The sequence below is a fragment of the Psychrobacter sp. JCM 18903 genome, assembly GCF_000586475.1.
Taxonomy (GTDB): Bacteria; Pseudomonadota; Gammaproteobacteria; order Pseudomonadales; family Moraxellaceae; genus Psychrobacter.
This window is the reverse complement of sequence record NZ_BAWJ01000005.1, coordinates 57,672-115,342: the sequence shown is the minus strand read 5'-3', so window position 1 is coordinate 115,342 and position 57,671 is coordinate 57,672. Positions and strand designations below refer to the sequence as shown.

Below are 57,671 nucleotides of genomic sequence, written 5' to 3'. Positions count from 1 at the left end.
TGGTGCTAAACTGGCCGCTGAACTGGATGCTAAACGTGCTATAAGAGATGGTGCTGAGGTTGCGGCTGCGATTTAGGCTTAGTTCAGAAGTAATGAGAGCGGCAAGATAGATTATCTTGCCGCTTTTTTTGTTAGATAATATAGACTTGCTCAGTGTATAGATGATCGTAAAAAGCTATAAGTATCTTTAAATTACTATTTGGATAAAGGCTAAGAGGTATGAGAAAGGAACACTTCCAATTTGGTGACGTAAATTTTAAATGGGGTGATAAGTTATCTGATATAAAAGCTCAGCTTCCTGAAAAAGATACGGTAATGCATTCTTATGAAGAAAGCTATATGCCTGAAACAGTCACTATAAAACTGTCTGAAATGTGGTCTCTTAAAGTTGCTTACTGTCATTTTAGTGCAGCAGATGATGACCGATTGATAGATTCAATATGGATCAACATCCCAGCACAACTATTTAATAGACAACCAGTGATTAAAAAGCTAATAGCATATTTAGGATCAGAGTCAAACTACTCCTCCGATAGCCATTACTGTAGTGGCAACGTAGTAGAACACTGTGAATGGATATTTGATAATTGTGTCATTGGCGTTAGCATGTATGGTGGCGTACGAGAGGAAGACGACGAAAGAATTATTGGCTGTTTATCTATATCATTAAGTGATGTAGAGCTTTTAGATTCATTGTATTCAAAGCCTATACGTGATGTAGAGTATAAAATGGCTGACGAGGTTGATATCAGCACTATCCAATCTTTTCAGACACAGCAAGCACAGAGTATGCGACGGTCAAGGGAAAGAGAAGAGTTTCCGAACCATCCTGCTGCTTTCGTCATCCGCGCATTCGATGGATTTCACAAAGAGGCACTGTTTCAAACGCCATTAGCGGTTCAATCAATCATAACTGAATCTGAAGTTTAATCTATGACAGGAGATTATTATTTATCGAACTATTGGCAAACTGTAAAACTAGAGAATAATATTTCATCTAAGTGGACTAATCTATTACCCACTAAGTCTTTTGGTGTCTGCTATGTTTCGATAGGAGGTCTGCTAATTATTGACGAAGATAGTAGACCTGAGACAAAAGTATTTGTTGAGCATATTGAAAAAATAATTAAGTCTAAGATAGCGTATCACGAAACATATGACTGTTAGGTTACCTAAGTTAATATCTGGCTCATCATTATCATTGGCTCATGTTTTCAATATCACCTAATGTGAGACCAGTTTCCTGTGTGCTATAAATAACGATACCTTCATCGTCAATTTTACCATTCATGACCAATCTACCAATGCGATTGCTGGCTTCTTGATTGCCTTGATCGGCGGCTTTTTTGTACCATTCAAAAGCTGTGTCATAGTCTTGAGGGACGCCATAGCCGTTTTCGTAGAGACCACCGATATTAAGTTGTGCTAAATCCAGACCTTGAGCGGCAGCTTTGGTATACCATTCCAATGCTTCGGTATAGCTTTGTGGCACGCCGTAGCCGTTTTCATAAAGATTGCCAATATTGTTTTGAGCATCAAAAGATCCATTGTCAGCAGCTAATACATACCACTCCATTGCTTTTTGGTAATTTTGCTCAACACCACTACCTTCATAATACATGATGCCTATACGATATTGAGCATCAGAATCTCCTTGGTTAGCAGCTTGCTTAACCCATTCAAATGCTTTTTGATAATTTTGATTTACGCCCAAACCTTCATCATACATTATACCTAGATAATGTTTAGCAGGTGCGTAGCTTGATCGGCAGCTTTTTGAAATAATTCAAAAGCTTTGTCATCATCTTCAGGGACTGAGTCACCTTCGTAGTAGGCTACTCCAAGTTCATATATTTCAGCAGCAGTGTTTTGATTGGAAGTATCTTTGTATTTGATGACTCTGCTGAGCAAGCAGCAGCCATTAAGCCACTAGAGAATAACGTGGCCAGTAATAAAGACTGAATTAAAGGGGTGATTTTTCTTTGATACATTAAAACCTCGCTAGGAAATGCTATTGAAAAGACTGATTTGGACTAATCTGCTCGTAAGTTTTACCTTTAGGTGCGAGTATGTAATCGACCTCTTTTTGAGATTCATTCGGTTGGCAGTAAGGCATGTTTTCTATGTATTCAAATACTGTTCCGTAGCGATGAATACCATCGGGTAAGGGTTTTAGATAAATATTACCCATATTAATAATCACGGGAGTTTTTGAGTTATTACCTTTAGGTTTTGCCATACCGTTAATTGCAAACAGACGCCGTTGGTAACCTTGGGTATCGATCATAATACTGACCTCCTCAGCTATCGCTTTAAAATCATCTGTGCTTATTTCATCTGAGTTTATCTTTTGCATTGAATGTAGTTCAAAACGGCCTGTATCATCAGAAGTGCTTTGAATGTCATCTGTTAAGTAAACGGTGATATTGCCAAGTGGCTGATCAGTTTGCCTGTCAAGTAGCTGTCCTTTTATAGAAGGTGTGACATAAAAGGCCTCAGGTTCTTGCGCAGTACAAGATGAGGTTACTAAAGTAGTCAGCCAAAAGATACTGAATAATCTAACTTTACTAGACGGCTTCATGGTCCACTCCATCTGGTAGTGGAATGCAATTTACCTCTTTTTGCGACTCATTAGATTTTCAAAAGCCTAGAGTCCGCATTTCAAGAGCTTTTACTGCTCAAATATATAAGGATAGTCAAATTCTCTATAGAAATTTATTGTATATTTTTTTTGGTCGTCCAAACCTCCAATAAATACTGATAATGGTTGCTTATCTAATGGTGTATACACAGTCTGTTCTAAATCAGGGTTATTAGAGTTTAAACATATTGCTTGTCCATTTTTTAAAATGAAATACTTTTTACTTGTAGGCTTAATTCTAAGCAATACATAGCCACCTCCTTGCCTACTAGGGTCTAGGATAGCTAACTCTTCCATTTTTATATGATCCAATTTCATAAAATCCCCACTACTCATAGCTGAATCAAACAGTGGCATAAAACAAAGATCACCATTTTTGTTCTGTGAGACCTCAATGTCTCCTTCTATAGGTGGGCTATGCGCAGGATTACTTATAATACAACCAGATATACTGGTTAGCACTAATAAAATAATTGACTTTGTCAGATAAGAACTAAAAAGGTTTGCTATTTGACTCAAACGCTTTGTTTTGCTTTTTTGTTTAGTTAATTGCATTTAGAGAGTCCTATATATTAAACATTAATAAGTGTTTAAAAAGCTTAGTGCAGTAATTCCTACTATTTGGTAATCACTGTATCCACCACTATTTTATAATAAGTTAAATTTGTGTCATCATAATTAGTAGCTCTAATAGAGCTTTTGAGCTTACCAAACAAGTTTTTTTTCATAGCCCAATAATCTGCAACGATAGACGCTTGTTGTTCAACTCCATAATCGAGTAAATTCTTTCGAGCATCAAGCTCATATGCATATGCACCGTTTCCTAACCCAATCCTACTTGGAAGCTCTATTAATACTTGCGAAGTACCAGCACGAGTTAATACAGCTTGTCCATTTTGATATTGCCAAACGTGCGTCATCTCATGTATAAAGAAATGCTTACTGCCATCTGAAGCTAAAGAAAAATCTTTTTCATGGACATCAGGAGCAAAATATATGTTGCCATTGGGAGTCATGGCTACTCTTTTACCCTGAAAAAATGCCCATTTTTTATCGTAGATGTGTACCTTAGTGTAATCTATATGATTACTAAACATTTCTTTAGCTAGGTTTTTTTCACCAAAAGTCAGCTCTCTTCCAGTCTCAACCTCTATGCATTTATTACTATTGTTATCAGCTCTAGTTAAATGGTAGCTACCGCAGCTAACCTCTCTTTGTGCCATGTTATTCGTCCTCATCTACCAATAAATAAATACTTACTTCAGCAGGATGGTTTGCTTCAATTATTTCAGTAAAACCATCTTCGTCAGTCTGACCTTCAACCAACTTACCATCGTAATCTAGCCGATATTTAACATAACTTAGAGGCTGTTGAGTAATTTTATCTAGTAATTGAAATTTATCGTCATAGGTTTCATTAACCACCGCTTCACTGAACAAGTCACTCATATCCGACTTCGGAAACACCAAAGGCGCTTCCTGCGCAATACTACCCACATCAAAGTCAGACTCCGCAAACGACTGCTGACTAGCAATCAGCTTAGCGCCGCAGCTAGTGACATCACCGCCACGTGCAATAGGCGCACCATCGACAATAAAGGATGCATCACCACTAAGAATGGTGGTGACCTTTTTGCATTTTTTACAGATGACTTTATCGCCTTTACGCGCGACAGGGATGCCGTTATGAGTGGTGTGCGGTGAGCCGGAGATGACCGTCCCACCGTGAGAGGTCTTTGCGCCGACGGTGATATAGGCTGCCATAGTGCTACCTTACTTAAACGTTTAAAGTTTGAACTTTTATAGCGGATCTATTATTTGCATCACATTATAGATGGCTAAAGCGTAAAATATCAAACTTAAGTTTGTCTAAGGGTGTGACCTAGACAGCAAGCCTAATCTGTACAAAGTATAAAGGCGATTGAAATATTGACGTCAATAAGAAATTGAGACTCTTTACTAATTATCAATAACAAGCAAAAATCTAACCTTCCATCTCACCAGTCAGCCATTTAGACACATCATCAATTTGTGCTGCCAACTCAGTATGCGCTCTACCTAATTCATCAAGCTTTGTTTTGATGTCGACTTTATTGTATTTAGCGTCAGTCAGCGTGTTTTTTAATAGCTCAATTAATTCAACATTTAGCGCATCAGAGAAAATAACCACATCGCGTATCACTGCTTGCTTCACATCAAGGTGCAAGTCAATAATGCCCCAATCAAAGCGCGTCTCAATATGATGGCTGAATTCAGGTGTCTTACCAAAGCGCCAATCCCAATCTGCCATTTGTTGATAGTATTTTTTTAATGACGGCTCTTTTGCAAGTGTGGCTTCATCCAATTCTTCGACTGGCGTAGTGTCGCCATAATCAGTGTCACGATAATATTCACAAAAGGCCTCGATAATCGCATCGGATAAGATCTCGTGATTGATGTCTGCATTAAACTCAACCAAATTGGCGACACGAGAACGTACGGACTTGATGCCTTTGGCTTTCAGTTTCAGCGGATGCGGATTGAGATAATCGCCCAGCTTTTGCATATTGGCATTGACCAATAATGTGCCATGATGAAAGCTGCGATCCGCTGCATGTTTAAACGCGCTGCCTGATATTTTCTTGTCACCAACTTGCATGTCATTACGCCCAGATAAATCCGCGTCTATGCCCAGTTTCTTTAACGCATTAATAATGATGGTAAAGTTCGCTTCTTGGTCGTAGTCGGCTTTGGGCGATAAAAAGGTAAAGTTGGTATTGCCCAAATCATGAAATACCGCGCCGCCGCCACTCTGCCGCCGCGCCAAAAACACATCATCGGCTTCCATCTTATCGATTTTGCATTCCACCCATGGGTTTTGCGAGCGCCCGATGACCACGGTCTCGCTATTGCGCCATAAGAATAGCGTGTGCGAGTCGGGATTGAGCGTATTAAATATCCAATCTTCGGTCGCGAGGTTAAACCAAGGGTTGGTCACGGCAGATTTTAAGATGCGCAGTTTCATGACTTGTCCTTTTGGGCAGAGATTTTTAGTTTGGCTTTTATAAATAAGTACTGTCATTGTTGCCGATGCGAGATTGGATTTCAATGGGTGTGTGGTATGGGAGCGGTTTAAGTCTGAGGTTTTAAGAAGTTAACTTATTTTTAGTCTTTCTGTTATGATTATGACTGATATTAAGTAACAAATAGCATTGGTTCAAACCAGCTAACTGATGCATAAGAAGAGGTTTGGTTATGAATGAAAGGATAAAAAACTTAGACACTCCTAAGAAATGTGAGATTTTTGCTAAAAATGCTTTGAATGCAGGCAGAGAAGATTTGGTAAAACAAGCAAAAGAACGAGCTATTCACTTAAAAGCTGAAAATTATGGTGCTGAAACGTCGGCAGAGAAAGAAGCTATAAAAGCAGTCTATGCTTATGAAGAGGTGCTAAGTGCCAAAAATGGTAAGAAAACACGCGCATCTAGAACTTGGCCAATGATTCAAAAATACGGAATAATTAATGCTGTCGAGCGCGCCGTTGATCGTAAATCTGAGACAAAAGGTTATACCGCATTATTAGAGATGGGTTTGGAAGCCTATGCTTTCGAAGCAGTAATACTTCGCTATCCTGAACTGTTTTCCGACAGTGCTGTAGAAATATCTCAACGACGAATGAGCGAGTGGAAAGAAAATGTTTAAAATAAACACAGTTTTAACTTAGTTGGAGAGTTATGCATGCAAATAGATTTGGCAAATTGGATATCTGTGTTTATAGCTTTAATAGCAACGGCCTCAGCTGCCATAACTTATGCGGTCTACCGTTCGTCAACCGATCCAGAAATTATTGTTTATGTAGATACAGATAAAAAGCGACCCTCACTTATTATTTTAATTATTGAGAACATAGGTAAAGGGCCAGCAGAAAATATAAGTTTTGAAACGTCTAGAGATTTACCTGAAAAAGCTTTCACTATAGAAGAACCTCAGAGCATGCCAAAAACAATGATGTCTGGGCCTATCGTAGATGGAATTCCTTTCTTAGCCCCTAGCCAAAAAATTATTATTTCTTGGGGGCAATATGGAGGGCTAAAAAAATATATTGGAGGTAAGAATATTATAGTTAAAGCTAAGTACAGAAGAGCTAATTCTATGTCTTGGTTTAATAGATCATCGAGTTCGTCTCAGCTTTTCGTTGAAGCATTTCACGGAACAGATATTTCTGATTCAAACTGGGATAAGAAGATTTCAGAAACTTTAATAAAAACTAATGAGCAATTACAAAATATTGATAAAGCAATTAAAAAATTAGGTTCAGGGGAAAGCTAGAATTTACTCACAAATATTAAACCTCACACACAAGTTACCGTTAGCCTTACTCCTATTAGTAGAAGCGTGTATGTTAGGTCAGCGATAGCGTAACCCAACGTCTAATACTTGTCTAAATAAAAACAGCATTATTTCCAACCAAAAAAACGCCCTTAAAGACCTTTTTCATCCAACCAAATTCCATGACTACAACAACACCCTACCCAAAATCTTCCCTTAAAATACTCGCCATATTACGTTCAGCAAGTCCGGTGATAAAGACATACGGATTAACGCCTGCGCTACCGGGGATTAACGCGCCATCTTGCACGTATATATTTCCGTGCCCTTTGACGCGTCCAAATTCATCAGTCGCCAAACCCAAGACACAGCCGCCAAGCGGGTGATAGCAGAAGTTATCGCCGAAGCCTTTGGTGAATAGCAAGCTCGATGTCGAGCCGCCGTTGGCGTTGGCGAGTTTTTCGATCAGCTCTTTAGCAGCGTTCACCGAGTACTTGTTTTGCTTACGTTTCCAGTTGAGCTTGACGGTTTTTGAGGTCTTATCATAGTAATAGTTACCGCGTTCTGGATTGTCAGTGATGGCGAGATAGAGCGTCGTCCACGTCTCAAGTCCTAACGGTAATGGCGCGAGTTCGGCAAAGATTTTGTACTTCGAGCCGCCTCTATCACCGTCCCACATATTGATACCTTTGACCGGAATGGTGGATTGGGTAGTGCCAGCCGCGTGGACGAAATTGCGTCCCGTCATGATGTTACCGTTGGGTCCCCAATATTGACCAATATGCTCGTTTAGCTTATTAAGCTTACCTTCAGCTTGGCTTTTAAGCAGTAACTCTGAGGTGCCCGTACTGCCGGCATTAAGGAAGAGTTTATCGCAAGTGTAATGCTCAACTTTATCGATGCCGCCCATCATATTGATGACATGGACTTCTAAACGCAGTTGGTCGTTATCGAGCGCTTGAATAGTATTAACTTTACGCAAGGTTTTGACCGTGACATTGCCCGTAGCTTCAGCGTCTTTTAAGTAGGTTAAATCCAGTGAAAACTTGCCAGCGTTATTGCCATAGATGACTTCACCGCCAAGGCCAGATTTATACACTTCGCTGCGCGCTTCCTTTTGCATATAGTCAAAATCGTAGCTATTACCGAAAAACTCTGTTTTTAGTCCCGCTTTTTCGGCTTGGCGTTCAGCTGAACGAGTAAATTCGTAATGCTCGGACTCATTGAAAAATGACTCAGGGATTTGGCTGACTTTTAATGCTCGCATAGCACGCGGGAAATAAGTGTCGTACATCTCATCAGCATCAATCCAAGGGAACGTTTCTTCAAAGTGCGAGCGTCTTGGCTGAATGGCAATCGCGCCATTGACGATAGAGCCGCCGCCGTAAGCACGCCCAGCGAAGACTTTCATATCCTCATATTCGATTAAATCTAAAACTCCAGGATATTTTCTGATAGGAATTGGAATCGGGATAGGGGCGTTTGGCATATTGCTAAACCAGCTTGAGCGTTTATCGGCGCTAATCATTTTGCAAAAGGTATTATATTCGGGGCTTCTATCCCAGCGCATCCCCATCTCAAGGATTAAAACCTTGTGACCTTTTTCGCTGAGTCGTAGTGCCGATACCGCGCCACCATAGCCACTACCAACGATGATATTAGGAAAATGCCCAGCTTGGATGACTTTACTCGGTAGCTTTGGCTGCTTGGCAAGCATTTGGCAACCACTCACCGCAGCGGAGGTGCTGATAGCGCCTAAGCTTAAACCCATGGCTTTAATCAGTTGGCGTCGTTGCATGGTGTATCCTAATTTGATATTTAAGCTAAAAAGCCCGTATGAAATAATATTAGCTTTCGACCGCAAAGGTGCGCTAAGCCAAGCGAGCATCATATTAGCAAACATAGGTTGCGTTATTATTTCAGTCACACGATTGCTGTAATACTTATAGATAAATCAGGCTTTCATTCAACGATTATTCTTGCCAGATTTTAGTCAATGTCTTAGCCAGTCACTTAGTCAATTGTTTTTAGAGTGACGTGTAAACTTGACCGAATAGAGAATTTCGCTTATTATCTTGTTTCAATGTACTAGAACACAAATACATTCAATTATTCTTGTCCTTAAAAAAGCTAAATCATTTGGCAAAAATGCCAATACTAATACTCCATTTAAAACGATAAGGCTTAACTATGACAACGCAAAATACCGCCACTGGCTACGGTTTACATCAATCAATTTTGCCCAATGACGATGGTTTATATGGCGAATTTGGTGGCAAAATTGGTCATCCTGAGCTGGCCAAAGCCATGGCAGAAATCGAAGTGGGTTTTCGTGAAATCATTAAAGACGATGATTTTATCGCTGAGATGAAGCGCTTGCGTGAGACCTATGTTGGTCGTCCAAGTCCTATTTATCATGCGCAGCGTTTGACGGAGCATTGCGGCGGCGCGCAGATTTATTTTAAACGTGAAGATTTAAACCATACGGGCGCGCATAAGATTAATCACTGTTTGGGCGAAGTGTTATTGGCCAAGAAATTAGGCAAAAAAAAGGTGATTGCGGAAACGGGTGCGGGGCAACATGGCGTAGCGTTGGCAACCGCAGCGGCCTTGATGGGCTTAGAGTGTGAGATTCATATGGGTGTGGTCGATATTAAAAAGGAGCATCCAAACGTCAGCCGGATGAAGATTTTGGGCGCCAATATCGTACCAGTCTCGCGTGGTGCTGGTACGCTAAAAGAAGCGGTCGATAGCGCCTTTGAGACTTATTTGAATGAGCTTGATACCAGTATGTTTGCGATTGGCTCGGCACTGGGACCTGCGCCATATCCTGAAATGGTCAGCTACTTTCAGTCAGTGGTCGGACATGAAGCGCGGGCGCAGTTCTTAGCAACGACGGGTAAGCTGCCCAATAAAGTGGTCGCTTGTATTGGCGGCGGCTCCAATGCTATTGGTATGTTTAGTGGCTTTTTTGATGATAAAAGTGTAGAAAAAATAGGCGTGGAACCCGCAGGTGAAGGTCTGGATACTCCTAATCATGCGGCGACAATGTCGCTCGGCGTGAAAGGTGAGATTCATGGTTTTAAATGCTACGTGCTGCTCGATGAAAAAGGCGAGCCAGCTCCCGTACATTCGATTGCCTCCGGTCTTGATTATCCAGGGGTTGGACCACAGCATTCACATCTGCGAGATTTAAAACTGGCTACTTATGAGTCGGCAACTGATGCTGAATGTCTAGAAGCGTTCATGGCATTGTCGCGCCTTGAGGGTATTATTCCTGCCTTAGAGTCGGCACATGCCATCGCTTATGCGATGAAAATTGCCAAAGATATGTCAGCGGATGAGACGATTTTGGTCAATTTGTCAGGCGCGGCGATAAGGACATTGACTTTATTTTGGATAAAGTGAATTTGTAGAAGAAATCAGCGATAAATACAGAAAATACAACATCAATCGAGCAATTAAAAAGTTATCATCGAGGTTTTTTTACTGTCTAACGCTTGATAGGATCACCCCATGTCTAACCGCGACCTCATTATTTTTATCACCTTATCCTTTATGTGGTCGCTGTCTTTTATTTTTTATCGTATCGGCGTGCCTGAATTTGGCTCGTTAGCTTTTGCGAGCCTTCGTGTGGTCTTGGCTGGGCTGACCATGCTGGTTTTTGTTTTAATCAGCCCAAAAACAGAGAGGGCATACGGGATAATTGGAAAGTGTTGACGCTGGTTGGATTATTTTCTGCGGCTATTCCCTTTATCCTGTTTGCATTTTCAGCGCGCTCGGTAAACGCAGGGGTGTTGGCGGTGCTTAATGCGTCTGTGCCGATGATGAGCGGTTTCATCGCCAGTACCTTTTTTAAAGACAGGCTGTCAAGAACACAAATTCTCGGTTTAGTCATCGGTGTTATCGGTGTGATTATTTTGATGAGTGAAAACTTATTTGGCGGTAGCGGGCAGGGCGCTGAGTCAAGTTCAGGGTTGCTGCCAATGGGCTATGCGTTATTGGCCTGTGTCGGTTATGCCGTCGGTGCCAATATCACCAGAAACTACTTATACAATGTCTCACCAGTCGCTATTACCGCAGGTTCGCTCATCATTGCCAGTATTATCATGTTGCCGATAGCAGTCTACGAATTCCCATATGGTAAAAGCATTAGCCTTACTGCTTGGGTTTCAGTCATTTGTATTGGCGTATTTTCAACAGCCATTGCCTTGATTTTTATGAATCAATTGATAAAAAGTATTGGTCCTATGCGTGCAACCAGTATTACCTTGGTGATTCCGATTTTTGCGATTATATTGGGTTACTTATTGCTTGGTGAAGCATTGGACACACCTGCGATCATCGGCTCGATGGTGATATTGTTTGGCACTTACTTGTCTTTAGAGTTGTCCATTAAAAAGATGCTCAAGTTGTAAAAATCTCGATTGGGTCATCGTTCAACACGCCCTAAGTAGACTTTTGACTAAGAGGTTATGAGTACATGTTATTTATAGATAATATTATTTTACTATTTATGTTTTTAAATGATTAAAGCCATTCGCTTAATAGGCTAATAAGAGGCGTTGAATAATGAGTATTATCAATACCGATATCATGCCATATTGATATTTTTATTGGTCATTTTTCCTTGGAATTATCACGTTTGCCCCCTATAAAGACTACGGATTATAAATAGCGTATTAAAAAACGAGCGCGCTATTTATTCATTAATAACAAACCAATCATTATGGTTTTATAACAACAAATAAGGCTTTTTATGGCACACGATAATTTATTTGAACCCGTAAAAATGGGTACGCAAACCCTAAAAAACCGCATCATCATGGCACCGTTGACACGTCTGCGTTCGATCGAACCTGGTGATGTACCGACGGCACTTGCTGGAGAGTATTATTCACAGCGTGCGAGTGCTGGGCTTGTTATTACTGAAGCGACGCAGGTATCTTTTCAGGCAAAAGGCTATGCTGGCGCGCCGGGTATCCATACTCAAGATCAAATCACTGCGTGGAAAACTATCGTTGATAATGTCCATGCCAAAGGTGGCAAAATTGTCGTACAGCTATGGCACACAGGATTGGTCGCGCATGAAAGCGTGCAGCCTGATGGCGAAGCGCCGATTTCAGCGTCTGATGTGCATGTCGGTGTGCGTACGTCATTGCGTGATAGCAATAACCACGCCATCCGTGTTGAAGCGACCACGCCACGTCCAGCCACCCTTGACGAGATTAAGCAAGTCATCGCTGATTTTGCCCAAGCGACCAAAAATGCTAAAGAAGCAGGCTTTGATGGGGTAGAGATTCATGGTGCACACGGTTATCTATTGCATCAGTTTTGGGTTGAGCAAACCAATCAGCGTGATGATGAGTATGGCGGTAGCCGTGAGAATCGTGCGCGTCTGACTCTTGATGTCATCGATGCTTGTGTTGATGCGTGGGATGCTGATCATGTGGGTATTCGTATCTCGCCACTTGGCACGTTTAACAATGTAGAAGCAGGCTACAACGAAGACGAAAACATCTGGCTAGTTGAACAGATCAACAAGCGTGGTCTGATGTATTTGCATCTCTCTGAGCCTGATTGGGCAGGTGGTACGCCTTATAGTGATGCATTCCGTCAGCGTGTCCGTGATGCTTTTGACAATATGATCATCGCTGCTGGTGGCTATACTGCTGAAAAAGCGGAGAAAAACATCAAGGAAGGCTATATCGATGCGGTTGCTTTTGGCCGTGATTATATCGCCAATCCTGATTTGGTTGAGCGTATCCGAGAAGGGGCGGCGCTCAATGAGCAGCATCCAGAGAGTTTTTATGGTGGTGGTACTGAAGGCTATACCGATTATCCATTCCTTAACCAAGCATAATGGATAATCAGCTGCCCTTATGATTAGCTAACCTTAAGGTGTGTTAAAAACACCCTCAGCGTTAGCCGATACATAAGCACATAATAAAAAGCCACCTGACGCAGACTGTCAGGTGGCTTTTTGATGCCTGTATTTTAACTATTTAACAAAGTTGCCCGTTTGGTAATCCCGAAACGTTTGGCGGAGCTCTTCTTGGGTGTTCATTACAAAGGGACCATAACCTGCGACTGGTTCACCGATAGGTTCGCCGCTCAATAGTAAAAGCTTGACTGGTGCTTGCTTGCCATTTTCGGTAGCAGGATAATGCAGCTCAATGTTATCAGTAGCCAGTGTTTGCTGAGCTTGCCCATCAGTGCGGTGCTGAGTTGGCGCATCAAATTGAATCAAATTGCCAGCACTGACTGACGTACCATTGACCAGTAGTTCACCTTCTTGTACTAGCAGTAGCGTATTGTGGGTGTTGGGCACTTTTAGCGTCGTCGCGCCCGCAGTATGCAGTTCAATATCCCATAAGTTAATCGGAGTAAAGGTATTTGCCGCGCCTCTGATTTCTTGCCACGCACCAGCAATGATAGCCGCCTTACCAATCGTCGTTTGGTGGTCAGGGTTGCTGCTGTCGATTAACTCAACGATAGGCAGATCTGCCGTTTGATGCTTTGATAGTTTGGGTCGGTCAGTTTGTGCGCACTTGGCAAGTTAACCCACAGTTGCACCATACTAAAGACGCCGCCGCATTGACCGAAAGCCTCGGAATGAAACTCTTCGTGCATGATGCCACGACCTGCGGTCATCCATTGCACATCGCCTTTTTGAATAATCCCTTGCCCGCCTACTGAATCGGCATGACTGACTTCACCTTCGTAGGCGATAGTGACGGTTTCAAAGCCTTTGTGTGGATGCTGTCCGACTCCATGCGGCTGTGTTTTATAATTGGGGTTCGGATCAAAGGTCGTTGGTTTGCCATAATCGAATAATAAAAAAGGGTCGGTATGGCTATAATTAAAATGAGGGTTATCGTCAAGATGGTTGATTAAGGTCTTTACATAAAAGCCGTCACCTACCCAGTGCGGCGCTTTATCACCATGAATATTTTTAATAGGACGCATTTATTACCTCGTCAGACGAAACATGTTTTTTAATAAAAAAGTTCTGTTAAGTTACGCTACATTTATAGCTACCTATATTGTGTTTATTTTAATGATTTATCAAGGGTTAATATAGATAAAAGGCAACTTAAGTAGAATAAAAATAGGGATATCTCATTAGGCGTGGTGGGCATTTAGCCATGACACTATCTATAAGTGCTGTTTATAAGTGCTGTCTGTAAGCACTGCCGATGTAGCACTGTTTATGATTAAGAATGCTACATCGTTATAATTAAATGAGGCTAAACCACTTCACCGCAGACAAAGCCACTGGCCCATGCCCATTGGAAGTTATAGCCGCCAAGCCAACCAGTAACGTCCAGCACTTCACCGATAAAGTATAAGCCCTCCTGCATGTTGCTTTGCATGGTCTTTGAGGAGACTTCATCAGTTTTTACGCCGCCGCGGGTCACCTCAGCGGTACGATAGCCTTCTGTACCAGAGGGTTTGAGCTGCCAGCCATTCAAAGTCGCGCCAAGCTCCGTCAGCCGCTCATCTTTAATATTGGCAAGTTCGGTGTCTTTGATATCCTCCCAAAGGTGCGTTTGTAGCGCGGCAAGCAGCTTTTTTGGTAGCTTATTACTGTCATCGCCGCTATCGGTATAGTCCGCTACGACCGTCCGAATCAGTTGCTTTGGGTGCGATTTTTTGTGCGCAAGGAGCAGCGCTGTCATGTTGATATTTGGCAGCAGGTTGATACTAATGGTCTCGCCAGTGTGCCAATAGTTTGATAGTTGTAGCATAGCAGGGCCTGACAGCCCGCGATGGGTAAACAACATAGGCAATTTAAAAGAGATGCGCTCATTGCTAGCGATGACTGGCAAACTAATACCAGCCAAAGATCGGATAAGCTCACCCGTTTTATCCGTAAAGGTAAAAGGCACTAAGCTGGCATCGGTTGCGATCAGCGTGTGCCCAAATTGCTGCGCCAATTCATATCCTAAACCACTGGCTCCCATCGTTGGAATAGACAGTCCGCCCGTGGCGACCACGAGTGACTCGCAGCGGTAACCTGTTTGCGGCAGTTTTGTTTGATTGGCGGATTCTTTTCTCTCTTGCTTTTCTTTTTTACTAAGCTGCTTGCTGGTCAGTAATTCAAATTTGGCGTTTTTGTCATTTTCGATAGCTTGCACACTGTCAATCTGCGCATTCAGCTTTACTTGTACACCAGCTGCCGTACATTCCGCGAGGAGCATGGTCAAAATATCTTGCGCTGAATCATCACAAAACAGCTGACCATGTTCGCGCTCATGGTAAGGGATTTTATGTGCTGCCACCATACCGATAAATTCCCAGCTGGGATAACGACTAAGCGCGGATTTACAGAAATGTTGATTGGCACCGATGAAGTGTTCAGGCTCGACATAGTAATTGGTAAAGTTGCAGCGTCCGCCACCTGACATGAGGATTTTTTTGCCCGCTTTATTGGCATGGTCTAATACTAGCACGCGGCGACCACGGCGACCCGCTGTGAGCGCACAGTATAACCCTGACGCGCCAGCGCCGATGATGATGACATCATAGTGGGTGTATTGTGATGCATTGCGGTGATTGCTCATGGTAGTCTCATAAAATAATGGGTTTAAAAAACCAGCCACCAAATCCGTCATCGAATCAACAACGCCGATTGCTTATCTTTATAGCAGCAGGTCAATAAGAGGGTTTAGTGAAGGGTGTATTTTGGCGTCGTATCTCGCGTGTAGCTATTGTCCATATTTCATACAAGGTTACAAGGATTAAATGTCATATCATTATCTGATATCTGAACGGTGATGCCTTTATTTATGCCAAAATCAAAATTTGTGCCAAAATCAAAACATGTTTTAAATTAGTCAATAGCAAGATTAAAAGCGAATAGATGCAAAACCACACCTCGTCAATAAATTTTATCATGGGTGATCAAGTATACCGCTATATAGGCATATTGTTATGAACGGCTGTTGATACCTTGCAACCGTTCTGCTTATTTGTCAAACTAACCGTGAGTGTCACACATTATGGAAGATGACCCTTATCACCTGTACAGGCAGTCGTTTTCGACCGTTATGCGCGCAGGTCATAATAATTAAAAAGGACAAATACGATGACTCAAAAATCATTCCCCATTGCGGCCGAATTTATCGCTGCTGCCAATACTACCGCTGAACAATACCGCGAAGACTACGAAAAATCTATCGAATCACCTGAGGCTAATGATGCTTTTTGGGCGAAGCGTGCCGAGCTGATCGATTGGATAAAAAAACCGACCAAAATCAGCAATGTTAATTATGATTTGGATGATTTTCGCATAAAATGGTTTGAGGACGGCGAGTTGAATATCTCTGTCAATTGTCTCGACCGACATGTCAAAAAAAATCCTTACAAGCCTGCCATTATTTGGGAGGGCGATCACCCTTCACTGCACAAAATCATCTCCTTTAAAGAGCTACATCAAGCGGTCTGTCGCTTGGGTAATTCCATGCGTAAGCTTGGGGTCAAAAAAGGCGATCGCGTGACTTTATATATGCCGATGATACCTGAGGCAATGATAGCGATGCTGGCATGTACGCGTATTGGTGCGGTGCATTCCGTGGTCTTTGGTGGCTTTTCTGCTGAGAGCTTGGGCAATCGCCTGATAGACAGCCGCTCAAAAATCATCATTACGGCTGATGAAGGCTTACGTGGTAATAAGCATACGCCGCTCAAAGCCAATGTCGATCGGGCACTAGATATGGATGGCACTGACAGCGTCACCAACGTCATAGTCGTTCATCGTACGGGCAATTCTGTACCGATGAGTGGTCGCCGCGATGTTTGGTATCATAACTTGGTCGATGGCGAGTCAGAACATTGCGAGCCAGAAGTCATGAATGCCGAAGACCCACTATTTTTATTGTATACCTCTGGCTCTACTGGCAAACCTAAAGGTGTGCTGCATACCACGGGCGGCTATATCACTTATGCTCTCTCTACTTTTCGAGATGTGTTCGATATTAAAGACGATGACGTCTACTGGTGTACTGCGGACGTAGGCTGGATCACAGGTCATACTTATGCAACCTACGCACCGCTTGCCAACGGTACGACGACGGTGATGTTCGAGGGTGTACCAGAATATCCCACATGGGCACGCATCGGCCATATCATCGATAAGCACGATGTGACCATTCTGTACACTGCACCGACGGCGATTCGAGCGATGATGAAGGAGGGCGATGTCTTTGTGCGGGAGTCTGATCGTTCAAGTTTGCGGCTACTCGGAACAGTCGGCGAGCCGATCAATCCAGAAGCATGGGACTGGTATTACCATGTCGTCGGCGGTGGCAAGTGTCCGATTGTAGATACTTGGTGGCAAACTGAGACAGGCGGCATCCTCATGGCACCGATACCAGGCACGGTCGCCCTCAAGCCGGGTGCAGCGATGAATCCTTTGTACGGTATCAAGCCAGAGATTGTTGATAGTGACGGTACCATGCTAGAAGCTCTGCTGAAGGAAACCTAGCAATTAACAGCAGTTGGCCGGGGCAAATGCGTACCATTTATAATGACCATGAGCGTTTTTTACAGACGTACTTTAGTGAGTATCCCGGTTATTATTTCACTGGTGATGGGGCGCAGCGTGACGAAGATGGACATTACTGGATCACGGGTCGCGTCGATGATGTGCTTAACGTCGCAGGGCATCGTCTGGGAACAGCAGAAATTGAGAGCGCCGTGGTCGCGCATCCTGCGACAGCGGAGGCCGCCATTGTCGGGATGCCGCACGAGATTCGCGGTATGGGCGTTTGTGCCTTTATTATTCTAAAATCGGGTGAAAAAGAGACAGAAGCGCTAAAGGCTGAGCTGAATCGACATGTTCGCGCTGAGATTGGTCCGATTGCTAATTTGGATGCTATTCATATCGTTGAGGCGCTACCCAAAACCCGCTCGGGCAAAATCATGCGCCGTATTTTACGTAACCTTGCAGCAGGGCAATATGTTGGTCTGGGTGATTTGTCTACTCTTGCGGATAGCTCGGTGATTAATCAGCTGGTTGAGGTAGTCAAAGCTGCGCGAGGAGAGTAGGATAAATTATCGATAATTAGATATTGCTAAAAGCAGGTTCAGTAAATAGACGATTAGCGTTCAGAAAAGTCATGTTATTAAAACTAGCATGGCTTTTTTACGCAGACGATATTGATATCAACAAACTTTAAAGGTCCAATACTTTCTATAACCATCTTATCTAACGATAACCATATTATCTAAAACGTTCCTACTATTATCACTCCCTTTTTTATCCAACATTATATGAGGCCTGCTGTCATTATGACCAATCACTCTTTGCCCGCTGTCGCTACCCAATCACCAAAAATCGCTATCATTGGTGGTGGTTTAACAGGGCTGTTTACCGCTACTCTATTAGAGCGTACCTTTGCTCAAAACATAGCACAAGATAGTGCGAAAACACCCTTACCGCAAATTATTGTCTTTGAAAAGTCACGTAGCGTAGGGCGTTTAGCCACTCGATATCGTACTGATAGCCACACTGGCAAAAACTGGCAATGGGCATTTGGAGCACAGTTTTTTACGGCTAAGACGGCAAGTTTTAAGCAATTCATTACGCCTTGGTTAGAGACGGGATTGCTACAGCCGTGGTGCGCGCAGGTGATCGATTTAACACCAGCGAATCATGATACTCAATCGCCTGATATCCAAGCGCCCGATATTCAGAGTAAGGAGCAATGGAACACCACGCAAGCCCGCTATATCAGTACGCCAAAAATGACCAGTTGGGGGCGTACACTGGCTGATGAGTTGCAGTACAGTACTATAAAATTTAAAACCCGCGTTGCGCCATTGGCTCAATATGACAGGTCTATAGCGGCACAAAACGATAAAAAAACTGAGCTATTTGACGAGACTGGTGCGAGTCTAGGGCACTTTGACTGGGTGATATGTACCGCGCCTAATGGTCAGACCATAGAGTTAATGGCAGAGAGCGGCTTTGCTGAGCAAGCCAAGATTTCTAAGCCAACAATGCTGGCGTGCTATACGCTGATGCTGGGGTGGGATAATTTTGATACATTACCAAAAATGTTAAGCGCTCAAGCAGCGCCACGCTGGGATGTGGCTTATCTGAATGACTCTATACTCGATAGAATATTTATCGAGCACCAAAAACCTGCTCGCGATGACCTGCTACCCAGTGTCACTATTCATGCGCGCAACGACTGGTCAGAGCAGCATATCGATGACGATATGGAGACGATCAAAGCGCAGTTATTAACAGCTGCCAAGCAAGCATTGAATTGGAATGATGACCATGCTCCTAGCCAAATAGATTGCCATCGTTGGCGCTATGCCGCCACTGTTTCTGATAGTGATAAAGAAGCATTAGGCATCTTGATAGATGAGTCTCATCAATGGATTGTCAGTGGTGATTGGTGCGGACAAGGCAATATCGAAAGTTGCTATCAAATGGCGCAACAGACGGTTGAGGCAATCAACAAAGCAAAATAATGGCGAAAGTTTACTTAGCGACTGACGCTATCCGAAACTGGACTTTAAGGGTGTTTTCTTAATATGACAAGGTGATAACGATGTTTGGATTCGATATAGATTTAGAGCTGATGGGCTATCATTTTTTCCAGTTGGGCATCGCTTTATATTGTCATTACCGATTGCCCTTAATCGTGAGATGAAAGACAACGGCGCGGGGTTAAGGACGTTTCCACTGGTAACCATTGCGTCATGCGCGTTTATGTTGGTTGGTATGGATATTTATGATGCTACTGGTGAAGCGAGAATCATGTATGCCATCATCACAGGTATGGGATTTATCGGTGGTGGGGCGATTTTTAAAAATGAAAAAGGCTCAAAGGGCACTGCCACGGCAGCGAGCTTATGGAATACGGGTGCCATCGGTATTTCGGTGGCTTACGGTCGTTATGAGATTGCCATTATATTATCGGTCGTTGGTTTTTTGATTTTGCAATTTTCAGAGCCCTTTAAAGTTAAAAAACACTAAGCGATGGATGAGATGAGTTAATGTGCATATACACTTAAATACTAAAGAGACTATAAATCAATACTATATAGTATCTCTATATCTATATGATATAGCAAGAAATCTATAAATTGTTGAAAATAAAGGATAGTTTATGAGTACCAGATTGAGAGGAAGTGGGCTGACTTGTGCCATGCTAGCACGAGGGGATAAGCAGGTTTTATGCGCGGTCAGTAATGAGAGCGACGAGCAAGCGATGGCTAGTATCGATAGCGCTGAATATGATTTGCTAAGGCACATTATTTCTTTTGAAAATGATAAATTCTCCTGTAAAGAAGGCGTTGAATGGCAATGCGCCATACCAGTAAAAAAAGTAGAACTTTTTTATGATGATATAAATCTATAGCCGCTTATAACTGAAAATTTGTGTATTAATTTGTAATACTTTAATTGAAAATAAAGCTGTCCAAATTGCTAAGAAACAGTTATATTCGTATAACATAATATACAAAATAGTACGAAGTTAGAGGTGAATATAGTGCTTAGAGGAAGTGAGCTGACTCGTGTAATGCTTGAGCATGGCTGCCATGAGATATGGTGTGCGGTAGATGATAATAGTGATGAAGAAGCTATGTGTGATCAAGATTCAAACGATTTTACTGCCCAAATCGTTTCTTATCATAACGACAGATTCTATTGTACTGCTGGTACTGCGTGGCTATTCGCTGTGCCAATTAAGATAACTGCGATGACACTGAGTGATGTAAAGCTCTGAATATCTTTCTTTGTGTTATTAAGCCATCGCCGATTCATTGTTTGTATTATAAAAACCCACCTTATGGTGGGTTTTTCCTTGTAAGCAATATGCCGCTTTTTAGATTATTGCTCAAACGATACAGATTTTTGCAGATAGTCATACTTATATATGACAAACCTTTAATTAAGCATGAATTACAGGCAAAAAAAGAGCCCACAGAGGAGGAACTGTGGGCCGAGGAAAACTGATCGTGTAAAGGAGCTACAGAGGCAGTGGTTGTGACCTATTGTTATTATGAGTGTTTCTATATTAACTAATATTAGGGTGGTGGTGATTAATTCAATAACTGCATATATTTACTTACATATTTAAGTGTACAAGTGTTTTTATTAGAATCGCTATCATAGCGCAATTGGCAGCGGTTTGGCTATTTTGGTTACATGACATTACGTTTAGAGCTTATGAGAGAGAAAATTAACGTCGTATTTCATCTCCAGTAGATGAGTCTTTTAGTCGTGTCATATCTAACATTGATAAATACGTATCAAAGTTTTGTAGTTATATATGAAAGATTGATTAATTTTAATAGTCATTCCACTATAAAAATATTATTGCGTTAACCTCGCTTGAAGTATTAAATATACATCTACATTCGGTTGCCTTGTGCTATTTTTAAATTCAACCGACTATTTTTAAATTCAACCGACTATTTTTAAATTCAACCGACTATATCGATAACTGAATAGCTAAAGAGATGGCATGACGACCTGCGTGAAAAATGCTAAGCTATCTACCATTAATATGTTTATATAAAACTGGGTTTGCCATGACTGAGAATACGCATTTGCATACGCAGGAGCCGCAAAATACCAAGAGTATTTTTAACTTGCCTAATAACCTTACTATCGCGCGGATTTTAATGATTCCGCTATTTGTCGCGATTGCTTATTGGCCACCTGCTATGGGAATTGGCATGCCTGCCATCTCAGACAATGTGATTGCGCGGGTCGGCATGAGCGAGTTTAGTGATAGCTTGTTACGCCATTTACTTTTGACTAGCGTTTTTATTATTGCAGCGATTACTGATTGGCTTGATGGATATTTTGCCCGTAAGCTTAATGTTATGTCAGCCTTCGGTCGTTTTTTAGACCCTGTCGCTGATAAGTTAATGGTGGCGGCGGCGCTTATTATCTTGGTGCAATGGCATCCCAATATTATTATGGCAATCGCCGCGATTGTGATTATCTCGCGTGAGATTGCGGTGTCAGCGCTACGTGAATGGATGGCAGAGTTGGGCAAAAGTACCAGTGTGGCGGTGTCGTATGTCGGCAAGCTAAAAACGACGTTTCAAATGGTGGCTATTACGGTACTTTTATTAAACTGGGAGTCGCTCGAAACGATCGGTTATGTGCTGATGGTTGCTGCTGTTATTTTGACACTATGGTCGATGATGATTTATCTCAAAGCGGCTTGGCCTTACCTAAAGCAAAGCGGGTAAATATATAACGCAGATATGATCAACAAACAACATAGACAACAAAAAACGCCAGTCGCATTAGCCGCTGGCGTTTTTTATGGTCTGTTTGAAATACCGCTGATGTTGCCTATTTGCCTTAGACATTGTTTGTATGGTTGATATATACTCAAAATTATTAGGGTCTGTTGAACATTCAAATATTAGGGCTGCTGATTGTTAAAATTGCACCAAACTAGGCGCAAACCGACGATAATGTCGAGACCTTAGCTAGGCTTGCAACAACGTTGGGGTGATTTTAGCATCAGCCTTTCAGGGCAATACTCTTTTTTGCCAATATATGGCGAAATTGTTTAACCTAGAATGACTAGGCATCAAAAATTTCACTGCATATTGTCTAAAAAATAATGACTGCCAGTACCACATTTGACTGTTCAACAGACCCTGAACAAAATACAAGAAAGTTGATCGAGCTATCATGAAACGGCATTCAAATAAGGAAATAAGCATGACATCATATCAGGCACAGTCGGGCATTGCCGTATTATTGTTGGCATTATTAACGGGATGTTCTTCTGGCTCAAACATGCAGGAAGAGTCCACCTCAATCATTCAGCGAGAAAAATCTATTCAAATAGACGCTACTGCAGAACGTTCCACTCAGGACGCGGCAGAATCGGAGCGTTTGGGCACAAAGTGGGGTGATGACGTTAATTCAGAAGTGACGACTGTTGATCTGCGCCGTACGAGCAGTGAGCCTATCGAGCAGATGCAAGTCCGTTATGCTGATAAATCTTATAATGGACGTGCGGTTAATAGCATGTCACTACTGGCGGGCAAGGTGGATTTTTCGATGGAAACTGACACAGATACGTTATCGATCTATCGAAATTCGGGTAATTATTACGTGCAAGGTCAAGCGGGTCAGGCCTACCGCTTGGTGTATCATAATAACAGCGATAACACTTATGAAATCGTCGCTAGTGTCGATGGAATAAATGTCCTCAATGGCAGTGCTGCCAGTCGCTATGACAGTGGATATGTGCTAAACCCACATGATAATTTGGTGATTGAAGGCTTCCGTAAGAGCCAAAGCTCAGTGGCTTCCTTTATATTTAGCAAGCCCGCGAGTGCTTATGCTGCTAATACCAGCTCAGGCTCTATCAATAACACAGGTGTAATAGGTACAGTCATCTATGGCTTATATGATCCTACTAGACCTAAATCTAAGCAACCGCAAGCGTATCCAGCAGACAATGGTTATGCGAAACCACCGCAGTAATGCCTATCAATAGATAACTTATATAGATAACGCATAAAGAAACGCCAGTCGCATTAGCCACTGGCGTTTTTAATTTTGCTATTTCTGGTTTAGATAACTTATAACGTGACTGAGTTATTTTCACCCAGATTGGTCGCTTTTTTGCCGTCCATTACGGCAGCAGTGGTCATCTTAAACATATTGACGACCGAACTACCACTGAGCCAGTACTCTGCGCCATGTGGTACGACTTTGATCAGCTGTACATTTGGATCATCTTTACCTTGCTCATAGAATGCATTGTAAATCGGCGACCATAGCTCGTCTAATTTCTCTTGGTCTTCGACCAGTTCCGCTTTACCATTAATTGAGACATAATTTTTGGCATCTTGACTGACATAAGCCAAGTTTACTTGCGGGTCTTTCTCAATGTCACTCACGGTTTCGGTACTCTTGTCACCGATGAACCAAATCTCCTTTGCACCGATGCTCGTCTCGCTCGTTGTCATTGGGCAGGCATGCAAATGGCCTTCGTGAGTACGAGTTGTCATCATGGCAAACTTGATGTCTTTTACCAATTCTTGCACTTTATTGATATGGTCTTGTCTACTCATAGTAAATTTCCCTTTCTGTATTTTGATTAAGTCGTAGTGATTAAATAGTTGATTGTTTATAGTAGTTTTTATTCAAGCTAAGCGTTTTTCAAATATCGAAAACCAGATGAATTGAGAAAAACAATCGTCGCCTTAACAACTGAAACTAGAATACCTAGTTGTAACCTTGTGTTATATAGGTTGCCCGTAAGGCGATGTGAGGGTTTGTAAGGATTATAAGCTTTAGGTAAAAATTGTGACGAGATCGCTGTTAAGTTTCTGTTGTGAAAGTAGCCTGTGGTAAAAGTAACAAGGGTTTCAACGATGGCGAAGATTTGACTATTATTGAATAGCAAGCATCAGCAATTTATCTTGGTTTTGACCTGCTTATTACAGGGCTTCTTGTTATAATACCCAGACCATTTACTTTGCATGGCAGAGATGCCTTGATCTTACGGATTATGCCTTTATGATGACCATCGCCGGACAACCGTTTCTTACCGATTTTCAGACGCAGCAACTCATCAGTCAGTTCCAGCAAAAAACCGAGCTAAATGTCAGCCAAATCCATACCCAGCAAGTGTATGTGTTATCACGAGAACTAGAAGGTGATGAGCATAAAAAAGCGCTAGACTTACTTGCTGTCGATAGTAGCACTGTCCTTGAAGCCCCAAAAAGCAATCAATTACAAGTCATTGTAGGTCCACGTTTTGGCACGATTTCGCCATGGGCAAGTAAAGCGACCGATATCTTTAATAACTGTGAAATTGTGATCAATCGCGTCGAGCGTGTCGTTGTCTATACGCTGACCATCGATAGCAAGATCAGTGAAAAGCTGTCTACTGCCGCTGAGCAGGTGTTGTTTGACCGTATGACGCAGAGTTTGGTCTATGACTTGAGCGATGTCAGTAAATTGTTCGACGATCAAGCGCCAGCATCACTGAATCATATCGATGTCATCGGACAAGGTCAGTCAGCGTTAGAATTAGCCAACACCCAGTTCGGCTTTGCGCTATCTGTTGAAGATATTGATTATTTGATGAATGCGTATGTTAATGAGCTAAAACGCAACCCAACCGACGTTGAGCTAATGATGTTTGCACAGGCAAACTCAGAGCATTGCGTCATAAAATCTTTAACGCTGAATGGACAGTCGATGGTGAAATACAGCCAAAGTCATTGTTCCAAATGATTAAGAACACTTATAAAGCCAATCCACAAGGTATCTTATCTGCCTATAAAGACAATGCCGCGGTAATGGCAGGTTCTGAGGGTATGCGTTTTTATCCAATTCCGACTGACGCGATGGATGCCAGTTCAATTCATCCTTATGCCTTTCATCAAGAAGCAATCGACATTTTAATGAAAGTCGAAACCCATAACCATCCAACCGCGATTGCCCCTTATTCTGGTGCAGCGACGGGTGCTGGTGGCGAGATTCGTGATGAAGGCGCGACTGGTCGTGGCGGTAAGCCAAAAGCAGGTTTGACAGGTTTTCATGTATCACACTTGCATATCCCAGAGCTCGCTGAAAAATGGGAGCAGTCAGGTCAGTTGAGTACTCAGGCTTATGGCACGCCAGACCGTATGGCAACCAGCCTTGAGATTATGACTGAAGCACCACTTGGTTCAGCCAATTTCTCAAACGAGTTTGGTCGTCCTAATCTATGCGGTTATTTCCGTAGTTTCCAGCTTGATACGTCAGCGGCAAAAGATGGCAGCGAGATGCGCGGCTATCATAAGCCAATCATGCTGGCAGGTGGTTACGGTAATATCAAACGCAACCTCATTGAAAAAAATGCCATTCAACAAGGTGATTTATTAATCGTCCTTGGTGGCCCTGCGATGCAGATTGGCCTGGGTGGCGGTGCAGCCTCTTCGGTTGATAGTGGTGACCTTGATGAAGGCTTGGACTTTGCCTCAGTTCAGCGCGATAACGCTGAGATGGAGCGTCGTTGCCAAGAAGTTTTAGATCGCTGCTGGGCTCTCGCTGGTAGTGATGTTGATGCCAGCAATAACGGCAAAGACGGTAACCCTATCGTGTCATTGCATGATGTGGGCGCGGGCGGTATCTCTAATGCGATGCCTGAACTGGTCAATGACCATGAGATGGGCGCGATACTAAATCTGCGTAAAATCCCATCGTTAGAAGCGGGCATGTCACCGATGGCGATCTGGTCAAACGAAGCACAAGAGCGTTATGTGCTAGCGATTCGCCCAGAGAGCAAAGATCAATTCGATGCCATCTGTGCGCGTGAGCGTTGCCCGTATGCCATCTTGGGAACAGCCACGGATGTCCGTCAGCTGGTCGTTGATGATACCTTGCTCGCTGAGCAGCCAGTTGATATGCCAATGCAAGTATTGCTCGGTGGTACGCCAAAGATGAAGCGTAGCTTTGAGCGTCATGACAGCAGCTTACCTGCATTAGAGTTAGGCGAAGTCAATTTAGCTGAGTCTATCAAAGACGTCTTGCGTCATCCAACCGTCGCTAGCAAATCATTCTTGATTAGCATTGGTGACCGTTCTATCACTGGTATGGTCGTGCGTGACCAGTATGTTGGTCGCTATCAAGTGCCTGTATCTGATTGTGCAGTGACAGCGTCAGGCTTGATTGCGCTAGATGGTCAGGTGATGAGCGGTGAAGCCATGAGTATCGGCGAGCGTACGCCAGTTGCCCTAATCAGCCTCAAGCTTCAGCACGACTTGCCATTGGCGAAGCGATTACCAACATTGCTGGTGCACGTATTGCTCAGTTGTCTGATATCACCATGTCAGCGAACTGGATGGCAGCTTGCGGTGATGATGCAGAAGATGCAGCATTATTCGACGCGGTATATACCGTCGGCGAAGAGCTGTGCCCAGCATTAGGTATCGCGATTCCAGTTGGTAAAGACTCGCTATCGATGCGTGCCAACTGGACTGACAGTAGTGAAGCAGGTGAGACGGATAAATCAGTTGTGTCACCAATGAGCCTTGTGATTACCGCGTTTGCTCCTGTGGTTGACGTGGCAAAAACGCTAACCCCTGAGCTAATCAATGGCGATAGCGCGTTCTACCGTATTGATTTGTCTAAAGGCAAGTTACGTCTAGGTGGTTCAATCCTTGCGCAAACGCTGAGCCAATTGGGTAACGACTGCCCAGATTTGGCGCAGCCAAGCGACTTGGTCGACTTCTTTAACTTTGTCCAAGCGGGCAACGCGCAAGGTGTCATCAGCGCTTATCACGATATCGGTGATGGCGGTCTATTGGCAACTATCGCTGAGATGCAATTCACCAGTCGTCAAGGTATCAAACTGTCATTGACTGATGATAACTTACTCGGTCAATTGTTCAGCGAAGAATTGGGCGCGGTCATCCAAGTGTTACCAGAAAACGTCGCCGCATTGATGCAATTGGCAGAAGAGTTTAATGTTGCTGATATGCTCAGCCTCGTCGGTCAAAGCTCAGAAGAAGACAGCCTCATTATCCAAACGCCAACGCTTATGGGTGATGATACTCTCAGCTTTAGCCGTACTGAATTACAGCAAGCGTGGACTCAGGTCAGCTATCAAATCGCGCGTCGCCGTGATAACCCAGCGTGCGTACAGCAAGAGTACGACTTAATCGCTGATGCAAGCCATCAAGGTCTCATCGCTGCGCCGAATTTTGATTTGAATCAGAAGGTTGAAGAACCATATTTAGCCAGTCGCGAGAATAAACCAAGAGTCGCTATCTTGCGCGAGCAAGGCGTCAATGGTCAGACAGAGATGGCAGCAGGCTTTACCCAAGCTGGCTTTGAAGCGGTCGATGTACACATGAGCGATCTACTGAGTGGTCGTATCAATCTACGTGACTTCGACGGTCTGGTCGCTTGTGGTGGCTTTAGTTATGGTGATGTATTGGGCGCAGGCTCTGGCTGGGCGAACTCTATCTTGTTCCATGATGAGTTACGCATGCAGTTTGTCCGCTTCTTTGCCCGTCCTGAGACCTTCTCACTAGGTGTCTGTAACGGTTGTCAGATGATGGCTCAGCTAAAAGACTCATCCCAGGTGCAGATAACTTCCCACGCTTCATCGCTAACGAGTCGGCTCGTTTTGAAGCGCGTACGGTCAATGTGAAAATCGAGCGTACCAAGTCTATCCTATTCAAAGGTATGCAAGACAGCATCTTGCCAATCGCTGTGGCACATGGTGAAGGCTATGCCACGCTAGACAACACAGAGATTGACGGTATGGCCAAACACGGTCAGCTTGCGATGCGTTATGTCGATAGCCAAGGTCATCCAACTGAGACATATCCGCTCAATCCAAACGGTTCGGTCGGCGGTGTCACGGGTCTGTGTAGCACTGATGGTCGTGTGACGATTATGATGCCACATCCTGAGCGTAACCTAAAAGCCTATAACCATAGCTGGAAACCAGAAGAGTGGGATGAGGACGGTGCGTGGATGCGTATGTTCCGTAACGCTCGTGCTTGGTTGCGCTAGTCGCAAACCTAGATGCTTGATTAGCTTCGTCAAACTTGCTGAGCCTACGACATGTAGTGCTTGCGCATGTTTTCCTCGCTACTCAAACCTCTAGCAATTGCTTATAGTTTTAGATAGCTGTTTTTTGAAATGAAAAGGTGGGCTTAGGCTCACCTTTTTTGTGTTTGGAGTAATGATCTTAGAGTAATTTCAGTCTAGGCTTAGTGTTTTTACTGATTAACTTGAACGTTATATCATCTAAAATTTGATAGCCAAAATCAATATTTTCATAAAAATTCCTACCTTCTTTTTCTAAGAGAACCTTAATAATCTTATTAAGTAGAATCGGTTGTTCACGTTCAATAGGTTCAGGTTCTAACTTATTATATCCTTGTTTACTAAACTCGATACAATTAGAACGATAAAGCCAATCAGTTAATAATCCATTAGTGTGTAAGTTATAGTTCATAGCTGCAAGAGATACTTTCCAGTATTTTTTATAGCTGATTAGATTCGGTAGATTTAGATTGTTTGGAGCCATAACTACAAATGCTTCTCTCGGCATTAAAAAACTGGAAGCAAACCTATCAGCTTCGTGCTCTTTGTCCTTCATATTTTCAAGTACATTTTTATCATCACTGTGCAGAACTAAGTGACCAAGTTCATGAGCAGCATCGAAGCGCATTCTTTCTGCTGACTTCGCTGTATTCAAAAATACTATAGGTCGCCCATCATGATAAAAAGAGAATGCATCAACTTCTTTTACTTCCATTGGCAAACGGAATACTGCAATACCATGTGATTCGAGTAGGGCAATAATGTTTTTAATCGGTAGAATACCTAATTGCCAATCGCCACGAAGTGTTAAAGCAGCTTTTTCAGGCTCATTAACCAAAGTATCAATATCGAAGCCTTGGAAAATGGGAAGATAGATATTGTTTTGTCAAAATACTCTAAGGTTTGAATTGCAAACTCACTGTAAGCAAGTGCAGAATTTCTGTACTGAGCTTTTATACGGCTATATGAACGAAAGAAAATTTGCTCATCTACCACTTGTGTTTTGAAAGTGGAGTTAAAGAAGTCAAAAGGTAGGTTTAATGACTCACTTAACTTGACTACTTTTTCGAAATCAGGCACTGAAGGTTTATTCTCGTTCAAATAGTTTGAAATTGTAGCTTCAGTACATGACAATATATTTGCTAGATCTTTATTCGTTTTCCCCTTTAAGTCTTTAGCTATTTTTAGACGGCGCTTATTGAATTCAAAGTTACTCTTCATTGCTCGCATTTTTATACCCAATTTCAAACGAGTCCTCGTTCACTGATTCATCAGCAAACTCACTCATATATGACTGAACCTCATTTTCTGAATCTGAAGAAAACATCAATCTACAATCATGATCAGTTGAAAATTTTTCCATCAACCATTACTATATAAGACATTGGTCTTGCAAGTTCATAAATTAAACTTGGAGCATCATCTTGATAAATTTCGTGTTTTCTTGAAGGATAATATAGAACCCAAGTTTCTAGTTTCTCGCTAGTCATATTTCTATATTTATTTATATCAATTTTATGTTTCGTCTCAATACCTTTTGAACAGTTGGAGGAAATCGGCAAGTTCATATTACCTAAAGCGTCATTACTGGACATGATAATAATTTGAATATTGTTATCAACGATGGTTAATGTAGGTTGTCCTTGACCTCGGCTAAATTCGATTTCGTTAGAAATTAATTGTAGGGCTATGTTTTCCCCAATGTCACCCCAACGCGCTATACCGCTTGCACAGTTTACCTTAGTTTTCATATTGAAATTTTGATCAGCTTTTTGAATAGCATCGAAAATGACTTGAGGAGTAAAACCGAATTTATTCTTCAAAATTTCCACGGCTTCGCTATTGTTTATAAGCTCACCATCTGTGTTGCGGCTATCTAAGTCGCTGAAGATTTCATACTGTGGTGCTTGGTACATATTAGTTTCATCCATGTAATTTTTATAAATTATAACATCATATGATGTGTTAAAAAATAAAAATATTGATTAAGATCATTTTTTTATACATAATGATTTAATCAAAATTACTCACCATCCAAACACTTCTGAGCCTCAGCTATCAACTTATGAATCTTAGCACTTTCCTTTAGCACGCAAGCATCATAGGCAGAGAGCGGCTTAGACTCATGCTCTTTTTCCTGATCTTGCTTGGCTTTTTCTGCTAAATACTTTTCAAGTTTTTCGGCTTCAGAATCGCTCATAGTTTATCCCTCATATAATTTTCACCCTATAAAAAACGGCACTGAAATCAGTGCCGTTTTCTCAGTCGTGACAATGTAAACCCTAACCACAATTTCTCAAATACTGACGTACTACATTATCAATCCCAGCTTAAAATCACCTTACCGCATTGCCCACTTTCCATAATATCAAAGCCTTCTTGAAAGTCATCAATGTGCATGCGATGGGTAATGATGGGCGATAGATCAATACCGCTAATCAGCATTTGCTCCATCTGATACCACGTCTCCCACATCTCACGGCCATAAATACCTTTTAGGGTTAACGCCTTAAAAATAATCTTGCTCCAATCCACCGTGGTGGTGTTAGGCAAAATGCCCAAGAGAGAGATTTTAGAGCCGTTATACATGTTACTAATCATCGAATCAAATGCCTGAGGCGAGCCTGACATCTCAAGTCCAATATCAAAGCCGTGCATTTTTAACTCAGCAATGGCACCTTCGATGGTTTCACCTTTGGCTGGTTGATGGTCATCGTCGCGCCCATTTTTTTGGCAAGCTCTAGGCGATAATCACTGATATCACTGACCACGATATTACGCGCCCCTGCGAAGCGGCAAATCGCTGTCGCCATGGAACCAATCAGTCCCGCACCCGTGATTAGCACATCCTCACCAAGGACAGGAAATGAAAGGGCAGTATGAGTGGCATTACCAAAGGGGTCCATAATGGCGGCCATCTCATCGCTAATACGCTCATCGAGTTTGATGACATTATCGGCAGGTATCACCAAATATTCGGCAAACGCGCCATCGCGGTCGACGCCCACGCCGATGGTGTTTTCGCACACATGCAGCTTGCCACGACGGCAGTTACGGCAATGCCCGCAAGCGATATGCCCTTCGCCTGTGACTCGATCACCCACTTCAAAGTGCTTCACACCATCGCCTATTTCGCTAATGATACCGACGTATTCGTGTCCGATGATCATCGGTGTCTTGATGGTTCGTTCTGACCACTCATCCCACTTATAAATGTGTAAATCTGTACCGCAAATGGCGGTTTTTTTAATTTTAATTTTAACGTCATTGATGCCAACCGTAGGTTCTGGCATGTCTTGCATCCAGATGCCTTTTTTGGCATGGGCTTTAACCAGTGCTTTCATACTTTTCTCTTATTTAACGGTGTTGTACTTAATGGTTGAATCTAGCGAGTGAATACTGAACAAATACCGAACGACGCTTAATCAATCACTTTCATTTGCTTGGCGACTTTGATAAAGGCGGTGATACACTTGTCTAGCTGCTCGCGAGTATGGGCAGCAGAGAGTTGGACACGAATGCGAGCCTCGTTTTTGGGCACGACAGGGTAAAAGAAGCCAATCACATAAATGCCTTCTTCAAGCAGTGCATCTGCCATTTGCTGGGAGACGTTGGCGTCATAAAGCATGACCGCACAAATTGCCGATGCGGTGGGCTTAATATCGAAGCCGCATCTTGCATTTTTTTCACAAAATAAGCGGTATTTTCATGCAATTTATCTTGTAGGGTATTGTCTTGTGACAGCATCTCAAACGCTTTTACCCCAGCCGCCGCCACCATAGGAGGAATGGAGTTTGAAAACAGATACGGGCGTGAGCGCTGACGCAACATCTCAACGATTTCTTTTTTGCCCGTGGTAAAGCCGCCAATAGCACCGCCAAATGCCTTGCCCAAAGTACCAGTGATCAGCTCAATATCACCACGTAGATCAAACAATTCAGTCACGCCGCCACCAGTGTGACCGACCACGCCTGCTGAATGCGACTCGTCAATCATCACCATGGCATCATATTTTTGTGCCAACGCATAAATCTCATCCATTGGCGCGACATTACCATCCATCGAAAACACACCGTCGGTCACAATCAAACGAAAACGCTGTGCTTGCGCCGCTTGTAATTGCGTCTCCAAATCCTGCATATCTGCATTGGCATAGCGATAACGCGCGGCTTTACATAGCGTACACCGTCGATGATTGAGGCATGATTTAACGAATCAGAAATAATGGCGTCATCGCTGGTCAGTAGTGGCTCAAAGGCACCGCCATTGGCATCGAAACAGGCCGCATAAAGAATCGTATCTTCGGTATTAAAAAACTTAGAAATTGACGCCTCTAACTGCTTATGCAAATCTTGCGTACCACAAATAAAACGCACCGATGACATGCCATAACCTGAGTTTTCTATAGCCCCGATAGCCGCCTGTTTAATCTCAGGGTGGTCAGACAATCCAAGATAATTATTAGCACAAAAATTAAGCATCTCACGGCCATCGGCGATCTTGATGAGCGCATCTTGCGGAGAAGTGATCACGCGCTCAGTTTTATACAGTCCTGCCGCGCGTATATCGCTGATTTCTTGTTGTAGGTGCTTCTGAAAGTCTTGATACATAAAGATTCCTTTTTTAATATTATTAGCGTTTGTATTGATAATGCAGATATTAGGACTGCTGATAGAACCAAACTATTTGCTTATTGGTACGGACTAAGCACAAATTGCTAAATACTGACGCACGACATTATCCATGCCTTGTTCCAATGATTCAATCGTAAATGCATGACCAATCGACACTTCAGCGATATCACTAAGCGCGAGCAAATCAGCCAAATTATCCAAATTCAAATCATGACCCGCATTGACGCGGATACCGTTTTGATTGGCTAGGTTGATGCAGTCGCTAAAGCGTTGCTTGACCTCATCGAAATCAATATTATCATCGCTCTTATCCTTACCGTAGGCGCGCGCCCATTCTTCGGTATACATCTCGATCGTCTGTACATCGCTCTTGATGACCGCTTTGATTTGCTCAATATCAGGGTCGATGAACACCGCACAGCGCGTACCAAAGGCTTGCAGCTCTTTGCTTAACGTTGATAAAAACTCATGGTGAGTGATGATATCAAAGCCATGATCTGAGGTCAGCTGATCGTCACTGTCTGGTACGAGCGTACATTGATGCGGCTTTACTTCACGGATAATCTTTAAAAACTGCTCGTTTGGGTTGCCTTCGATATTGAACTCAATCTCTGGATAGTCCTTTAAGAATGCACTGATATCATAGACATCTTGGTATCTGATATGACGCTCATCAGGTCTCGGATGCACAGTAAAGCCTTTAACCCCTAAGTCAATCAGCTTTTTAACAAAGGTCAACAGGTTAGGGTAGTCAGTACCGCGCGAGTTACGGATCAAAGCCAATTTATTCAAATTTACGCTAAACAATGTGCTCATAGTATTTCCTTTTTCATTGTTGTTATGGATAGATTCTTGGTTGTTAATGGCTAATAAAAATCGTTGGTATCAGAATACTTCTTATTTAATGCCTTTAAAATAGCATAAGTCTCTAAATCTACCGTTCCTGTTGGGTTACGGGGTCTAAAATGCAGCTGAAAGGCATAGACGACATCGCGACTGGCTTTGTCCCATTCGTCGCTAGTGTTGATCTGATACCCATAGTCACGAAACTGCTGCTTGATCTCAGGTATCGTTGCCGCCGCAAATGTTTCTATATCTATAAAAGACAATTTATCAGCGTCATCATACCAAGCGCCAATACCATACTCTCTATACAATTGCTGCCATGGGAACTTGGCACCGGGGTCTATTTTACGCGAGGGTGCCATGTCAGAATGACCAATGATATTCTTTGGTGAGATATCATATCTGGCGGTGATATCTTGCACCAACTCCGCGACCTTTTTAATCTGCAACTCATCAAACGCCACATAATGCTCATAAGGATGATACGCCAACTTGCCGTCTTTTAGTGCACTTTGATACTCAGGCGCAATCCCTGCATTGACGATTTCGATGCCGATAGAGGTATCGTTCAGGATAGTTCTACCTGCAAAGCCGCCATCACCCGCATGCCAAGCGCGTTCGTTTTCTGGTACTAGATTATAGATTTTATCATCGTCATTATCTAACACTAAATAGTGCGCGCTGACCTTGCCCGTAGTCAGTGTTTTGATGGATCGGTCATTGTCTGACACCGTATAGTGCAGCACAATGGTTTTGATGCGTTCGCTTTTGCCAGTGGCTTGGTAGGTTTTACTATCCACGATGTAGCTCTTGGTCGTCGCTACTGGAGAGGTCGTGGTCACGCAGCCAATCAAGGGTAGTGTTAGGCCAAACGCTAAGAAGATGTTTTTTACCATGAAATGCTCTGTGTGAATAAAGGTGAGCTTTGATATAGTCGTTTCAATATAATTTGGATACAAGGAAGGCGAGCGAAAGTACTACAAATAGTAGACTAAGCGAGCCTGACACCGTATCTGATTTATATAGGATTGACTATACTTACCTTTATTTTTTTATTGATAGTAGATAGATGAGGTCGAGATATCTTTGAAAGCTTTTTTAATTCTTGCGAATCTTCTTCGCCAACACTTTCTTCCAACTCTCCTCCAAACATTCAATCGCGAGCCATGGCTCAATCACATCGGCATCGTATTTCTCTTTTGAATTAGACAATTGCCACAGTTTTTCAAGCGTTGCAAACGGATAGGGACGTTCGATTAAATAGACGGGCAAATCAGCGCTAATCATGCCATCACGTACGACTTGAAAGTACCAGCCAGAGATGCCTTGTTTGCTGACCCATGCCGCGATATTCGGTACTTTGGTAAATTGTCCGATCTGATCGTTGATTTTGTAGCAAGGGCGTCGTGGTTGGACGATACGCAGTTGTAAATTGTCAACATCATCCGTACTAGTAGCCGTATCACCATACTCAAAAACGTCGCCAATACAAACTGTAGATTCGGTCATTTCAGGTAGACCATTCACGGCTTCAGTCGTGAGGTTTTCGCCCAGCGTACCAACGCGGACTTTTAGGCTGAACTCTGCATTGATTTTCTCATAAGTTGCAGGTGCCAGTTGATGTACTGCTTTGAGTGGGCCGCCATGATGCTTACGATCGGCTTGCTCATCAGTGGTTAATCCCATAAAGTTGACCGCGACAGGTGCGTTAATTGGTGCTTTATCAATAGCACTCATTTCTTCACGGGTGAATGGCATTGCTTTGCCAGCGCGGACGCATATTAGATTGGCAATATGTAAAGGCAGGGTTTGGTTAAAGTCACTAGTATTTTTTTTGGTAGAAGATGTTAGCGTTGCTATATTTATAGGTTCTAAGCTCATAGGTTTTCCTAATCTATAGGGATTTATTAGGGGAGAGGCTACTTTGATACTGGTATTAATAATGCGTATTATCTTAGCTTAATCATTCATCTAATGCTAAGCTTTCAGCCGCTTAAAATTTAGCAGTAGGTGAAAGGGTATTAGAACGGTAAATTTTAGACAAAAAAAGACCAGAATAAATATCTGGTCTTTTTGGTTTTCACAGCGTTATAAAAATAAATAAAATTATTTATTTTTATTGCGGCGACCAGCGGTTTTCTTTTCACGCGGTACAGCGACCAGCTCAGCCAATTGCTCAGGTGATGACCATAGACCTTCTAAGTCATAGAACTCACGGGCTTGTGGCGTCATCACATGCACGACGACAGCGCCCAGATCAATCAATGTCCAGTCAGAGTCGATACCGCCTTCGCGACCAAGTGGCATAAAGCCCGCTTGCTTCGCTTCAGCGCCGACATTGTCAGCCATTGCGCGTACATGGCGCTTAGAAGTACCGTCAGCGATAACGATGCGTTCGGTTACGTCAGTCAAATCTTCTACATTCATTACGGTGATGTTCTTCGCTTTCATATCATCTAGAGCGGTCTCAACAACGGCTAAGCATTCTTTTAAGCGTTCTTCAGTCATGGTGTTGGTCATAAATTTTGATCTCTTGAATCGTCAATATTAAAAATAAAAAGGTAAATCGTCAATTTGCATGCGTTGGCATTGTCGAATGGACTAGATGTCGCCAGTCAGCTGTAGAGACTGGATGGGCAAAATGACAAAGATAAGGCGATTTTAACGGAATTGAGCAGCAGAATATAGCTGATGGGCGATAATATATTGATAAACAGCAGGATTTAGCCATTTAGCTAATGGATTGGGTGCAGTATTGTCTATGATATCATTTATTGGTGCGATAGATGTCATTTGCCTTGCCGCTGCGGATATTATATTCGATCGATTGTCCGTCGGCTGCAACTGTTGGCGTATCTGTGTACTGGATATCGTGGCGATAGGATGCGAATCTATATAAATGTGGCCTTGATGGGTGTTTTTCAAGAGACGGCTATCGGTCGATGCTTGAGAGGTGGGCGGTAATAAATCAATAGGCGCATCGATGCGTAAAGATTGCAGCTGCGCAGGTAATTGGGCGTGCAAGTTCATCGTATCCTGCGCGACTAACGTTTTTTTCGTGGAATGAGTCGTGGTTGCCAACAGGTGATTATTCTTATTATTAATATCAGACAGGTCATCACGATTAAACACCCAAAGATTGACGTAATCCGTAAGCTCTAAACCGTTTTTCCATTTGCTCAAACTCAGCGCGCTATCCATACCGATGATGAATATTAGACTGTCATGCGGATAACGCTGGCGCAACGTGCGTACACTATCGATGGTATAAACAGGCGGTGTTTGCCACAGCTCAAGCTCATTAATTTGTAGCGGTGTATGGAGTGTCGCAAGCTTTAACATCGCCAGACGGTGTTTAGGATCTGTACTTTTTTCTTTAAAGGGTGAGCGTGCATTGGGTAATAGTGACACGTGCAGCGCGCGCTGTTGCTGCTTGGCTATCGGTAGCAAACGTTGATAAACAGTCATTGCCATTTGCAGATGACCCTCATGTACGGGATCAAATGAGCCGCCAAGATAAGCACGAATGGCTGGCGCAGGTGTATTTTTTTGAGGATTTTTGCTGGTATTTGGCATAAATAAATGCGTAAAAATAGATAAGAGGCACGTTGTCGTTGATGCATTTTACCCTTTTTTCAGCTGACCTTTTTTAGGTTAAATGCTTCGATGGTAGCGCTATTGTAGAGGGCAAGCGGGCATCTGTCATTAAAAGCGCTGAAATACTAGGTAAAATGAGCGCTTAGCTATCCGTGATGAAAATTTTTTAAAAAGTCAGTCATAAACATAGCCAATAAAAAACCGACCATCATTTTGATAGTCGGTTACCTATAGCGCAATTAGTCCTACATTTTAATGCAATTAAATCGCGTCGCTATGAGCTTGAATAGCAGTAAGGGCGATGGTGTAGATAATATCATCGACCAAGGCTCCGCGAGACAAGTCGTTTACTGGCTTATTCAAACCTTGCAGCATTGGGCCAACACTCACCACATTGGCGCTACGTTGTACGGCTTTATAAGTAGTGTTGCCTGTATTGAGATCTGGGAAAATAAAGACGTTGGCTTGCCCAGCAACCGGTGAATCAGGCGCTTTTTGCTTGCCGACGCTCATGACAGAAGCGGCGTCATACTGTAGCGGTCCATCGACTTTTAGATGTGGCGCACGCTCGCGGACGATTTGGGTCGCACGAGTGACTTTTTCGACGTCCGCGCCAGTTCCTGATGAGCCTGTAGAATAGCTAATCATCGCGACTTTTGGATCAATACCGAAGGCGGCAGCAGACTGTGCTGATTGAATGGCAATCTCAGCCAATTCTTCGGCATTTGGATCAGGATTAATGGCACAGTCACCGTAGACAACCACTTGCTCAGGTAGCAGCATAAAAAATACTGATGATACAAGCGAGTATTGCGGTGCGGTTTTAATCAACTGAAACGCTGGACGGACAGTATTGGCAGTGGTATGAATCGCGCCAGAAACGAGGCCGTCGACTTCATCCATCTGTAGCATGGTCGTGCCTAGATATACGGTGTCTTTTAAGTATTCAGCCGCGACTTCTGCGCTGGTTTTACCTTTACGGCGTTCGACCACTGCAGCGATATATTTGCTCATATCAAGCGTGTCAGGATCAATTATTTCAAGACCTTCAGGTAAAACTAAGTCGAGATTCTTAGCCACTTGCTCGACATCGCTACGCTTAGCGAGTAGTACACAGTTGGCGATGCCGCGGCTTTGACAGATACAAGCGGCTTCAACGGTACGCGGCTCAGAACCCTCTGGTAGCACGATGCGTTTTTTGGCGTCTTGTGCTTTTTTAACCACTTGATGACGGAATGCAGATGGTGAGAGGCGCGGCTCATGATTTTGACTAAAATAGTCTTTAATCCAGCTAAGATCTAAATGGGCGGCGACATAACGGGCCACTTCTTCAGCACGTTCAGTATCATCACTTGGAATCTCTGCGCTCATGTGCATGAGGCTTTGTACGGTCTCATAGCTGTCGCTTTCGACACTCATGACAGGGATGCCTGTTTTGAGGGCAGATTGCCATAGCTCAGCGACGGTTGCACTCGGCTCGACGCCGCCGGTTAATACCAATCCTGCCAGCGGGATACCATTGATACAAGCCAAACCTGCTGCTAATAGTAAATCATCTCGATCGCCCGGTACGACGATAAGAGTGCCACGTTTAAACACCTCATCGACGCGTGCGACCGAGCGTGCGGTTAGGCTAATGCGGTTAATACGGCGTGACTTAGCTTCACCGACATTGAGCCATTTGGCATCAAGCTCAGTGGCGATATCCCACGTACGAGGCACGGACAGTGAATCACTGAATGGCACCACTCCGATTAAACGGAACGCATCAGTATTAAAATGCGGTGATAGGCGCTGGACTTCTTGCATAAAGCCTTCATCTAAACTCACAACCGCTTCACCAGGGCAACGATTTGATTTTCTACAGTGCTTTGCGCATTTGGCAAGTCATGTACACGCATCAAAATCGCGCCGAGCGTGCGCTCATGGGCGATGCCGCCAAACTCACGAGCGTGAACGTCAAGTTTATCAGCCAGATAGGCCGGTTTACTGGTATCAGCAGTGCTAACAAAGATGATTCTAGCATCTAATGCATGGGCAATCGCACGGTTGATTTGCGAGGCATAAGAGGTCTCTGTGGTCGGTACTAAGCCTTCACAGATCACCACATCATAATCATCGCCAAGAGTATGATAATTGACGACCACTTCTTCCATTAAGTCATCAAGATTACCATCACCAATCATACGCTCGACACGCTGCCGACTGATAGATTTAGGTGGCGTCAGACCAAAAGCATGCATTGCTAATGCGCTTGAGCTGTCTAAACTGTTTTGCTTATCAAGTGTATCATCTTGCAAAAATGGCTTCATAAAGCCCGCTTTGATACCGTTGTAATCAAGAGCGCGGATCAATCCAAGCGCTGCTGACGTTACGCCGATACCACGCTGATGGGAACTAGTAAAATGGTTTGCATAAAGTATCCTACGGTTTATTATATTTTTAAAGCTCACTTCATCCTTGCTGGAATGAGTAAAACGTCGCGCTTCTCATCATAGGCTATGTATAAGAAGCGCTGGGCAAAAAAATAACTTAACACGTCTAATGAATAAAAGCTTATAAGACGACTAGAAGCTTATGAGAAAATTACAAGTAACTTATAATATAAGCAACTTATAAAAAATATCGAGCTTAGAGTAAGCCCAATGCTTCACGTGTTTCTTGAGCAATACGGCACTCTTCATCAGTTGGCACAACCCACAGCTCGATGCTGCTATCGTCTGCGTGGAAGCTGCCTTCGCTACCACCAAACAAGCTCGCATTTTTGTCAGCGTCTACTTTTATGCCGAAATGACGCATCACTTCTAGGATACTGGTTCGGGTGGTGACTGAGTTTTCGCCGATACCACCCGTAAAGACGATACCTGTGAATTCTGGCAGCGCGCAGCTTAAGCTGGCAAGATATTTACCGACGCGGTAACAGAACATCTCGATAGCGAGCTTAGCATCTGCATGACCTTCGTTCGCCGCTTGTTCGACGGTACGTAAATCGTTAGACAAGCCTGAGACACCCAATAGACCACTTTCATTATTGAGCATGGCATCAATCTCTTCCAAGCTCATACCGAGCTGGCGCTTTAGGTGTATGTGTAGACTTGGGTCAACATCACCACTACGCGTACCCATCATGAGCCCTTCAAGCGGGGTCAGACCCATACTGGTATCGAAACTTTTACCATCATAAACGGCAGTCGCCGAGCAGCCATTGCCCAGATGCGCTGTAAGCCAGCCATGTGGGCCTTTAGACTCAGTAATTTCACTGGCACGCTCTGAGACATAGGCATGAGACGTACCATGAAAGCCATAACGGCGGATTTTGTGTTCTTCGTACAGGGCTTTTGGTAGTGGGTAGCGAAAAGCAACAGGAGGCATGGTTTGGTGAAAGGCTGTATCAAAGACGACGACTTGAGGAATATCAGGATAAATCGCCTGTACCGCTTCGATACCTAAAGCATGGGCAGGGTTATGCAGTGGCGCGAGTATTTTTAAGCGTTTTACTTCGTCTAGCACATGCTCATCGACGCGGACCGCTGCAGAGTACTCACGGCCACCATGAACCACGCGATGACCAACGGCGATGAAATGATACTGTTCTAATAGCTCAAGGATTTTTTGTAATGCTAACTGATGACGACCACCTGAGATAGAGATTTCCAGTTTCTCTCCATTTAACGTCGTGTGTTTGATACGAGCAGTATCGAGTCCTAAGTTTTCGGCCAAACCAGTGATACGAATAGAATTGTCTTCGCTAATCAGCGCGTATTTGATAGAAGAGGAACCACAGTTGAGGACTAAGGTGGGATTGATTAGGTTCGATGTTTCGGTGTTTTTGTCATCAAAAGTGGTGGTTAGGCTGGCGCTCATACTCTGTCCTTAGATTGTATTTTGTAAAGGGTGACTCATCACAGACGAGTACCGGTTGAATAAACAAAAACCAGCCGCATCCATGCCGACATAGGTCAAGCAAGTACATTGCTGATTCTGGTCACTCTTGGGCTGGCACTATTGATCAGTGCTTGTTAAGTCGCATGCTAGCGCCTCAACACAGTCGCAAGGTCTACACATAATGTACCATAGTTTTATGGCTATACCACGATAACTATAAGGGTTAAATCGATAGAATGTGGTATAGACAATACAACTGTACACCGAGTGTCGCTAGGGTTTGTCGGCTGCTACAGTCAAATATAGTAGCTCATAATAAATTGTAAGAAAATTTGTCTAAGTAAATATAATAGGCTGTTTTACCATTATAGCGATACATTAAGACCGCTAGTATCAACGCTCGCTTAGTAAATGGCAGTCGCACGGTCTAGTAAAGCTTAGCAAAACTTAGCAAAACCAAACTTGTCCAAATTTATTGATTAGGGATATTCAGTATGCACACAGCATTATGTAATAATGCTATTATCCAAAGCAGTCATATTGTCATTTTTTAGCGATGGCGATAGCTTTTATCTAGCTGTCTATAGGGTTTGATCTATCGCCTTTATGACTCGTGCTTTTTATCATCCTCATGCCATTGCAAAGTCACAGGTTCTCTATTCTATGTTTACTATTAACCGCTTTTCGAAAACTGAGCACACTAATGTCGCTGATCTTGGTCGCCGTGTTATCTCCACTTTTATTATTAGTGGGGTAATTATGATGGGTTTGGTGGGTTGCGGTCAAAAAGGCAATCTATACCTCGCCGACGCTAGTAGCCAGACGGTTCAAGGAGCTACGGATAGCGCTGGCATACAGGTAGTACCTATTCGACACAAGATGATGGTCATCAAGAAATGGATGATTTTAAGCTACCGGAACCCAGTGAAGACCCTAATGATTATTGATTCTGATTAAAGACTCAATGCCGTCAACGAGATTTCGGTGTGCACCCTAAGATTTTTTAACTTTGATAACCTGATGAAATTAGAGATGTTTATATGAGTCATTCTGAGCAACAAACTGGCGAATCTGTCACGATCCAAACTGAGCAAGGCTTGTATGTTAATCCTCAAGCTTTAACCGCCCATTTACCCGCGCTAGATTATCGCGATGGTGCATTGTATATGGAGCAGGTGAGTATTAATGATGTGGTTAAACACTATGGTACGCCATGCTATGTCTACTCAAAACAAGCCATTTTGGATGTCTATCAAGCTTATAGCGATAGCTTTGCCAGTTTAACGCACCAGATTTGTTATGCTGTAAAAGCCAATTCTAATCTTGCGGTACTTGGTATATTGGCGCGAGCAGGGGCAGGGTTTGACATCGTCTCTCGTGGCGAGCTCATGCGCGTATTGGCGGCAGGTGGTGCTGCTTCACGTGTGGTGTTCTCAGGCGTCGGCAAGACTTATAGCGATATCGAGTATGCCCTGACCCGAGGTATTGGTTGTTTTAACGTTGAGTCAATTAGCGAGCTGTCTTTGATTAATGATGTGGCACAGAAATTGGATAAACCTGCGCCAATTTCACTAAGGGTCAATCCCGATGTCGACGCCAAGACTCACCCCTATATTTCAACAGGCTTAAAAGACAATAAATTTGGTATCACCCACGAAGATGCGGTGGCCGTCTATGAGCAAGCGGCGCAATTATCCCATATCGATATCGTCGGTATTGACTGTCATATTGGCTCGCAGTTGACGGAAGTTGCGCCATTTGTCGCGGCATTGGATAAAGTGATTGAGCTGATACACAACCTACGTGATAAAGGTATTGAGCTGCGTCATATCGATTTGGGCGGTGGTTTGGGTGTGCGTTATATCGATGAGACACCAGTATCTATCGATGAGTTTGCTCAAGCGTTATTACCGAAACTTAGTGAGCTTGGCTTAACGGTATTCTTTGAGCCGGGTCGCAGTATTGTGGCAAATGCTGGGATATTATTGACTAAGGTTGATGTGCTAAAACCAACGGAACATAAGAACTTTGCCATTGTTGATGCAGCAATGAATGACTTGATTCGTCCGGCGTTATATCAAGCTGAAATGGCAGTCATTCCAAGTGTCTTGCCTGATAATGGCATCGACACTGATGGCACACAGCCATGGGATATCGTTGGCGCTATTTGCGAAACGGGTGATTTTTTAGCGAAAGACCGTTTATTGTCGCTCGCGGCAGGCGATATTTTAGCAATCACAGGCGCTGGTGCGTACGGCTTTACCATGAGTAGTAATTATAATTCACGCCCGCGTGCTAGTGAAGTAATGGTCGCCGATGATAGCCATCAACTGATTCGCAAACGCGAAACCATTGAAGCGTTATATGCAGACGAAGTATTGTGGCAAGGTAAATAAATCGTTGACCAACAGATTTAGCCATTTTTAGCCCATTTAGGCGTTTTCGTTCAGATTGAGGACATGCCCTAGATAAAAAGCCCATTGTCTTTATGATGATGGGCTTTTTTTATGGCCTGCTCTAATGAGAGATATCAGTTTGGCTGTACGAGGTGGATTTAGCATCGTGTTAACTTAGTATTTGATAGCGGTGATAGTTATGATTGTATCTGACAGCGTGCTAATATAAGGCATACATAAAAATAGGATAGGATAACAAGGATATGCTAATAGAATTTACGAAGATGCATGGTCTGGGCAATGATTTTATGGTCATCGATTTGGTGACTCAGCGCTTAGATTTGACCAAGGATTTGGTACAGTTACTGGGTGACCGTCATTTGGGTATTGGCTTTGATCAGCTGCTCGTCGTTGAGCCACCGATGCGTCCTGACGTTGATTTTAGTTATCGCATTTTTAATGCTGATGGGTCAGAAGTTGAGCAGTGCGGTAATGGTGCGCGCTGTTTTGCTCGTTTTGTGCAAGCGCGTAAACTGTCATTTAAACAGCGTTTGCGTGTTGAGACGGCAAGCGGCATCATTTCATTGACCACTGATCGTTATGGCTGGGTCGAAGTCGATATGGGTAAGCCGAAATTTGAACCAAGCGAAATTCCTTTTACCCCCAGAGCCACGACCAAAATCCAAAATGCCTATCATCTCGATGTAAATGGCACTCCTGTACAGCTTTATGTTGCCAATATGGGCAACCCGCATGCCGTTATCAAAGTTGATAACGTGCTCGATGCCGACGTTGAAACCTTAGGCAAAGCCATCGAATCGCATCCCGCCTTTCCCGACCGCGTCAATGTCGGCTTTATGCAAGTGATGAACCAGCGTCACATTCGTCTGCGTGTCTATGAGCGCGGTGTCGGCGAGACGCAAGCCTGTGGTACTGGCGCTTGTGCCGCAGTAGCGGTTGGTATCCGCGAAGGCTGGCTCGATGAAGGCGAAGACGTGCGTGCGCAGCTTTATGGTGGCAGTATGATCATCAAATGGCAGCCGGGTTATTCAGTGATGATGACCGGTCCGACCGCCTTTGTTTACGAAGGCGTATTTAGCCCAGATGGTCTGATGGCACAAGCGGGCATCAAGCCCAATCCAGAAGGCTAATGGATAATAGGGCTATGTCTAATAAAAACAATCATACGATGGAGCCTACTTCAGATTCTGAGGCAAAAGCATGGCTATCAGTCGAGCACGCCGAGGCTATAGAGTCGGATGCTGCATTACGTGATTTGTTAGCGCCCGTGCATCGTTGGCTTAATGTCTTGTCGGTGCGCAATCACTCGCCGCATACGTTGACCGCTTATTTTGCAGGATTGAATCAATTGGCGCTATTTTTACGTGGGAAACGCCTGACGTGGACGCGCTGCGATAAGCGCCAATTAGCCCAGCATATTAGCCAACGCTTGGATGAAGACAAGCTCGCACTTGCCAGCGTCCAGCAAGAGCTGTCAGCCATTCGCCATTTTTATGGCTGGTTGATAGAAGAGAACTTGGCACGTATCAATCCAACGACTGGCTATCAGCTCAAGCGTAGTCCTCGACCGCTGCCGTCTATCGCTGATGTTGATTTGCTCACTCAGCTGTTTGACCAAGAGATGCCTGATACACCCGAACAAGCGCGCCTATGGCTACGTGATAAAGCGATGTTTGAATTGCTTTATAGCAGCGGTCTGCGCGTAGGTGAGTTGGTCGCGTTGGATATGGTCGATGTGGATTTGTCAGACCTGCGCGTGCGCGTGACAGGTAAGGGCAATAAAACGCGTTTGGTGCCGTTAGGTATCAAGGCAGCAGAGGCGATTAGTCGTTATCTACCGCATCGTAATCTGTGGGTGGAGCAAATGGACAGCGCATTATTCATTAGTGAAAAATTGGGTACACGTTTATCAACACGGGCAGTGCAGCAGCGTCTCAAAGTTGCGGCTACGCGTGCTGGCATCGCACAAAATATGTATCCGCATCTATTGCGTCATTGTTTTGCCTCGCACATGCTGTCGGGCAGTGGTGATTTGCGCGCGGTGCAAGAAATGCTTGGGCATAGCGATATTAGTACCACGCAAATTTATACCCATGTCGATTTCGCTAAACTTACACAAGTCTATGATCGCGCTCATCCGCGCGCGACTCATACACGGACCGAAAAGGACAACACCTAACATTCGATACTCAATACTCAATATGGAAATTGACTTACGCCAAACGATGACAGTCAAAAATGGGCATTTTTTGGCGGCCTTGCTGTTGAGTCTGTTTATCTAAGGTTGCCAAGATCAAAGCATAATTTTTATTATCTTTATGAATAGCGTTGTTTAATTCACTATCCTCATAGCTGTTAATAACCGTGCCATCAAAAGCTGTGATAGTGGTATGCCCCCACGTTTGACGGATATCACCGTTTTTATAAACATGGTCGCCGCCTTGTGCTGCGCCAATGACCATGCACTGACTGTCTAACGCCCGTGCGCGAAGTAACAGCGACCAGTGTGCTTGCCCCGTTAAGTAAGTAAATGCCGATGGCGCACTTAATAGGTCAGCGCCTGCTTGACGTAAGCGCTGTGCCAATGCGGGAAAACGCAAATCAAAACAAACCATCATACCCAGTTGATAAGCAGCATGATCACTCTCTACTGTTGCAACTACAGTCTGTGTGCCGGGCTCAAACGTCGCCGCTTCATTATAGCTGCCATGTTTATCTGCTACCGTCGCCGTGAATAGGTGAATTTTGTCATAGCGTGCACTCGCGTGCCGTCAGGGGCAAATAGCTGACTGACTTGGCGCAGTCTGCCATCAGGCACGATGACGCCATCAGGGCGATAAGGGCAGGGCAGTGAGCCTGCCAGCACATAGACACCGTAAGTACTGGCATAGTTTGCTATCGTCGCTGATAGCGCATCAAAGCGCTCTGCGGTGGCAAATTGCTCGCCCATGCTACAGCAGTTTTCAGGTAAGACAACAAGATGAGCACCTTGATGACTGGCATCGCTGATGGCAGCTTTTATAGCCGCTAGGTTCTTTTCGATGTCTTGCTGGCTATTCATTTGAATCGCAGCAGTGATAAGGTGCGGTTTGTTTGCTTGGTCATTCATCGTATTATTCTCGGTTAATGTTAAGAGTGATTCAATTGGCTCGAAGGTTTTGTGTCATGTACCTTGTATTTTTTATATAGCCTTATTATTATCAACAAGATTTGGTTGTTTATTGTTTAGCAGTTCATGCTAAAACGGTTAAATTTATAGAGTTTTATAAGTAGAGAGCAATAAGCGTATTGGGCCGTCTATAAATTATCATAGCAAAATTGCCACGAAAAATGCTATCGTCATGTCCTGATAACATTAAATCGCTACTTTAAGTGGCAACATATATAGACTATCACCAGTATCGGAGTGTAATAAGCCACCCATGAGTATGTCTTTCGGATTGGCGACCACGCTGAGCACCTCACAAAAACTGACCCCGCAAATGCAGCAAGCCATTAAATTGCTGCAACTCTCTAGTCTTGAGCTTGCGCAAGAAGTTCAGGCCAAGCTGGATAGTAATCCATTGCTTGAACGTATTGAGGATGATGAAGATGAATACGATTATGGCAGCGGCGATAGAGTAGATGAGTCATTGACACTTGATAGCTGGAACCAGAGTACTGATACATTTAGTACAATCTCTGAGAGTAATACCCATACCTCTGAACCAGATGAAGACTTTAGTGACAGCTTAGACAAATTACAGCAAACCAGTATCGATGATGGTGCCATAGACAATCATACGATGGATAGTGACGACTATAGTAGCTTTGAAAGTAGTGTTGATAGCAGTAATTATGCATCTACGTCAAGCAATTCGGGGAGCAAAGGTGACGAGGATTTTGACAGTTATCAAGGCGGCACTTCTGCCACCATACAAGACCACGTGCGCTGGCAGCTGAACTTTAAGCATCTCTCCGAAGCGGACATGTTGATTGCAACTTATCTGATGGACTCTATGGATGACATGGGTTTTGTGCGGCTTGATATCGATGAGCTGTTGCAAAGCTTCGATACGATGGCAAGTTTTTATCAATGGGATGAATCTGTTGAGCACGATGAAGTCATGGCTGTTTTACGTGTTATTCAGTCTTGCGATCCGCTGGGTGTTGGGGCGCGAAATCTCATTGAGTGCCTAGCGATTCAGTTGTCCAAGCTCGATGCAAATACTGACCATCTAAAAGAAGCGCAAGCATTATTGTCAGCCAGTGAGCATTTGGTGAGCAATAACATCAAAGCATTGACTGAGCGGACTGGTCTCGCACCTGCACAGATTACCCCCGCGCTTAACTTGCTGCGTACCTTGAATCCGTCACCTGGCTTGCTATTTCAAAGCAGTCAACCAGACTATACTCAGTCGCCAGCCAGCTATGATATTCCTGATGTTTTGGTCACGCCTATACGTCACCATCAGATTCAGACGAGTTCAGATACATCGACGCAGGAGGACGGCTGGAATGTGCGCCTCAATCCTGACACCATGCCAAAGCTAAGAGTCAATCAAGAATATGCCAATTTGGTGAAGCGCGGTGATGACAGCCCTGACAATCAATATCTGCGTGAAAACCTCACCGATGCGCGCTTGTTTATTCGTAGTATTGAAGAGCGTAATCAGAACTTATTAAAAGTGGCAACCAGTATCGTGCGTTATCAGCAAGAGTTCTTGCAGCATGGCGCAACTGCCATGCAACCGCTCATCCTAAAAGCCATTGCGGAAGAAGTGGGTTTGCACGAATCGACCGTTTCACGTCTAACCACCAGTAAAACAATTTTGACGCCGCAGGGATTATTTTCACTCAAACATTTCTTTTCATCTCATGTCAGCAGTACCGACGGTGATATTTCATCGACTGCCATTAGCGCCATGATTAAGCAACTGATAGCCGATGAAGATGCCAAAAAGCCATTATCTGACAGTCGCATAAAAGATTGTTTATTATCGGAAGGTATCGATATCGCCAGAAGAACCGTGGCCAAATATCGTGAAGCAATGAATATTGGCTCGTCTACTCAGCGTAAACAGAAGTATTAAATGTCACAATTCAATGAGTTAGCAGAAGGGTAATGCTGTTGTTAGTATGTTTTTTAGAAGATATAAAAAATAAAATTTTTTGATTATATAGAAACACTGAGGAAACAACCGTTTTTATTACATTTAATTACAATTTACTGTCTTGCTACTATTTGATATTCATGACAAATTAGAGTCATACCAACAACGAAATCCAAGTGTCGATCTAGCGTATTTACTTATATCATTAGTCAAAATGACGACAAAAGGACACGTTCAATTTTTGCTAACAGTATCGATTATTAAAGGCGCTGATTAATAAAGACACCCCATTCATTGTTGGTAAGGCAGGGTGAAAAAGCAGGAATGCTGGCTCATCTGTTGATTGTAAGTAACAACGCAAGCAACAACGTAGGCAACAATGTAAGTCATAATAAAAGGACAATAATATGAATGTTTCTATCAGTGGTCACCATATCAGTGTTACCGACGCTATGAACGCAGCTGTTCAAGAAAAACTTGATAAAATTGGTCGTCATTTTGATCAAATACAAAGTATTCAAGTCATTTTATCATTAGATAACAGCGGTGCTATAAAGAGCCATAAGGCTGAAGCGATTATGCGAGTCTCGGGTAAAGAGATGTTTGTCCAAGCGCTTGACGATGATATGTATAAAGCCATTAACGAGATGGCAGACAAACTCGATAGACAAGTACGCAAATATAAAACCAAGTTGGAGAGCAAAAAGACTCAGGGTGCTGGGCGTGATGGACGCTATGAAGAGCTGATGACAGACGATGCTGCTCCAGCAGTCTAATGTTATAGAGTTTAGGATATTTAAAGGTTAATGATTACTGGCTGATGAAATAATAAATAGTATAAATAGCCGCATTTTTAGATATCTCTAAATGACATTGCCTAAAACGGGAAAAGACCTCGAACGTTTGCTACGTTGAGGTCTTTTTTATGAGCAATTATTTTTTAAAAACTCATCTTTAAATATATTTCTTTAAGTACATTCATTGTCAAATCAACAGATCATTATTTTGGCTAATTAGCCACCACCGACTGCTTGTACCACTTCGATATTCATACCTTCAGCGATACTTAATTGAGCAAGCTCACTCTTTGGAATCAGTTCGCCATCGACTTCTACTGCATAACGACCTTGGCTAAGACCAAGCTCATTGATGACCAATTGCACGGCCTGATGGGTAGTCTGTAGTGTCTTACCATTAACGATAATGGTACTCATAATATATACTCCTTAATGATTTTTTATCCTTTTGTGCGTACTAAGTCGTGTTCTCATTTTTATCTCTATTTTCAAAATGAGCACATGCTCTAAAATGCAATTTAATTATTCTTGTTTAACTGGCTATTTTGCGACCAATTTGTTCATCTTAAATGATGACACTGCTAACCATAGCCAACCTGCAATCATTAGTACACCACCGATAGGCGTGATCGCGCCAAACCAAAGTGGTGCGCCAAGTGTCATCGCATATAAGCTACCAGCAAATATTATAATGCCAATTTGTAATAGCCATGCGGTGGTTTGCTTGACATATTTTAGGCGAATTAACAGACCAACCAGTAATAAACCCAGCGCATGTATAAACAAATACAGTGTTGCAGTGTGCCACCATTCGAGTTGTTGAGCACTGACGATGTTTTTTAAGCCATGCGCTCCAAACGCTCCTAAAGCGACAGCAATGGCCATATTGATCGCCGCAATACCTATCCAATTTAACATGACAAACTCGTATTATCTAAAAACTACCGCTGGTGAAAGACAGGCACTACTGATAGGTAATTGCTACTGAATATCGTCTGGCAAAATAACGCTATCAATGGTCATTGCCTCGCGGATTTTGTCCATGGCATTTTTTTCGATTTGGCGCACGCGTTCTGCTGAGATAGAGTAGACGGCTGCCAATTCGTGTAAGGTTGATTTTTGCTCAGAGAGCCAGCGCTGCTCCACGATATCGCGTGAGCGCTCATCAAGGGTATCCATTGCCGCGATCAATGCAGATGAGTTGCTTTCTTCCCAATCTGCTTCTTCTAACTGCTCTGCAGGATCGATACCATCTTCTAAAAATAGCTGCGGTGCATAACGTCCATCGTCGTCATCGCTAGATTGCGCTTCAAACGAGGCGTCATAAGAGGTAAGCCGCGACTCCATTTCTAACACTTGCTTGCGTGTGACATTCAAGTCTTTGGCAATGGCATCAGCCTCTTCTAGCGTGAGCTGGTTGTTGGTTTTTTTGAGACTACGTAAGTTAAAGAACAATTTACGGTGCGCTTTGGTGGTCGCGACTTTGACAATGCGCCAGTTACGAATCACAAATTCATGGATTTCTGCTTTAATCCAATGCACTGCAAATGACACCAAACGCACGCCCTTATTAGGGTCAAAGCGTTTTACAGCTTTCATTAGTCCCAGATTACCCTCTTGGATTAAGTCTGCTTGCGGCAAACCATAACCCGAGTAGCTGCGGGCAATATGAATCACAAAACGCAGGTGCGACATCACGAGCAAACGCGCCGCTTCTACATCGCCTTCGTCATAATAGCGATGCGCCAGCTCTTGCTCTTGGATTGGTGTCAAAATTGGAATTTGGTGCACCGTGTTGATATAAGCGCCCAAATTGACCCCAGGCGCTGACAAATGAGTCGGCATCGCTGGCACTAAGTCACGGGTGCTAGTATCGCCTAAGGCGCTAGCATCATAAGGTGGACGTTGGGCGGCAGCTTTTAATGCGGCATCACGTGCTTCGTTTTTTATAGGAGCTGCCTCATCTTTTTTATTCGTTTTTGCAGTATCAGTAGAATTATTAGCCATATTCTTGACCTTGATTAAATAGTGACGCAAATAGTCAGATAAAAATCTTTATAGTTGTAATTGTAAAGGATAGCGACACTTAGTTGCTATCAGTTTTAGTAATGATGAAGTGATATATTGTATCGAAACGCTGTGCTGATAAGCTATCCGCTGATGGCTGATCCGTCATGCTATCAACGATTAATCGCAGTTGACTTGCGGCATTTGCTTGCTGGTTTTGTTGACAAAAAGCGGTGATATCAGCCTGTGAGTTGGCATCAGTTGCGACCACATATAATGAACCACCAGCTGTGACGTCACGTAGTGCTACTTTGGTTTTTAACAGCGGCATTGGACAAGCAAGTCCGCGACCATCGACGAAACGTTGAACATGAATAGGCTGCGTTTCATTCGCCTCATGATCTGTAGTGACAGTATGCGCTGGTAACAAGTCTAACAGGTTGTTGATGTCTTGCTGCTCAGTATCAGACAAATCTGCTGATAAGTTTATAGAATAAGGCGAATATACGGTGGTTGACTGACGATCAGCAGACATAAAATAAACCTTATAAATATTTTGGTTTGTACTAGGGCGTGTCATCAATTAGCACATGAATACATTTAGTGGTCTTAAAATGGCTAAATTTTGCTAAGCATCGTCAGAAATTTTGTCAATATGTTCATATTAACGGCAATTTCTTCCTTGTTTATCTACAATTTTTCTCATTTTAAGCCTCACAATCTAATTGATGACACACCCTAGATTGTATTGAACATTCGCAAACACGCAATGACAGTGCCTGTAATTCATAAATGACACTCGGCAGTGACCAGACCCTATAGTCATGAAATGTCATTATACCAAATAGCCGATATGTAGTTGAAGTTGAATATAATCAACGTCACATTCAGTTCATTAGAATCACCTATGGTCTATTCAAGATAATTTAGATACAAGGAAGGCGAGCAAAAGTACTAAAAATAGTAGACTGAGCGTGCCTGACACCACATCCATTTTATATGGGATTGACTAAAGCCATGTTGCACAATAGTGACGGACAGCTGAGTTATTGGTAGTCGAATGCAGACTAGAATTGACCTTATATCAGCAAGCTCGTATAGTCGAAAAGACCTTACTTCAAAAATATCTTATTTCAAAAACAGTATCATTACTCACTTGCATAGGATACGCACTTGAACCATTTTAATAGACAATCGATACTTGGTAATGCGCCCATGACTCAGGGAAAAAAATGTAGAAGTGTTGCGCGTTCGATGGCATTATCGAGCGCTATTAAATTGGCATTGTCGGCGGTACTAATGACGATGACCACTGCTGCCATGAGCGAGGATAGTCTTAATAATGCTAATACGAGCAGCAAAGCGATGGCATCCAATTATAATTCATGGCAAACCACCGGCTCAGAAGAGCTAAATCTGCCCAATTTGCGCGGACAAGGCTTGAGCTTCGCTGAGCAATATCAAAACAAATTGCTCGGCGAATGGTCGTTACGGAATGTCAATGGTCGTATCAAAATGGAGCATGATCCTTGGATTCAAGAAACGGTCAAAGACATGACTTGGCGTCTCAATGCGCAAGCAAGGCAGCAAGCGCCGATGGGTTTGGTTATCATTGATAACCCAAGTATCAATGCCTTTGCAGCACCAGGCGGTGTCATTGGACTCAATACAGGGACGATTCTGGCCGCTAGCAGTATGGATGAGCTTGCCAGTGTGGTGGCGCATGAAGTTGCTCACATCAGTCAGCGCCATTACGAAAGTGGTGCTGATGAGCGCAAAAAGGCCTTGCTGATGCAGATAGGCGGTATGCTGGCTGCGATTGCAGCATCGGCGGTCGATGGTGATGCAGCGGCGGCAGTGATGATGGGTAGCCAAACGGCGACGATGAATAGCACGATGGCATTTAGTCGAAATAATGAGCGCGAGGCCGATCGGGTGGGCATGCAAATCATGACCCAAGCAGGCTATGACCCAAGGGCGATGCCGCGATTCTTTGCCACGATGAACCAACGCAGCCAGCTCAACCAAGTTGAAAATCGATTTTTACCAAGCTTTGTACGCTCGCATCCACTGAGTAACGAGCGCTTAAGTGAAGCGCAAAGTCGTGCCCAGCATTATCCCTCATTGTCACTAAATCAACAGCAGCGCCATCAGGCTTTATTTGATCTGCTCTACTGGCGTGTCCAAAGTACGGGTAAACATGCCTCAGAGACAGTGCTAATGACGGCTGCTAAAAATAGCGTAGGTGCCAAATTGGCTCTGATGAACTGGTATGGCGAACAGCAACGCTTTACAGAGGCAAGCGATTTACTGGCTGAAATCAATCGACTGCGCCTACGCAGCGCCAAAATTTAGAGCCTTTACTATCGATTACTCATAGCCAAATTCTAACGGAGCAGAGTAAATGGTCACAAGCGGCGAACGTATTAGCCAGCCAGCAGCGTGTTTATCCTGAGCGTCGTGATCTGCGTCTTTATTTGGCAGAAGCGCTCACCAATAGCAATCAGCCAATCAAAGCCCAAGCGTTGCTTAAACCACTGACTGAGCAGCAGCCAAGCGACCGTTATGCTTGGCAAAGCCTACAACTGGCCAATGAAAAACTGGCAAAAACGACCGACTCTGCGTCCCTGAAAAATATTGCCACCATTAACGCGCTACGCTATCGCAGTCATGACCAACTATGGAGTAGTCGTTACGAGAGTGCATTGACGTCACTCACCCAAGCCAAACAACTGGCGGAAAAACTACAAACCACGGCTCAAACCAGTAGCGCCCGTCCATTGCTTGCTAATATTAATGCAGAAATCAAAGCAGTAAAAACCGCCAAAGACTTTGAGCCTTAGGCGGTTATTTTTAAGCTGTCGTCATTAGCTTTTGATGACACTAATTACTAGCCTTGCAGCGCATCTTTCACCAGCTTAGAGATGAGCGCAGGGTCTGCGCGTCCTGCGGTTTTGTTCTTTAATACACCCATCACACTGCCCATGTCACGCATAGATGTCGCGCCTTGTGCAGCGATTTCTGCATTGACCAAAGCCGCAAGTTCAGCATCATCCATTTGTTTTGGCATAAACTCATTGATGATATCAATCTCAAACTGCTCTTTGGTCGCTAAATCATCACGGTTGTTTTCGGTAAAAATAGTCAATGACTCATGGCGTTGTTTTAGCTGCTTTTGCAATATATCTAAGACTTGCGCATCATCAAGCTCTATTTGACGGTCAATCTCAATTTGCTTGATAACCGCTTGCACGTTACGTAGTACTTTGACACGCTCAAGCTCACGCGCTTTCATAGACACTTTGACATTGTCTGATAAAGTCTGTTTAAGTTGGCTCATTGTTATTATCCTTATTTGTTAAGAGGTATTTATTCAAATTTTTAAGCAATAATAATAAAAATTGTAGCATAAAAAACGCCACTGATATCAATGGATAACAGTGGCGTTAATGTAGCACTTGTACTTAATTAATCGAATTATCGATTAGTACATACGAGTGGTACGAATAGTTTCGCGTTGTAATTTTTTCTTATAACGCTTTACGGCAGCAGCTTTTTTACGCTTACGTACTTGCGTTGGTTTTTCATAAAACTCACGCTTACGTACGTCTGATAATACGCCAGCTTTTTCGCAAGCACGCTTGAAACGACGGATAGCGATGTCAACTGGTTCGTTTTCTTTAACCTTAACTGCAGGCATGAAGACTCCTCGATTAGGATGAGATATAAGGGCATTAGTTTGGCTGTGTATTAGTATTTAGCCGTAATATCTCAAGATTACAGGCATCAGCTCAAACTAGGATAATCTTGCGCATGAGCACAAGGGCAAGCATTTTAATAAAAAATGTCAGTTAAGTCAATGATTTTAGCACATTAATCCATATTTATCATTAAGTTGCAAGGGGCAATACGCAGAGACAATTCTAAGAGCAGTTAGAGCGCAGGTTTTTGCTCCAGCTTTAATGAAACTATAAATGCAAAGTATAAAATTACTATGAATAAAAACCCTACTGTCTATAACGGTTTGGTTGGAGTTTATGCTATGATGATTTGCATATAATAGTCAGTATATTAACCATTTTATGTGTATTTTATTGAGGATGTTGGAATGAAAAAAACAGGACTAAATACAGCGCTAAGTACCGCATTTATCATTGCTCTTGGCTTTGGCATTAGCGCTTGTAGTGGTGAGAAAGAAGGCGAATCACACGAAGTATTGGCAAAAGATCGCGTTGATAAAGCCGCTGAGCTGGCTCGCAAAAACGCGCCTGAAGCTGAAAAAATGGAGTTCCCAGAAACGGCTCCAGCGCCAGTAACTGAAGCTGATGGATCAGTGGATGGTGCTGCAACTGCTGAAGCAGGGACGACTGCTACTGCAGATGCAACGGATAGCGATGTTGCTGTTGCTGTTGCTGATAGTGCAGTTATGCCAGCTAATAGTGCAGATATGCCAGCTACTGATACGGCGGCAACGCCTACTGCTGACGCTGAACCAGCTACGAACTAATCACGGTCGGTGTGTTGATAGGTTTTGAATTTATGCGCTGTCATAAACAGTCGCTAACATGAAATATCGAATAGAGGTGTGATCATGATAAGTAAACAGCAGCGTATGAATAAACTGGTCTTATCTGCCATTAGTTTAAGTGCGCTATTAGCAATCACTGCTTGTAGTGGTGACAATGCAGCGGTTGAAGGGCCTGCTGTTGTCAATGAATCTGCCGATACAACGGCAGTGGTAGAAGACGCACCTATAGTCGAACCTGAAGTCGTTACACCTGAACCTGTGGCAGATACCGAGACGACGGTCATTGAAGATAAGCCAGTGCAGGAAATCTCCGCGGAGCCTGAAGTGTTGGCTGCGGATGCAGGCGCCAAGCTTTATGAGACCAACTGCAAGGTTTGTCATGAAGGAGGCTGCTGAACGCGCCGAAATACGGTGATAAAGCCGCGTGGGAGCCGCGACTGGCTAAAGGCACAGAGACGCTGCACATGCATTCGGCAAAAGGCTTTAATAAGATGCCAGCACAAGCCACCGATAAGGTCAGTGAAGCCCAAGTTTACGCGGCTGTAGATTACATGATTGAAGCAGTTAGCTGATCTGATATATTAAGAGATATTGACCATTGAAATTTGTTAAACTGACCGTCATTGTGACTGACAATGGCGGTTTTTTTTATGCACGTTTTTTAGCAGATAAGAGGGCGTGTCCTCAATTCAATCGATTAACCTCTAAATAGGCTAAAAATGGTTAAATTTTGTCAAACATCGCCAAACATTGTCAAATAGCTTATTAATATCTCGATATTATTTGCGCTGCTTTCCTTGTTTGACGGCAATTTTTATCACCATTTTTAAAAAGAAGACACGCCCTAAAAGATAGCAACGTTGTAACAAATAATACGCAGACCAAAGTATGATAAAGGCAAAAATATGAAAGTATTGGGTTTAGAGACTTCTTGTGATGAGACAGGTCTGGCGATTTTTGACAGTGAACAGGTGAATAGTGACAATCAAGGGCTGGTTGGACAAGTCCTGTATTCACAAATAGAGCTGCACGCACTGTATGGTGGCGTTGTGCCTGAGCTTGCCAGCCGCGATCATATTCGTAAGTTGGTGCCTTTGCTTAATGAGTTGTTAGAGCAGTGCAATGTAAAGAAAAATGAGATTGATGCCATTGCTTATACTAAGGGACCCGGACTCATTGGCGCTCTGATGACGGGCGCATTATTTGGGCGCAGTTTGGCATATGGTTTGGATATCCCAGCGATTGGTATCCATCATATGGAAGGACATCTGCTCGCACCGCTGATGGGTGCTAATCCACCCGCCTTTCCGTTTGTTTCGTTATTGGTCTCAGGTGGTCATACGTTACTCATCGCCG

The 57,671-nt window shown here is 43.4% G+C and carries 53 protein-coding genes and 8 pseudogenes (2 of these 61 cut by a window edge); 30 read left to right on the top strand and 31 right to left on the bottom strand.

All coding sequences use genetic code 11. The features are described 5' to 3' along the window. A protein-coding gene (locus tag TT12_RS05085; RefSeq protein ID WP_045452650.1) for an NADPH-dependent 2,4-dienoyl-CoA reductase crosses the window boundary here: on the top strand, positions 1-76 show its end. It extends 2,060 nt beyond the left edge of the window; the window shows 76 of its 2,136 coding nt (coding positions 2,061-2,136); the start codon falls outside the window, past its left edge; it ends in the stop codon at positions 74-76. A gap of 143 nt (positions 77-219) precedes the next feature. Next, positions 220-930, top strand: a complete 711-nt coding sequence (locus TT12_RS05080) for a hypothetical protein (RefSeq protein WP_045452647.1) — start codon at positions 220-222, stop codon at positions 928-930. Between the two features lie 268 nt (positions 931-1,198). On the opposite strand, the gene TT12_RS15320 is transcribed toward TT12_RS05080, so the two are convergent. The 7 genes from TT12_RS15320 to lplA form a co-directional block, all read right to left on the bottom strand. Continuing rightward, positions 1,199-1,783, bottom strand: coding sequence for a tetratricopeptide repeat protein (locus TT12_RS15320; RefSeq protein WP_279378806.1), 585 nt, complete (start codon positions 1,781-1,783; stop codon positions 1,199-1,201). Continuing rightward, entirely contained in the window at positions 1,735-1,911 is a 177-nt protein-coding gene (locus tag TT12_RS19060) for an SEL1-like repeat protein (RefSeq protein ID WP_207803998.1), read from the bottom strand. The genes TT12_RS15320 and TT12_RS19060 overlap by 49 nt, the downstream gene beginning before the upstream one ends. 100 nt (positions 1,912-2,011) lie before the next feature. Continuing rightward, entirely contained in the window at positions 2,012-2,581 is a 570-nt protein-coding gene (locus TT12_RS05070; RefSeq protein WP_087814522.1) for a hypothetical protein, read from the bottom strand. A gap of 90 nt (positions 2,582-2,671) precedes the next feature. Next, the gene (locus TT12_RS05065) at positions 2,672-3,196 is read right to left on the bottom strand and encodes a hypothetical protein (protein WP_045452641.1); all 525 of its coding nucleotides are present in this window, start codon (positions 3,194-3,196) and stop codon (positions 2,672-2,674) included. Positions 3,197-3,258: 62 nt separating this feature from the next. Further along, on the bottom strand, positions 3,259-3,864 hold the full coding sequence (locus tag TT12_RS05060) for a hypothetical protein (RefSeq protein WP_087814523.1): 606 nt from the start codon (positions 3,862-3,864) through the stop codon (positions 3,259-3,261). Position 3,865: 1 nt separating this feature from the next. Further along, positions 3,866-4,405 carry a PAAR domain-containing protein gene (locus tag TT12_RS05055; protein ID WP_045452638.1) on the bottom strand — a complete coding sequence of 180 codons (540 nt, stop codon included), beginning with the start codon at positions 4,403-4,405 and terminating at the stop codon, positions 3,866-3,868. Positions 4,406-4,625: 220 nt separating this feature from the next. Next, positions 4,626-5,645 carry a lipoate--protein ligase gene (gene lplA / locus TT12_RS05050; RefSeq protein ID WP_045452634.1) on the bottom strand — a complete coding sequence of 340 codons (1,020 nt, stop codon included), beginning with the start codon at positions 5,643-5,645 and terminating at the stop codon, positions 4,626-4,628. A 230-nt stretch (positions 5,646-5,875) separates the two neighbouring features. Between lplA and TT12_RS05045 the strand changes: the two genes are divergently transcribed. Further along, entirely contained in the window at positions 5,876-6,322 is a 447-nt protein-coding gene (locus tag TT12_RS05045) for a hypothetical protein (RefSeq protein WP_045452631.1), read from the top strand. A gap of 36 nt (positions 6,323-6,358) precedes the next feature. Next, on the top strand, positions 6,359-6,949 hold the full coding sequence (locus TT12_RS15310; RefSeq protein ID WP_201605934.1) for a DUF8453 domain-containing protein: 591 nt from the start codon (positions 6,359-6,361) through the stop codon (positions 6,947-6,949). 199 nt (positions 6,950-7,148) lie between these two features. On the opposite strand, the gene TT12_RS05035 is transcribed toward TT12_RS15310, so the two are convergent. Beyond that, a complete protein-coding gene (locus TT12_RS05035; protein ID WP_045452762.1) occupies positions 7,149-8,747 on the bottom strand; it encodes a GMC oxidoreductase in 1,599 nt (532 codons plus the stop codon). Between the two features lie 392 nt (positions 8,748-9,139). Here TT12_RS05035 and trpB point away from each other — a divergent pair. The 4 genes and pseudogenes from trpB (at position 9,140) to TT12_RS05020 (ending at position 12,812) form a co-directional block, all read left to right on the top strand. Continuing rightward, positions 9,140-10,365, top strand: a pseudogene (gene trpB / locus TT12_RS05030) (tryptophan synthase subunit beta). Positions 10,366-10,465: 100 nt separating this feature from the next. Then, positions 10,466-10,669, top strand: a complete 204-nt coding sequence (locus TT12_RS18220; RefSeq protein WP_279378801.1) for an EamA family transporter — start codon at positions 10,466-10,468, stop codon at positions 10,667-10,669. Beyond that, positions 10,663-11,367, top strand: a complete 705-nt coding sequence (locus TT12_RS18215) for a DMT family transporter (protein WP_279378800.1) — start codon at positions 10,663-10,665, stop codon at positions 11,365-11,367. The genes TT12_RS18220 and TT12_RS18215 overlap by 7 nt, the downstream gene beginning before the upstream one ends. A 341-nt stretch (positions 11,368-11,708) precedes the next feature. Next, on the top strand, positions 11,709-12,812 hold the full coding sequence (locus tag TT12_RS05020; protein WP_045452628.1) for an alkene reductase: 1,104 nt from the start codon (positions 11,709-11,711) through the stop codon (positions 12,810-12,812). A gap of 138 nt (positions 12,813-12,950) precedes the next feature. Here the strand turns inward: TT12_RS05020 and TT12_RS05015 are convergent. Together TT12_RS05015 and TT12_RS05010 are read right to left on the bottom strand one after the other, a co-directional pair. Continuing rightward, positions 12,951-13,918, bottom strand: a pseudogene (locus TT12_RS05015) (pirin family protein). A gap of 281 nt (positions 13,919-14,199) precedes the next feature. Continuing rightward, on the bottom strand, positions 14,200-15,516 hold the full coding sequence (locus tag TT12_RS05010; RefSeq protein ID WP_045452758.1) for a BaiN/RdsA family NAD(P)/FAD-dependent oxidoreductase: 1,317 nt from the start codon (positions 15,514-15,516) through the stop codon (positions 14,200-14,202). A 524-nt stretch (positions 15,517-16,040) separates the two neighbouring features. Between TT12_RS05010 and acs the strand changes: the two are divergent. The 7 genes and pseudogenes from acs (at position 16,041) to TT12_RS04975 (ending at position 23,438) form a co-directional block, all read left to right on the top strand. Beyond that, positions 16,041-18,001: pseudogene (gene acs, locus TT12_RS05005) on the top strand (acetate--CoA ligase). Between the two features lie 243 nt (positions 18,002-18,244). Next, complete coding sequence (locus TT12_RS05000; protein WP_045452623.1) at positions 18,245-19,438, top strand: NAD(P)/FAD-dependent oxidoreductase; 1,194 nt, start codon at positions 18,245-18,247, stop codon at positions 19,436-19,438. A gap of 148 nt (positions 19,439-19,586) precedes the next feature. Beyond that, positions 19,587-19,946 carry an MgtC/SapB family protein gene (locus tag TT12_RS04995; protein WP_243443391.1) on the top strand — a complete coding sequence of 120 codons (360 nt, stop codon included), beginning with the start codon at positions 19,587-19,589 and terminating at the stop codon, positions 19,944-19,946. 133 nt (positions 19,947-20,079) lie between these two features. Further along, the gene (locus TT12_RS04990) at positions 20,080-20,331 is read left to right on the top strand and encodes a hypothetical protein (RefSeq protein WP_045452621.1); all 252 of its coding nucleotides are present in this window, start codon (positions 20,080-20,082) and stop codon (positions 20,329-20,331) included. Positions 20,332-20,463: 132 nt separating this feature from the next. Continuing rightward, a complete protein-coding gene (locus TT12_RS04985) occupies positions 20,464-20,700 on the top strand; it encodes a hypothetical protein (protein ID WP_227678999.1) in 237 nt (78 codons plus the stop codon). Between the two features lie 808 nt (positions 20,701-21,508). After that, positions 21,509-22,180 carry a CDP-diacylglycerol--glycerol-3-phosphate 3-phosphatidyltransferase gene (pgsA, locus tag TT12_RS04980; protein WP_045443785.1) on the top strand — a complete coding sequence of 224 codons (672 nt, stop codon included), beginning with the start codon at positions 21,509-21,511 and terminating at the stop codon, positions 22,178-22,180. Between the two features lie 484 nt (positions 22,181-22,664). After that, entirely contained in the window at positions 22,665-23,438 is a 774-nt protein-coding gene (locus TT12_RS04975; protein WP_045452615.1) for a hypothetical protein, read from the top strand. 98 nt (positions 23,439-23,536) lie between these two features. Here TT12_RS04975 and TT12_RS04970 read toward each other — a convergent pair whose 3' ends face one another. After that, positions 23,537-24,031, bottom strand: a complete 495-nt coding sequence (locus tag TT12_RS04970; RefSeq protein WP_045452613.1) for a pyridoxamine 5'-phosphate oxidase family protein — start codon at positions 24,029-24,031, stop codon at positions 23,537-23,539. A 448-nt stretch (positions 24,032-24,479) separates the two neighbouring features. On the opposite strand from TT12_RS04970, the gene TT12_RS19310 reads away from it, so the two are divergent. The 4 genes and pseudogenes from TT12_RS19310 (at position 24,480) to TT12_RS19295 (ending at position 28,475) form a co-directional block, all read left to right on the top strand. Continuing rightward, on the top strand, positions 24,480-25,202 hold the full coding sequence (locus TT12_RS19310) for a phosphoribosylformylglycinamidine synthase family protein (protein ID WP_502685165.1): 723 nt from the start codon (positions 24,480-24,482) through the stop codon (positions 25,200-25,202). Further along, positions 25,130-26,946 (top strand): annotated as a pseudogene (gene purL / locus TT12_RS19305) (phosphoribosylformylglycinamidine synthase); the annotation flags it as partial. The gene TT12_RS19310 and the pseudogene purL, both read left to right, overlap by 73 nt. A 30-nt stretch (positions 26,947-26,976) precedes the next feature. After that, positions 26,977-28,107, top strand: coding sequence for a phosphoribosylformylglycinamidine synthase subunit PurQ (locus TT12_RS19300; RefSeq protein WP_502685166.1), 1,131 nt, complete (start codon positions 26,977-26,979; stop codon positions 28,105-28,107). Continuing rightward, on the top strand, positions 28,104-28,475 hold the full coding sequence (locus TT12_RS19295) for a phosphoribosylformylglycinamidine synthase subunit PurQ (RefSeq protein ID WP_502685164.1): 372 nt from the start codon (positions 28,104-28,106) through the stop codon (positions 28,473-28,475). Before TT12_RS19300 ends, TT12_RS19295 begins: the two co-directional genes overlap by 4 nt. A gap of 178 nt (positions 28,476-28,653) precedes the next feature. On the opposite strand, the gene TT12_RS15305 is transcribed toward TT12_RS19295, so the two are convergent. The 13 genes and pseudogenes from TT12_RS15305 to TT12_RS04905 form a co-directional block, all read right to left on the bottom strand. Next, entirely contained in the window at positions 28,654-29,349 is a 696-nt protein-coding gene (locus tag TT12_RS15305; protein WP_207803997.1) for an ImmA/IrrE family metallo-endopeptidase, read from the bottom strand. Next, positions 29,319-29,759, bottom strand: coding sequence for a helix-turn-helix domain-containing protein (locus TT12_RS04955; RefSeq protein ID WP_207803996.1), 441 nt, complete (start codon positions 29,757-29,759; stop codon positions 29,319-29,321). The genes TT12_RS15305 and TT12_RS04955 overlap by 31 nt, the downstream gene beginning before the upstream one ends. 95 nt (positions 29,760-29,854) lie before the next feature. Continuing rightward, positions 29,855-30,427 carry a hypothetical protein gene (locus TT12_RS15300; RefSeq protein ID WP_207803995.1) on the bottom strand — a complete coding sequence of 191 codons (573 nt, stop codon included), beginning with the start codon at positions 30,425-30,427 and terminating at the stop codon, positions 29,855-29,857. Positions 30,428-30,534: 107 nt separating this feature from the next. Then, the gene (locus TT12_RS15295; protein ID WP_201605928.1) at positions 30,535-30,711 is read right to left on the bottom strand and encodes a hypothetical protein; all 177 of its coding nucleotides are present in this window, start codon (positions 30,709-30,711) and stop codon (positions 30,535-30,537) included. Positions 30,712-30,830: 119 nt separating this feature from the next. Then, positions 30,831-31,804, bottom strand: a pseudogene (gene tdh / locus TT12_RS16680) (L-threonine 3-dehydrogenase). Between the two features lie 128 nt (positions 31,805-31,932). Next, a pseudogene (gene kbl / locus TT12_RS04940) lies at positions 31,933-32,992 on the bottom strand (glycine C-acetyltransferase). Positions 32,993-33,214: 222 nt separating this feature from the next. Beyond that, on the bottom strand, positions 33,215-33,961 hold the full coding sequence (locus tag TT12_RS04935; RefSeq protein WP_045452607.1) for a pyridoxine 5'-phosphate synthase: 747 nt from the start codon (positions 33,959-33,961) through the stop codon (positions 33,215-33,217). A 50-nt stretch (positions 33,962-34,011) separates the two neighbouring features. Then, positions 34,012-34,887, bottom strand: a complete 876-nt coding sequence (locus tag TT12_RS04930) for an N-acetylmuramoyl-L-alanine amidase (RefSeq protein WP_045452604.1) — start codon at positions 34,885-34,887, stop codon at positions 34,012-34,014. 202 nt (positions 34,888-35,089) lie between these two features. Next, positions 35,090-35,872: an MOSC domain-containing protein gene (locus tag TT12_RS04925; RefSeq protein ID WP_201605925.1), complete on the bottom strand. Its 783-nt coding sequence runs from the start codon at positions 35,870-35,872 to the stop codon at positions 35,090-35,092. Between the two features lie 225 nt (positions 35,873-36,097). Continuing rightward, positions 36,098-36,511, bottom strand: coding sequence for a ribosome silencing factor (gene rsfS / locus TT12_RS04920; RefSeq protein ID WP_045443355.1), 414 nt, complete (start codon positions 36,509-36,511; stop codon positions 36,098-36,100). A gap of 141 nt (positions 36,512-36,652) precedes the next feature. After that, on the bottom strand, positions 36,653-37,567 hold the full coding sequence (locus TT12_RS04915; protein WP_045452602.1) for a nicotinate-nicotinamide nucleotide adenylyltransferase: 915 nt from the start codon (positions 37,565-37,567) through the stop codon (positions 36,653-36,655). 282 nt (positions 37,568-37,849) lie between these two features. Further along, a pseudogene (pta, locus tag TT12_RS04910) lies at positions 37,850-40,004 on the bottom strand (phosphate acetyltransferase). A gap of 215 nt (positions 40,005-40,219) precedes the next feature. Then, complete coding sequence (locus TT12_RS04905) at positions 40,220-41,452, bottom strand: acetate/propionate family kinase (RefSeq protein WP_045452599.1); 1,233 nt, start codon at positions 41,450-41,452, stop codon at positions 40,220-40,222. A gap of 684 nt (positions 41,453-42,136) precedes the next feature. Here TT12_RS04905 and TT12_RS04900 point away from each other — a divergent pair. The 4 genes from TT12_RS04900 to TT12_RS04885 all read left to right on the top strand — a co-directional run bounded on the left by TT12_RS04900 (position 42,137) and on the right by TT12_RS04885 (position 46,069). Continuing rightward, entirely contained in the window at positions 42,137-42,430 is a 294-nt protein-coding gene (locus TT12_RS04900; RefSeq protein WP_207803992.1) for an LptM family lipoprotein, read from the top strand. 83 nt (positions 42,431-42,513) lie between these two features. Beyond that, a complete protein-coding gene (lysA, locus tag TT12_RS04895; RefSeq protein ID WP_045452593.1) occupies positions 42,514-43,869 on the top strand; it encodes a diaminopimelate decarboxylase in 1,356 nt (451 codons plus the stop codon). Between the two features lie 263 nt (positions 43,870-44,132). Further along, positions 44,133-45,020: a diaminopimelate epimerase gene (dapF, locus tag TT12_RS04890; protein WP_045443366.1), complete on the top strand. Its 888-nt coding sequence runs from the start codon at positions 44,133-44,135 to the stop codon at positions 45,018-45,020. Between the two features lie 14 nt (positions 45,021-45,034). Beyond that, positions 45,035-46,069: a tyrosine recombinase XerC gene (locus tag TT12_RS04885; RefSeq protein WP_045452590.1), complete on the top strand. Its 1,035-nt coding sequence runs from the start codon at positions 45,035-45,037 to the stop codon at positions 46,067-46,069. A gap of 34 nt (positions 46,070-46,103) precedes the next feature. Here TT12_RS04885 and TT12_RS19290 read toward each other — a convergent pair. Continuing rightward, positions 46,104-46,999, bottom strand: a pseudogene (locus TT12_RS19290) (nitrilase-related carbon-nitrogen hydrolase). 313 nt (positions 47,000-47,312) lie between these two features. Between TT12_RS19290 and rpoN the strand changes: the two are divergent. After that, a complete protein-coding gene (gene rpoN, locus TT12_RS04875) occupies positions 47,313-48,962 on the top strand; it encodes an RNA polymerase factor sigma-54 (RefSeq protein WP_045452587.1) in 1,650 nt (549 codons plus the stop codon). A gap of 428 nt (positions 48,963-49,390) precedes the next feature. Further along, a complete protein-coding gene (gene hpf / locus TT12_RS04870; RefSeq protein ID WP_045443369.1) occupies positions 49,391-49,759 on the top strand; it encodes a ribosome hibernation-promoting factor, HPF/YfiA family in 369 nt (122 codons plus the stop codon). A gap of 237 nt (positions 49,760-49,996) precedes the next feature. Here hpf and thiS read toward each other — a convergent pair whose 3' ends face one another. From thiS to TT12_RS04850, 4 genes are all read right to left on the bottom strand, one after another. Further along, positions 49,997-50,197 carry a sulfur carrier protein ThiS gene (thiS, locus tag TT12_RS04865; RefSeq protein ID WP_045452585.1) on the bottom strand — a complete coding sequence of 67 codons (201 nt, stop codon included), beginning with the start codon at positions 50,195-50,197 and terminating at the stop codon, positions 49,997-49,999. A 123-nt stretch (positions 50,198-50,320) separates the two neighbouring features. After that, positions 50,321-50,698 (bottom strand): DUF423 domain-containing protein, encoded by a 378-nt coding sequence (locus tag TT12_RS04860; RefSeq protein ID WP_045452583.1) that lies wholly within the window; start codon positions 50,696-50,698, stop codon positions 50,321-50,323. A 63-nt stretch (positions 50,699-50,761) separates the two neighbouring features. After that, positions 50,762-51,625, bottom strand: coding sequence for an RNA polymerase sigma factor RpoH (gene rpoH / locus TT12_RS04855; protein WP_198329691.1), 864 nt, complete (start codon positions 51,623-51,625; stop codon positions 50,762-50,764). Between the two features lie 241 nt (positions 51,626-51,866). After that, the gene (locus TT12_RS04850) at positions 51,867-52,322 is read right to left on the bottom strand and encodes a sulfurtransferase TusA family protein (protein WP_045452580.1); all 456 of its coding nucleotides are present in this window, start codon (positions 52,320-52,322) and stop codon (positions 51,867-51,869) included. A 638-nt stretch (positions 52,323-52,960) separates the two neighbouring features. On the opposite strand from TT12_RS04850, the gene TT12_RS04845 reads away from it, so the two are divergent. Together TT12_RS04845 and TT12_RS16675 are read left to right on the top strand one after the other, a co-directional pair. Then, entirely contained in the window at positions 52,961-54,142 is a 1,182-nt protein-coding gene (locus tag TT12_RS04845; RefSeq protein ID WP_243443390.1) for a M48 family metalloprotease, read from the top strand. A gap of 14 nt (positions 54,143-54,156) precedes the next feature. Beyond that, the gene (locus TT12_RS16675; protein WP_306304328.1) at positions 54,157-54,630 is read left to right on the top strand and encodes a tetratricopeptide repeat protein; all 474 of its coding nucleotides are present in this window, start codon (positions 54,157-54,159) and stop codon (positions 54,628-54,630) included. Between the two features lie 47 nt (positions 54,631-54,677). On the opposite strand, the gene TT12_RS04840 is transcribed toward TT12_RS16675, so the two are convergent. Both TT12_RS04840 and rpsU read right to left on the bottom strand, forming a co-directional pair. Further along, a complete protein-coding gene (locus tag TT12_RS04840) occupies positions 54,678-55,127 on the bottom strand; it encodes a GatB/YqeY domain-containing protein (RefSeq protein WP_045443381.1) in 450 nt (149 codons plus the stop codon). 144 nt (positions 55,128-55,271) lie between these two features. Further along, positions 55,272-55,487, bottom strand: a complete 216-nt coding sequence (gene rpsU, locus TT12_RS04835) for a 30S ribosomal protein S21 (protein WP_010195908.1) — start codon at positions 55,485-55,487, stop codon at positions 55,272-55,274. A 408-nt stretch (positions 55,488-55,895) separates the two neighbouring features. Between rpsU and TT12_RS04830 the strand changes: the two genes are divergently transcribed. The 3 genes from TT12_RS04830 to tsaD all read left to right on the top strand — a co-directional run. Continuing rightward, entirely contained in the window at positions 55,896-56,294 is a 399-nt protein-coding gene (locus tag TT12_RS04830; protein ID WP_045452577.1) for a hypothetical protein, read from the top strand. Positions 56,295-56,378: 84 nt separating this feature from the next. Further along, positions 56,379-56,711: a hypothetical protein gene (locus TT12_RS04825; RefSeq protein WP_243443389.1), complete on the top strand. Its 333-nt coding sequence runs from the start codon at positions 56,379-56,381 to the stop codon at positions 56,709-56,711. A 509-nt stretch (positions 56,712-57,220) separates the two neighbouring features. Further along, positions 57,221-57,671, top strand: partial view of a tRNA (adenosine(37)-N6)-threonylcarbamoyltransferase complex transferase subunit TsaD gene (tsaD, locus tag TT12_RS04820; RefSeq protein WP_045452574.1) — the 5' portion only. Its footprint extends 608 nt past the window's final position; only the first 451 of its 1,059 coding nucleotides appear in the window; the start codon lies at positions 57,221-57,223; its stop codon lies beyond the right edge, outside the window.

What these genes read in the sequence shown, in the direction of transcription:
- TT12_RS05080 (WP_045452647.1), top strand. Translation starts at nt 220, where the DNA reads ATGAGAAAGGAACACTTCCAATTTGGTGACGTAAATTTTAAATGGGGT.
- TT12_RS05070 (WP_087814522.1), bottom strand. Translation starts at nt 2,581, where the DNA reads ATGAAGCCGTCTAGTAAAGTTAGATTATTCAGTATCTTTTGGCTGACT.
- TT12_RS05065 (WP_045452641.1), bottom strand. Translation starts at nt 3,196, where the DNA reads ATGCAATTAACTAAACAAAAAAGCAAAACAAAGCGTTTGAGTCAAATA.
- TT12_RS05060 (WP_087814523.1), bottom strand. Translation starts at nt 3,864, where the DNA reads ATGGCACAAAGAGAGGTTAGCTGCGGTAGCTACCATTTAACTAGAGCT.
- TT12_RS05055 (WP_045452638.1), bottom strand. Translation starts at nt 4,405, where the DNA reads ATGGCAGCCTATATCACCGTCGGCGCAAAGACCTCTCACGGTGGGACG.
- lplA (WP_045452634.1), bottom strand. Translation starts at nt 5,645, where the DNA reads ATGAAACTGCGCATCTTAAAATCTGCCGTGACCAACCCTTGGTTTAAC.
- TT12_RS05045 (WP_045452631.1), top strand. Translation starts at nt 5,876, where the DNA reads ATGAATGAAAGGATAAAAAACTTAGACACTCCTAAGAAATGTGAGATT.
- TT12_RS15310 (WP_201605934.1), top strand. Translation starts at nt 6,359, where the DNA reads ATGCAAATAGATTTGGCAAATTGGATATCTGTGTTTATAGCTTTAATA.
- TT12_RS05035 (WP_045452762.1), bottom strand. Translation starts at nt 8,747, where the DNA reads ATGCAACGACGCCAACTGATTAAAGCCATGGGTTTAAGCTTAGGCGCT.
- TT12_RS18220 (WP_279378801.1), top strand. Translation starts at nt 10,466, where the DNA reads ATGTCTAACCGCGACCTCATTATTTTTATCACCTTATCCTTTATGTGG.
- TT12_RS05020 (WP_045452628.1), top strand. Translation starts at nt 11,709, where the DNA reads ATGGCACACGATAATTTATTTGAACCCGTAAAAATGGGTACGCAAACC.
- TT12_RS05010 (WP_045452758.1), bottom strand. Translation starts at nt 15,516, where the DNA reads ATGAGCAATCACCGCAATGCATCACAATACACCCACTATGATGTCATC.
- TT12_RS05000 (WP_045452623.1), top strand. Translation starts at nt 18,245, where the DNA reads ATGACCAATCACTCTTTGCCCGCTGTCGCTACCCAATCACCAAAAATC.
- TT12_RS04990 (WP_045452621.1), top strand. Translation starts at nt 20,080, where the DNA reads ATGAGTACCAGATTGAGAGGAAGTGGGCTGACTTGTGCCATGCTAGCA.
- pgsA (WP_045443785.1), top strand. Translation starts at nt 21,509, where the DNA reads ATGACTGAGAATACGCATTTGCATACGCAGGAGCCGCAAAATACCAAG.
- TT12_RS04975 (WP_045452615.1), top strand. Translation starts at nt 22,665, where the DNA reads ATGACATCATATCAGGCACAGTCGGGCATTGCCGTATTATTGTTGGCA.
- TT12_RS04970 (WP_045452613.1), bottom strand. Translation starts at nt 24,031, where the DNA reads ATGAGTAGACAAGACCATATCAATAAAGTGCAAGAATTGGTAAAAGAC.
- TT12_RS19310 (WP_502685165.1), top strand. Translation starts at nt 24,480, where the DNA reads ATGATGACCATCGCCGGACAACCGTTTCTTACCGATTTTCAGACGCAG.
- TT12_RS19300 (WP_502685166.1), top strand. Translation starts at nt 26,977, where the DNA reads ATGAGCCTTGTGATTACCGCGTTTGCTCCTGTGGTTGACGTGGCAAAA.
- TT12_RS15300 (WP_207803995.1), bottom strand. Translation starts at nt 30,427, where the DNA reads ATGTACCAAGCACCACAGTATGAAATCTTCAGCGACTTAGATAGCCGC.
- TT12_RS15295 (WP_201605928.1), bottom strand. Translation starts at nt 30,711, where the DNA reads ATGAGCGATTCTGAAGCCGAAAAACTTGAAAAGTATTTAGCAGAAAAA.
- TT12_RS04935 (WP_045452607.1), bottom strand. Translation starts at nt 33,961, where the DNA reads ATGAGCACATTGTTTAGCGTAAATTTGAATAAATTGGCTTTGATCCGT.
- TT12_RS04930 (WP_045452604.1), bottom strand. Translation starts at nt 34,887, where the DNA reads ATGGTAAAAAACATCTTCTTAGCGTTTGGCCTAACACTACCCTTGATT.
- TT12_RS04925 (WP_201605925.1), bottom strand. Translation starts at nt 35,872, where the DNA reads ATGAGCTTAGAACCTATAAATATAGCAACGCTAACATCTTCTACCAAA.
- rsfS (WP_045443355.1), bottom strand. Translation starts at nt 36,511, where the DNA reads ATGACCAACACCATGACTGAAGAACGCTTAAAAGAATGCTTAGCCGTT.
- TT12_RS04915 (WP_045452602.1), bottom strand. Translation starts at nt 37,567, where the DNA reads ATGCCAAATACCAGCAAAAATCCTCAAAAAAATACACCTGCGCCAGCC.
- TT12_RS04905 (WP_045452599.1), bottom strand. Translation starts at nt 41,452, where the DNA reads ATGAGCGCCAGCCTAACCACCACTTTTGATGACAAAAACACCGAAACA.
- TT12_RS04900 (WP_207803992.1), top strand. Translation starts at nt 42,137, where the DNA reads ATGTTTACTATTAACCGCTTTTCGAAAACTGAGCACACTAATGTCGCT.
- lysA (WP_045452593.1), top strand. Translation starts at nt 42,514, where the DNA reads ATGAGTCATTCTGAGCAACAAACTGGCGAATCTGTCACGATCCAAACT.
- dapF (WP_045443366.1), top strand. Translation starts at nt 44,133, where the DNA reads ATGCTAATAGAATTTACGAAGATGCATGGTCTGGGCAATGATTTTATG.
- TT12_RS04885 (WP_045452590.1), top strand. Translation starts at nt 45,035, where the DNA reads ATGTCTAATAAAAACAATCATACGATGGAGCCTACTTCAGATTCTGAG.
- rpoN (WP_045452587.1), top strand. Translation starts at nt 47,313, where the DNA reads ATGAGTATGTCTTTCGGATTGGCGACCACGCTGAGCACCTCACAAAAA.
- hpf (WP_045443369.1), top strand. Translation starts at nt 49,391, where the DNA reads ATGAATGTTTCTATCAGTGGTCACCATATCAGTGTTACCGACGCTATG.
- thiS (WP_045452585.1), bottom strand. Translation starts at nt 50,197, where the DNA reads ATGAGTACCATTATCGTTAATGGTAAGACACTACAGACTACCCATCAG.
- TT12_RS04860 (WP_045452583.1), bottom strand. Translation starts at nt 50,698, where the DNA reads ATGTTAAATTGGATAGGTATTGCGGCGATCAATATGGCCATTGCTGTC.
- rpoH (WP_198329691.1), bottom strand. Translation starts at nt 51,625, where the DNA reads ATGCCGACTCATTTGTCAGCGCCTGGGGTCAATTTGGGCGCTTATATC.
- TT12_RS04850 (WP_045452580.1), bottom strand. Translation starts at nt 52,322, where the DNA reads ATGTCTGCTGATCGTCAGTCAACCACCGTATATTCGCCTTATTCTATA.
- TT12_RS04840 (WP_045443381.1), bottom strand. Translation starts at nt 55,127, where the DNA reads ATGAGCCAACTTAAACAGACTTTATCAGACAATGTCAAAGTGTCTATG.
- rpsU (WP_010195908.1), bottom strand. Translation starts at nt 55,487, where the DNA reads ATGCCTGCAGTTAAGGTTAAAGAAAACGAACCAGTTGACATCGCTATC.
- TT12_RS04830 (WP_045452577.1), top strand. Translation starts at nt 55,896, where the DNA reads ATGAAAAAAACAGGACTAAATACAGCGCTAAGTACCGCATTTATCATT.
- TT12_RS04825 (WP_243443389.1), top strand. Translation starts at nt 56,379, where the DNA reads ATGATAAGTAAACAGCAGCGTATGAATAAACTGGTCTTATCTGCCATT.